The organism is Pseudomonas fluvialis, assembly GCF_002835605.1.
Taxonomy (GTDB): Bacteria; Pseudomonadota; Gammaproteobacteria; order Pseudomonadales; family Pseudomonadaceae; genus Aquipseudomonas; species Aquipseudomonas fluvialis.
In genome coordinates this window covers 53,677-101,027 of sequence record NZ_PIYS01000034.1, presented here as the reverse complement: position 1 = coordinate 101,027, position 47,351 = coordinate 53,677, and the positions used below count along the sequence as shown (strand labels likewise).

The following is a 47,351-nucleotide window of genomic DNA, read 5'->3' as shown; positions in this document are numbered from 1 at the left end:
GTAAGCGCTCCATAAACCCCACCTGCCCATAGGCCGCAGATCATTGGATGCTGAGCTCCCGTTTTCACTGGAGTTCATCCCATGATGCGTCCCGATGCCAAGGTGCAGAAGGTCTACCTCTACCCAAAGCCCGTCGACTTCCGCAAATCCATCAACGGCCTGGCCGCCTTGGTCGAGCTGGACATCAAGGTGGAAGTGTTCAACCCGGTGCTGTTCGTGTTCCTCAATCGCACGCGCAGCCAGGTCAAGATTCTCTACTGGGAGCGCAACGGTTTCTGCCTGTGGCTCAAGCGACTGGAAGCCGAGCGCTTCAAGACCAAGCCCGATGCAGGCGACGAGGCCATCGAGCTGACGGTTGACGAACTGAACTGGCTGCTCGACGGAATTGACCTGTGGCGCAATCGTCCGCACCAGGTACTGACGCCGCGGTTCGTGGCCTGAGCCGGTATAATCCAGCGCCATGAAATTTGGCGCCGACAACCTTCCTAACGATCCCGTCCTGCTCAAGGCCTTGGTGCTGCAATTGCAGGAGCAGGTCGCCCTGCTGCGGCACAAGCTGTTCTCACCCAAGTCCGAGCGCAGCCCTGAAGATGCCGACTCACCGCAGCTGGCCATGTTCAACGAGGCCGAAGAGCTGGTCGAAGAGCCGACTGCCGAGCCAGCCGAAGCTGAAGCCGAAGAAGTCGTTGCGCCGATCAAGCGTCGTGGCAAGCGCAAGCCGCTGCCGGCCAATCTGCCGCGCGTCGAAGTCGTCCATGAACTGCCCGAGCACGAACTGACCTGCGCCTGCGGCGCCTGCAAGCAGGTGATTGGAGAAGAGACCAGCGAGCAACTGGAGATCATCCCGATGCAGGTGCGGGTTATCCGTCATATCCGCAAGACTTACGCCTGCAAGGCCTGCGAAACCGCACCGGTCACCGCCGACAAACCGGCCCAACTGATCGAGAAGAGCCTGGCTAGTCCCAGCGTGTTGGCGATGCTGCTGACCACCAAGTACGCCGACGGCATCCCGCTGTACCGTTTCGAGAAAATGCTCGGTCGCCACGGCATCGACATTCCCCGCCAGACCCTGGCGCGCTGGGTGATCCAAAGTGGCGAGCAGCTGCAGCCGCTGCTCAACCTGATGCGCGACAAACTGCTGGACTACCCGGTGCTGCACTGTGACGAAACCCGCCTGCAGGTGCTGCACGAACCCGGACGCGATCCCACCGCGCAGTCCTGGATGTGGGTGCAAAGCGGCGGGCCGCCAGATAAGCCGGTGATCCTCTTCGACTACACCACCAGCCGCGCGCAGGAGGTACCGCTGCGCCTGCTCGATGGTTATCACGGCTACCTGATGACTGACGACTACGCTGGCTACAACGCCGTGGCCGTGCAAGAGGGCATCGAGCGGTTGGCCTGCTGGGCGCATGCGCGGCGCAAGTTCGTCGAGGCGCAGAAAGTGCAGCCCAAGGGCAAGACCGGCCGTGCCGACATGGCGCTGAACCTGATCAATAAGCTCTACAGCATCGAACGTGAACTGAAGGACGCCAGCGATGCCGAGCGGCAGGCCACCCGAGTGCAACGCAGCCAACCGCTGCTCGATCAACTCAAGGCCTGGCTGGACAAGACCCAGCCGCAGGTTGCTGGGCAGACGGCTCTGGGTAAGGCCGTAAACTACCTGGCCAGCAACTGGGGCCGGCTGGTGCGTTACGTCGAAGGTGGAAACCTGCCCATCGATAACAACCGCGCCGAAAACGCCATCCGCCCGTTCGTCATCGGTCGCAAGAACTGGTTGTTCAGCGACACGCCCAAGGGCGCCACGGCCAGCGCACAGATCTACAGCCTGATCGAAACCGCCAAGGCCAACGGCCAAGAGCCTTACGCCTGGCTGCGCCACATCCTCGAACACCTGCCAACGGCACAGAGCGTCGAGGACTACGAAGCGCTGCTGCCGTGGAACTGCTCGCCGGCTTCTGCCTTTGCTTCCTGAAAACAAACCCCGTCCACTAGGACGGGGTTTATGGAGCGCTTACCTTCATAGTCGTCCGCTTCGTCGTATAGCTGGTCGTCTTCGTCGTACAGCTCGTCTTGCTCCGGCCCGTCTTCGTCGATCCTCAAGTTATCGCCCGAGAAGGACGGTCTCTGATCGTCCGCGCTCGCTCCTGGGAGCCCGCTAAGCGCGATGTAAATGGCAAGTGCTACGTGACTAGCTTTCATGGCTGAAAAGCTCTCCTACGCTCTCGTAGAGCGTTTTACCACCATCTCTCGCCGAGTCGCTGGCGTAGTCCGGAACCGTACGCTTTCCCCGGGCCTTCTTGAGGATGTCGGCGGATATTCCGTGCTCCTTGGTGCAGTATCCGGCCCACCACCGTGGATTGCTGATTGCCTCGATATGGACGGCCAAGTTGTTGAAGCGTTGCCGGTATCCCTCGGCAAGTGCCGACCTGAGCGCCAGCCTAACCTCCTCGATGCGGTCAGCCGGGATGCGCACAATCCCGTGTAGGTGAAGCGGGTGGTTCTCGGTGCTGGCGCAGTGGGTGTACTCCAAGTTGAAGGCAAGGTCAGTGCTGATCCCCAGTTTTGCTAGCGTTCGCTGGATGATCCCCGCAAGGTGGTTAGCTGGGCCTCGCTTCGCATCGAGCGCCTTTGTCGCTGTGCGGTGATCCAGGCGAATGGTCACGGCAACTGCGCCAGGTTGGCGGGCCAGCCAGAGCAGCCGGAAGAACTGTTTGATTTCTGCCGGCACATGCTTCGACCAGTCAGCTCTAGCCGGTGCTGCCAGACTTGATAGAGCGTCCAGTTTGCCATCGTCGGGTCAACTCGATGGATGGCTGGGAGTGCTGATACTGCACTAGTCCCCGTGAGCCTACCCAGCGCCAGTTCGTCTCGAAGCTTCGGCAGGATGGCCCGAAGCTCTGTCGGTTGGTAGGTGTGTGACAGTTCGAGCAGTTGCTGTGCCGTCTGCTCAAGTTCGGTTGGAATAGGACGGCCATAGGCGCCAGTCAGTAAGCGCTCGACCTCTCGGCGGCGCTGGCGAGCCTCGATTTCCTTGTCTGAAAGGATGGGCTCTGCCGGGTTGCTTTCGTCCTGGGGGCTGGAGAAGTCTGGGACAAGCTCCATTAGCTCTTTGTAGTCGGCCTCGGTTAGGCCGAGTTCATCACGCTCAACCATGTTCACTACCTTGTCAAAGACGGCTTCGTAGCGTGCGACGTATTGCCGGGCACGCTTACGCGCCAGCCTTTCGCTGTCTGTTTTCAGGGTGCGTCTGACTTCTCGCTGGCCATGGAGCAAGGCTCGCAATGGTCGTGGAATCACGATGCGGAAGTAGAAGGTTCCGTGTCGGTTGCGTGTGAGGTAGGAGGGGGAGGGTTTCATGGTGGGCACCGAAGCGATGCCCCACATGAGTGTCACACCTCAGTGTCACACCGGCCTGGAACGGCCGGTAGACTGAGCACAAAAGCCTGTGAAATCAAGCTCTTGTGTGGTTGATGGTGGAGCCGGGGGGATTTGAACCCCCGTCCGCCAGCTCTCCGCTATCGGTTCTACATGCTTAGCCATCTCTACTGAGTTAACTCCGCGCCGCCCGAGTGGCAGGGTGCTTGGAGCGAGCTGCATGAGTTTTAGCCGTTACGTCTGCAGCGTACTTGGCGGCGATCCTGTTCTATATGACTGACCAGATCTTCGGGTTTACAGGCATCCCCTAGGGTCAGCTGGCGCCCTTAGGCGGCCAGAGCGTAGTTGTCGTCGTTGGCAACTATTAAGGTGTGGCAGCGGATTTACGAGAACTGTCACCTACTCGGCATGCCCCTCAAGTTTCGTTACCGGCGTCGAATCCTAATCGGCCCCAAAACTGTGGTGCTTGTTACTAGGAGCGCAGTGTACGGCAAAGGTTCCCTGGCGTCGACCGGCAGTGCCGGCGGTTAGCACCCGGAGCTATCCGGCGCCGCCAGGGCAGGCTATCTTCTGCAGGACTTCAGGTCTTTCCCGCGCCGAACAAGAGGCTTTACCCCGCATGCAACAGCGCCCCATTCGCCAGTGGATCTGGCGTGCGTTCGTTCAGAGCGCGCTGATTCCGCTGATTCTGGTCGAATCGGTACTGATTGCCGCCTACCTGTTCAGCAATGCCGCCGTGCGTGACGCACAAATCGAGCATTTGCAGCACAGCGCCTTGTCTGACCTGGCTACGGCAATTGGCCGTGAAGCCGCGGTGATCGACGCGCGCCTAAGTGCCGTGGAAGCCCAGGCGCTGCTCTTGCGCGACGGGGTACGCCACGCGCTGGATAATCCGCACTACCAACCCACGCGCGAGGAACGCGCGCGCCACGCGGTGAGTGATGCCGGGGTCTTCCATACCCGGCACGACAACGGCGGAGCCGCCTCGTTCTATGCCAACAGCACCCCTCTGTCCCGCCAGGATCACGCCAAAGCACTGCGCCTGGCGCAGATCGACCCGTTGCTGGCGTCGATCAAAGCCGCCAATGCTCAGGTAGCGGCGGGTTATTTCAACAGCTGGGACAGCTACAACCGCATTTATCCGTATTTCGACGTGCTGGCACAGTATCCGCACGACATGCGGATTCCCGAATACAACTTTTATTATCTGGCCGACGCGCACCACAACCCGCAACGCCAGGCGGTATGGACCGACGCCTATCTCGACCCGGCAGGCCAGGGCTGGATGATGTCGGTAATTGCCCCGGTGTATCGCGGCGATTTTCTGGAAGGCGTCGCCGGTCTGGATATCACGGTTGGTCAGATGCTCGGCGAAATCGCCCGTTTGCAGGTCCCCTGGCAGGGCTACGCGCTGCTGATCGGCAGCAGCCATGAAATCCTCGCCCTGCCGGACGCCGGTGAACGCGACTTTGCCCTGCGCGAACTGACCGAGTATTCCTATGCCGAAGCCGTGCGCCGGGAGATCCTCAAGCCCGAGCAGTTCCGCCTGACCCGCTACCGCGAACTACAGCCTCTGTTGCAGCAGATGGGTACTGCGCAACAGCCAGGCAATACCCGGGGTGTACAACAGGTCACGCTGAACGGCGAGAGCAAGCTGGTGGCCTGGGCCGAGGTGAGCAAGACCGGCTGGCACCTGTTGATGGTGGTCGACGAGACGAGCATTTTCAGCACCACCCAACAACTAGCCAGCCATTACCAGCAACTGGGCTTCGTGATGATCGCCGGCCTCGTGCTGTTCTACCTGTTGTTCTTTCTCTACATGTGGCTACGCGCGCGCCAGCTCAGCCGAAAACTGGCCGCGCCCCTCGAGCAAGTGGCCAGCCAGTTGCAGGCGCTGGGTGGCGGGGCTCTACAACAACCGCCTGCACCCGGCAGTATCCGCGAGATCAACCACATGCTCAGCAGCCTGAGCGAGGCGGCGCAGCAGTTGCAAGCCAGCGAGTCGCAGCGCCAGGAAGCTCAGCGACACTTGCAGCTGGTGCTGGATAGCACCACGGAGAGCGTCTGGGACCTAGACCTCGCACAACAGCGCATGTGCCTGAGTGACAACTTCCGGCTGCGCTACGGCCTGGCCAGCACGTGCTTGGCTCTGCGCGACTATGATCGCCATATCCACCCGGATGACCTGCCACGAATCGATCACTTGCGCCGCCAGTTCCTCAAGGACGGCAGCAGCCAGTTCGATGCCGAATACCGCTTCCGCAACGCCCAGGGACAGTATGTCTGGCTGCTCAGTCGCGGCCAGGTTCTGCAACGCGATACCCAGGGCCAGCCGCTGCGGGTATCCGGTACGCATGTGAACATCAGTCGTCTCAAGCAGATCGAAGATGACTTGCGCCAGGCCAGCGAGCGCGCCCTGCAGGCCAGCCAGGCGCAGCGTCGCTTTCTCTCCAGCATGAGCCATGAACTGCGCACACCGCTGAATGCCATCCAGGGTTTCGCCCAGCTAATCGCCCTGGAAGCCGAGGAGCACAGCGCCCGCCAGACGGAAGCGGCGTACGCAAGGGAAATCGTTTCAGCCAGTCGTCACCTGACCGCGGTGGTCGATGACATTCTCGACCTGACCAGCCTGGAGAGCCGCCGCCAGCAACTCCAGCTGCGCGCGGTAGACGTGGGCGAGCTACTGAGCAGTTGCGCCGAACTGATACAACTCGATCTGCAACAGTATGGCCAGCAACTCAAGCTGCTGCCTGCGCCGCAACCACCACTCTACGTGCTGGCCGACCCGCGACGCCTGCGCCAGGTGCTGATCAATCTGCTGTCCAATGCCATCAAGTACAACAGCCCGCAGGGGCTGGTCAGCCTCGGTTACGAAGTACGGCAAAATGCCGTGCGCCTGTGGGTCGAAGACCACGGCCCGGGACTCAGTGCCGAGCAGCAGGCACAACTGTTCATTCCCTTCCAGCGCCTGGGGCGGGAGAACTCGAATATCCCGGGCACCGGAATCGGCCTGGTGCTATGCCGCGAGCTGGCCAGCCTGATGCACGGCGAGATTGGCCTGCATAGCGAACCGGGCTGCGGTAGTCGCTTCTGGATCGATCTGCCCGGTTGTGCCGCTGACTCGCTACAGGAACCTGTAGGACAGACCAACAAACCGCTCGCCCTGTGCATCGAGGATCACCCCGCCAGCCTGCGCCTACTCCAGGAGGCGTTGCGCGACATGGCCGAGGTAGAAAGCGCCACCACCCTGGCTAGCGCTCGCCTGTTCCTCGACAGTCGCCAGCCACGCCTGTTGTTGCTTGACCTGGACCTGCCGGATGGCAACGGCATGCAGCTGTTGGAAGCCCTGCAGCAGGACCCACGCCATGCGCGAATGGCCATTCTGGTCGTCACTGCCAGCATCAACCAGGCACTGTTTGACCAGGCGCATCGATTGGGCGCCCTGGCGTGTCTCGGCAAGCCACTGGATCTGCAGCAACTGCGCCGACTGGCGGAGGAAATGCTGACCGAAACGCCACAAAGGGCATAAAAATGGCCCGTCAGGCAAAAAACGTCAGAAAAACATCAGTGAACAGTTGTTTCGTGCTTGTGCATCGGCCCTGCGTAGGGTATCAACACACTCGCCACAACCCTGCTCACCCCGGAATGCATCATGACAGTCGCCGTATCCGCGCCAACCGACAATAAACCCGCCGGACGTATTCGTCAGAAAAACCAGCACGCCATCCTTGCCGCCGCCGCCGAAGAGTTCGCCCGCCACGGTTTCAAGGGCACCAGCATGAGCACCATCGCGCAACGCGTGGGGCTGCCCAAAGCCAACCTGCACTACTACTTCGGTAACAAGCTGGGGCTTTATGTCGCCGTCATGCGCAACATCCTCGATCTCTGGGACAGCGCCTTCAGCCATCTCAGCGCCGACGACGAACCCGGACCGGCCCTGGCCGCCTACATTCGCGCCAAGATGGAGTTCTCCCGCCGCGAGCCGCAAGCCTCGAAGATCTTCGCCATGGAAGTCATCAGTGGCGGCGAATGCCTGTCCGAGCACTTCAATCAGGATTACCAGGCCTGGTTTCGCGGGCGTGCTGCGGTGTTCCAGGCCTGGATCGACCAGGGCAAGATGGACCCCATCGACCCGGTGCATCTGATCTTCCTGCTATGGGGCAGCACCCAGCACTATGCCGACTTCTCCAGCCAGATCTGCCGGCTGACCGGTCGCAAGCGCCAAACCCGCGAAGACTTTGCCCTCGCCACCGACAACCTGATCCATATCATCCTCAAAGGCTGCGGCATCGCCCTGCCCGTCTGATGCGCTACAGCCTGGCGGCGCCCAGCCGCTTCCAGCTGGAGATCCGCAAGAGCCGCTTTCTCGCCCAGGCCGCTCCGGTAGCCGACGAGGCAGCGGCGCGGGCCTTCATCGCCAGCCACCGCGCAGCGGATGCCTCGCACAACAGCTGGGCCTGGAAAATCGCTGCGCAATATCGCAGCAGCGACGATGGCGAACCGGCCGGCAGTGCGGGCCGGCCGATACTCGCCGCCATTGAGCACTTTGCCGGCGACCAACTGGTCGTTCTGGTCAGCCGCTGGTATGGCGGCATCCCCCTGGGCATGGGCGGGCTTATTCGTGCCTACGGGGGCTGCGCCAGCCAATGCCTGCAAGCAGGCCAGCGCCAGCCGCTGCAGCACCTGTTGCAATTGACCTGCCAGTTGGAACATGCCGTGCATGCGCACCTGCTGGGACGTTTGCCGTCCCTGCAGGTACAGGTGCTGCAGCAGGATTACCAGGCCGAGGGCGTCAGACTCCTCCTGCAACTCCCCGCCGAACAGCGCAACGCATTACAGCAGCTGCTAAACAGCCTGAGCCGCGGACAAAGCACGCTGCGTGAGTTATGAAGGGTTTCTGTGCAAAGCCCTGTGGATAACCTCGGGAAAGCCTGCTCCATCACAGGCTGCGCGGGCCCTCTGGAACATTGCTCAACTTTTCACTAACGCCACCAAAGCATGCTTAAAATATGTAAAATTCCCTTTAATTTCATTGCATTACAAAAACAAAACGAACGTTTGCCTGAACATTCACGGCTAACTTGCCAAGCAACCCAGTTATCCACGCCACCTGTGCATAACTCTGTGCAGAAGCCTTGGAAGACTCCCCGCACACAGCGTCCGGCGCGGCCTGCAGGCAACTGCTCAGTTTTTCGGCACAGCCCACGCGCCCGCCTCGCGTTGCCGCGCCAACCAGGCCAGCGCCTGCTCCACATCCGTCCCCACCAGGCGCACCGGAACGCTCAGCATCAGGTTCAGCGGCAAGTGGAAATCTTCCAGCTGCCAGCCTTCGGCATCCACCTGCGGCAAGCCACCCGGTACCGCCAACTGTGGCTGTAAACGCAGCAGGCGCTGACGGTAACTGGCCTGGTCAGCCAGATAGCCAAACAGCGGTTTGCCCAGCGCCGCGGCGTAACCCAGCTCGAAACAGCTGCCACTGTCCGGCTCGCTGCCACGAAACGGCTCCAGGCAAGCCAGCACCAGATCAGCCTGGCGCAACAGAGCGAGGTTGGCCTGGTAAATCCACTGCGCCTGCTGTGGCGGAGACAGCCCATCCGGCAGGGCGTTATCCAGCGGAAACAGGCCGACAAAACCGCTGGCCAGGCAGGCTTCCTTGAGCTGCTGGCCGTAGCGCACGGCATCCGGGCGAAATACCTGCGGTCCGGCTAGATAGATACGTAACATGGGCAGGCTGTCCTATGGCGACTGAACGCCTACAATGCCACGATCCACCTGCCTGACGAGACCCTCATGGACAACTGGCTCAATGCCCTGGCCAAGGCCGAACTGCATCTGCACCTGGAAGGCGCACTGGAACCCGAACTGCTTTTCCAGCTTGCCGAACGCAACCGCATCAGCCTGCCCTGGGCGGACATTGACAGCCTGCGCCAGGCCTATGCCTTCCACAATCTGCAGGAGTTCCTCGACCTCTACTACCAGGGCGCCAACGTCCTGCGCGAGGAACAGGACTTCTACGACCTGACCTGGGCCTACCTGTGTAAGTGCCAGGCCCAGGGCGTGGTGCACTGCGAGCCCTTCTTCGATCCGCAGACGCACACCGAGCGTGGCATTCCCTTGCAACGAGTGATCGCCGGGATTAGCCAGGCATTGGCCGACGGCCGCCGTCAGCTGGGCATCAGCTCGGGGCTGATCCTCAGCTTCCTGCGCCATCTCAGCGAAGAGCAGGCCTTTGCCACCCTTGCCGAAGCCATGCCCTGGCGTGACAGCTTCATCGGCGTGGGCCTGGACAGCTCCGAGCTTGGCCATCCGCCCTGCAAGTTCCAGCGAGTATTTGCCAAGGCGCGTAGCGAAGGTCTGCATGCCGTGGCACATGCCGGCGAGGAAGGACCACCCGCCTATATCTGGGAAGCTCTCGATCTGCTCAAGGTAGAACGCATCGACCATGGCGTGCGCGCCATGGAAGACCCACGCCTGGTCCAGCGCCTGGTCGACGAGCAGATCCCGCTGACCGTCTGCCCGCTCTCCAACGTCAAGCTGCGCGTCTTCGATGACATGCGCCAGCACACTATCCTGAGCATGCTCGAATGCGGCCTGAAGGTCACGGTCAACTCGGATGATCCGGCCTACTTCGGCGGCTATCTCAACGAAAACTTCCAGGCCCTGCACGACAGCCTGGGCATGAGCCAGGCACAGGCCCGGCAATTGGCGCAAAACAGCCTGGACGCACGCTTCGTACGCCACTGACAGGCAAAGCCTGCAGGGAGCATCTAAACTCGGCATTCAGGCCAACGCCCATGGCCTCGCGCATAGGGATCAGGATGAAACCTGCAGCGACCAGCCCCCTGCTGCTGGCCGGAAGCTACCTGGCCTTCAGCACTCTGTGGATTCTTTTCAGCGACCAACTGCTGGCCTCGCTGGGCCTGGATGCAGCCCAGTGGCAGCGCCTGCAAACCTGGAAGGGCCTGCTGTTCATCACCCTCAGTAGCCTGCTGGTATTCGGCCTGGCCCGCTACCAGCAGCGCCACCGCGAACAACTGCTCGACAACCTGCTGCGCGAACGGGCCAGCCGGCGCAACACCCAGCGCGAAGCCGATCTTGGCGACTGGCAGTTCCGTGATAGCCAGTTCTGGCTGGGTGAGCAAGCCATCGAACTGCTGCAACTGCCCAGCCAACGCCAGCGCCTGACCCAGGAGCAGCTCCTGCAGTGCCTGCATCCGGCGGACCGGGTGCTGTTGCAGAACGCCCTGCAAGCGCTACTGGGCGAGGGCAAGGCCCTCAACTGCAGCGTTCGCCTGCAACCCAGGGACAACGGCGAGCTGACCTGGCTGCAGCTGCGCGGCCAGGCACTGGGGCCGTTCTGCGCAGAAGGCAGCGTACGCAATATCACGGCACAAAAGCGCGACGAGCAGGCACTGCGGGAAAGCGAACGACGCTTTCGCCAACTGTTCGAGCAGACTCCACGCATCGCCGTGCAGGGCTATGACCGCGAACGCCGGGTGATCTACTGGAACCAGGCCAGCAGCGAGCTATACGGCTATAGCGCCAGCGAAGCGATGGGCCGCCATCTGGAACAGTTGATCGTGCCCACGCCAATGCGCAGCAAAGTCGTCGCTGATATTCAGCGCTGGATGAGCGGCGGCGAACCGATTGCGGCAGGCGAGATTACCCTGCAGCGACGCGATGGCAGCCCGGTAAACGTGTATTCCAGCCACCAGATGCTGGTCAATCTGCACAACCAGCCGGAGCTGTACTGCATCGATATCGACCTCAGCGATCAACGCAGCGCACAGGCCGCGCTCAAGGACAGCGAGGCACGCTATCGGGAACTGATCGAACAGCTCAGCGAAGCCATTTTCCTGCTCGACGACCAGGGCCGCCTGAGCTTTCTCAGCCAGGCCTGGTGGGCGCTCAGCGGCCACAGCGCGGAACAGAGCCTGCACCAGCCGCTCGAAGACTTCCTGCACGACGAAGACAGTCGCACCCTGTGCGAAATACGCCGCCAGCTCAGCGCCGGCAAACGAGCCAGCTGGACGGGCGAATACCGCCTGCGCTGCAGCGATGGCAGCCTGCGCTGGGTTGAAGTACAGCTCAAGCGCAGCGCTCAGGGCATGCGCGGCAGCCTGACCGACATCCATAGCCGCCGACAGATCCAGGCCCTGCAACAGGCGCGCAATGCCGTGCTGGATGCGCTCAATGGCAACCAGCCACTGGCCGATATCCTTACCGGGATTGCCTACAGCCTGGAACGGGTCAACCCGCAAATGCGCGTCAGCATTCTGCTGCTCGATGGCGAGGGCCAGCAGCTGCACCTGCTGGCCGCCCCCAGCCTGCCTGACGAATGGCAGCGCTTCCTGCGTCAGCTCGCCGTACCGGACAGCCTGATCAGTTGTGCCCAGGCCGTACGCAGCGGCGAGCTGGTGGTTCTCGACGATCTGCAGGGCGCGCACAACGATGCCGCACTCCGCCAGCTCTGCACTCAGGCTGGCATCGCGGCCGCCTGGTCACTGCCGTTCAAGGACGAATTCCAGCAGGTGCTCGGGGTTTTCGGCATCTACTACCAGCAACGTCGCCAGCCCAGCCAGGAAGACCTCGACCTGGTGACCGAATTCAGCCGCCTGGCCGCCCTGGCAGTGCAGCAGCAGATGCTCCAGCAACAGCGCCAGGAAAGCGAACAGCGTTTCCGGGCAACCTTCGAGCACGCCGCCATCGGCATTGCCCATGTTGCCCTGGATGGCCAGTGGTTGCGCGTCAACCGCCACCTCTGCGAGATGTTCGGCTATGCCGAAGAGCAATTGCTGCAGCGCACCTTCCAGGAGCTCAGCCACACCGATGACCTGCCACGCGACCTGCATGAAGTGCAGCGGCTGCTGCAGGGCGAACGGAACAGCTACAGCCTGGAAAAGCGTTACTGGCATGCCAGTGGACGACTGGTCTGGGCGCATCTCAGCGTAGTACTGGTACGCCATGCCAACGGCCAACCGCACTACTTCATCTCGGTGCTTGAAGACATCAGCATGCGCAAGCAGCACGAAGCCGCGCTGCGCCAGGCGGCCACGGTCTTCGACAGCAGCCGCGAGGCCATCCTCATCGTCGACCAGCAGCGCCGCATCATCACCAGCAACCCGGCGTTCAGTGAGCTGACCGGCCTGGCGCCGGAAACCGCGCTCGGCCGTCACCTGCCGCTGGCCCTGCACAATGCCGAACAGCGCCAACGCTACCGCCAGTTGTGGCGCACCCTGCGCGACCACGGCCAGTGGCAGGGCGAACTGTTCAGCCGCCACCCCGACGGGCGCCTGCTGCCGGTGCTGCTCAACGCCAGTCTGATTCGCGGCGGCACAGCTCAGGAACGCCAGTATGTACTGATCTTCAGCGACATCAGCGCACTCAAGGACAGCCAGGAACGGCTGACCCACATGGCACACTTCGATCCGCTGACCGAGCTGCCCAACCGCCTGCTGGCCCATGAACGTCTCAAGCATGCGCTGCTGCATGCTCAACGCAACGACGCACGGGTTGCCGTGCTGTTCTTCGACCTCGATCACTTCAAGAACATCAACGACAGCCTTGGCCACCCGGCCGGTGACGAACTGCTCGGCGCGCTGGCCCAACGTCTGCGTCAACGCCTGCGCCAGGAGGACACCCTGGCCCGACTGGGCGGCGACGAATTCCTGGTCATCCTGGAAAACCTACAGAAACCCGATGAGGCCGCCCAGGTGGCACGCCTGTTGTTGCGCCTGATTGAAGCGCCCTTCCAGCTCAGTGGTGCACGCGAGGTCTACCTGACCAGCAGCATTGGTATCAGCCTGTGCCCGGAGGACAGCTTCGACGCCGACGAACTGATCCGCAATGCCGATGCGGCCATGTACCAGGCCAAGCAGTCCGGACGCAATACGTTCTGCTTCTACACCCAGGCGCTGACCGATGCGGCCCAGCAGCGCCTGATCCTCGAATCACGCCTGCGCCGCGCGCTCAAGCATGGCGAATTCATCCTGCACTACCAGCCACTGCTGGATACGCAAAGCGGCCGGGGCATGGGTGTCGAGGCACTGCTGCGCTGGCAAAGCAGCGAAGGCCTGGTGCCCCCGGGACAATTCATTCCCCTGGCCGAGGACTGCGGCCTGATCGAGCCTCTCGGCGCCTGGGCGCTGCAGGAGGCTTGCCGGCAGGCCCAGCAATGGCGCCAACAGGGGCTGAACCTGCAAACCCTGGCGGTCAATCTGTCACCCCGCCAGTTCCGCCAGCGCAACCTGCTTGAGCAGGTGCAGCGCGCCCTGCGCCAGAGCGGCCTGCCGGCACGCTGCCTGGAGCTGGAGATCACCGAGGGAGCGCTGATGGATAATGTCGAGCAGGCGCAGCGCACCCTGCAGGCGCTGCGCGACCTTGGCCTGCAGCTGGCCGTGGATGACTTCGGCACCGGCTACTCGTCACTGGCCTACCTGCGGCGCTTCCCGATCAACAAACTGAAGATCGACCAGAGTTTCATGCAAGGCATCCCCGAGGATCACGGCAATCTGCAGATCGTTCGCGCCATCATCACCCTGGCGCACAGCCTGGACCTCAACGTACTTGCCGAAGGCGTCGAGCAGCCCCAGCAACTGGAAGTGCTGCGCCAGCTCGACTGCCAGTACAGCCAGGGCTACCTGTTCAGTCGCCCGCTGCCGGCCGACTGCCTGCCCGACTGGTGGCACGAGCACGGCCTGCCGGCCAGCATGCCCTGAGAACAACCCGTTCGATCGGCCAGCGCTCTGTGCAACGACGCCCTGGAAGGGCGCCACGGCCTGCTATGCCGTGCGCGCAGTCAGCCAGGCACACAGGCAGGCCAGCAGGGCGCACAGGCTGATCACCACGGCCAGTGGCAGGGCGCTGCCATCGTTCCAGGCCGCCACCAGACCGGCGGCCAGCGCCGCCACGCTGAACTGCAGCGAACCGAGCAGCGCCGAGGCACTCCCGGCATGCGCGCCCTGCCCCGCCATGGCGCAGGCGGTCGCATTGGGAATTACGCAACCGAGACTGGCAATGGCCGCAAACAGCAGCGGCAGGAACGGCCACAGGTGCGCCGGCCGGGCCAGCGCCAGCAGCACCAGCGACAGGCTGCACAGTAGGTAGAACAGCACTACGCGACGCATCCAGAAGGCCGGCCCGCGGCGATTGATCAGCCGCGCGTTGACTTGGGCCATGCCAATGAAGCCCGCCGCGTTGCAGCCGAACAGCCAGCCATAGTGCTGCGGCGATACGCCATACAGCTCGATGAACAGGAAGGGCGAGCCGGCGATGTAGGCAAACATCCCGGCCATGGCCAGCCCCCCGCACAGCGCATAGGCAAGGAACTGGCGTTCGCCAAACAGCCGCCGATACTGCCCCAGGGCACCGCTGAGCGGCGCCGGCGGCGCATGCGCCGGACGGCTTTCCGGCAGCCACAGGGCAATCGCCAGCGCGCAGAGCACGGCAAACAGCAGCAGGCAATAGAAGATCGCCGGCCAGCCGGACCAGGCCAGCAGCCAACCACCCGCCAGCGGCGCCAGGATGGGGGCTACCCCCATGACCAGGATCAGCTGGGAAAACACCTTGGCCGACGCCAGCGGATCGCACAGGTCACGCACCACGGCCCGAGAGATGACCATGCCGGCACAGCCGCCCAGCGCCTGAACGAAGCGCGCCAGGACCAGCATCTCCAGGCTCTCCGCCCAGGCGCAGGCCAGCGAGGCCAGGGCAAACAGGCTGACCCCCACCAGCAACGGGCGGCGTCGGCCAAAGCGATCGGCCAGCGGCCCATAAAGCAGTTGGCCAATGGCCAGCCCGGCAAAATAGGCCGCCAGGCTCAGTTGCACATGTTCGACATCCGTGGCGAACTGCCGGGCCAGCGTCGGGAAACTGGGCAGGTAGAAATCGATGGCCAATGGCCCGAAGGCGCTCAGCGCGCCAAGGATCAGCAGGATACGCAAGGTCATGCGGGCACTCGTGACACAGGCAACAGCGCATGGCCTGCCTGGCACACTGAACGACTGAGGAAGGACACTGCCGGGGCCAGCAACCGCCAACCTACTGGCCGCCAGCTGACCGGACAGACAACATATTGCCAAGGATTGTCCCTTGACCTTGCCACAGTGGCAAGGCGCAGGCTTGCCAGCAGCCTCACGGAGAACCAGCCATGCACCGAACCATTGCCTACGACCTGCCGCTACGCGGCATGAGCTGCGCCAGTTGCGCGGCGCGCATCGAGAAAGCCCTCGGCGCCCTGCCCGGCGTCAGCGCCGTGCAGGTCAACCTGGCCAGCGAACGCGTGCGTCTGCAGGCCCCGCCCGGCCAGTTGACCAGCCTGCGCCAGTGCATCGAGGAGGCCGGCTACCAGGTGCCCGTGCACAGCCTGAGCCTGCACCTGCAAGGCATGACCTGCGCCAGCTGCGCCGCGCGCATCGAGCGGGCGCTGCTCGCCGTCGACGGGGTCTGCCAGGTCAGCGTCAACCTGGCCAGCGAAACCGCGCAACTTCAGCTGCTTGCCGGCAGCGATGTGCAGACGCTGCTGCACGCTGTCGAACAGGCCGGGTTCGGCGCCCGCCTGGCTACACCGGACAGCCCGCCCACGCTGGTCCGCCGTGACTGGCAACCCCTGCTGGCCCTGCTGCTGGCCATCCCACTGATGCTGCCGATGTTCGCCGAATGGTTCGGTGTGCACTGGATGCTGCCGCCCTGGATACAGTTCGCCCTGGCCGCGCCGGTGCAGTTCATCCTCGGCGCACGCTTCTACCGCGCCGGCTGGCGGGCGCTGCGTGCCGGTAGCGGCAACATGGACCTGCTGGTGGCGATCGGCACCAGTGCCGCCTTCGGCCTGAGCCTGTACCTGTGGTGGCAGGCCGTGCCCGGAGCCATGCCCCACCTGTATTTCGAGTCGGCCGCCGTGGTCATCGCCCTGGTGCTGCTCGGCAAGCATCTGGAAAGCCGTGCCAAACGCCAGACCGGTGCCGCCATCGCCGCGCTGCAGGCGCTGCGTCCGCAGCAAGCACGGCGGGTCACGGGTGACCAGGAAAGCTGGGTGGCACTCAGCGAACTGCGCCGCGCCGACCGCCTGCGCGTGCTGCCCGGCGAGCGCTTTCCCTGCGACGGCCTGGTCCTGGAGGGCCACAGCCAGGCCGACGAATCACTGATCAGCGGGGAGAGCCTGCCGCAGGCCAAGGCGCCCGGCAGCACGGTCACCGGCGGCAGCCTGAATGGCGAAGGCAGCCTGCTGGTCAGCGTCACCGCCCTTGGCGCGGAAAGCGTGCTGGCGCGCATCATCCGCCTGGTCGAGGACGCCCAGGCGGCCAAGGCACCAATCCAGAAACTGGTCGACCGCATCAGCGCCTGGTTTGTCCCCGTCGTCCTGCTGATTGCCCTGCTCACCCTCGGCGGCTGGTTGCTGGCCGGCGCCGGCCTGGAACAGGCCCTGCTCAACGCCGTCAGCGTACTGGTCATCGCCTGCCCCTGCGCACTGGGCCTGGCCACGCCCACGGCGATCATGGCCGGCACCGGGGTCGCAGCCCGGCACGGCATCCTGATCAAGGACGCCAGCGCCCTGGAAGTGGCCCACAAGGTGACTGACCTGGTTTTCGACAAAACCGGCACCCTGACTGAGGGCCAGCCGCAACTGGTGGCCCTGTGCAGTGCCCCCTCGCCGGACGCCGCCGCGCACGACACACACTGGCTGAGCCTGGCCGGCAGCCTGCAGCGCGGCAGCGAGCACCCGCTGGCCCGTGCGGTACTGCGCGCCTGTCGCAGCCAACGCCTGCCCACCCCGGCGGCCAGCGACAGCCAGGTACTGCCAGGACGCGGTGTGCGCGGCAGCCTGGAGGGCCGCGAGTGGCTGCTGGGCAATGCCCGCCTGCTGCAGGAGATGGCCATCGACAGCCAGCCCCTGGCGGCCCAGGCCGCCCAATGGGAGGCCGCCGGGCACAGCCTGGCCTGGTTGGCCGAGTACCGGCCGACACCGCGCGCCGTCGCCCTGCTGGCCTTTGCCGACCCAATCAAGGACGGTGCCGCCGCAGCCATTACCGCACTGCACCAGGCCGGCCTGCGCTGCCACCTGCTGAGTGGCGACAACCCCGGCAGCGCCGGCAGGGTGGCCCAGGCGCTGGGCATTGATCAGCTGCAGGCGCAAGTGTTGCCGGCCGACAAGGCGGCGCGCATTCGCCAGTTGCAGGACGAAGGCCGGGTGGTCGGCATGGTCGGTGACGGTATCAACGATGCCCCGGCGCTGGCCGCGGCGGATGTCGGTATTGCCATGGGCAGCGGCACCGATGTGGCCATGCAGGCCGCCGGGATCACCCTGATGCGTGGCGATCCGCGCCTGGTCAGCGCGGCGCTGGCGATCAGCCGGCGCACCTACGGCAAGATCCGCCAGAACCTGTTCTGGGCCTTTGCCTACAACCTGCTGGCCCTGCCCCTGGCCGCCGCCGGCCTGCTCAACCCGATGCTGGCCGGCGCCGCCATGGCGCTTTCCAGCCTCAGCGTGGTGAGCAACGCCTTGCTGCTGTACCGCTGGCGACCATGAACCGTGCAGGGGTATCTCCTCTGCATCTTGGGCTGCGCGGGGCGCATCAGGTAAACTGCCGCTCTTTTTCCGCCACGCGACCACTTCAATGCCGAAGACGTTCCACGAGATCCCCCGCGAGCGCCCCGTCACGCCGTTGCTCGACCGCGCGGCCACGCCGGGAGAGCTGCGCCGCCTGGGCGAAGCCGAGCTGGTCACGCTGGCCAACGAACTGCGTCAGTTCCTGCTCTACAGCGTGGGGCAGAGTGGCGGGCACTTTGGCGCCGGCCTGGGGGTGATCGAGCTGACCATCGCCCTGCACTACGTCTTCGACACGCCCTGGGACCGCCTGGTCTGGGATGTCGGCCACCAGGCCTACCCGCACAAGATTCTCACCGGCCGCCGCGAGCGCATGACCAGCCTGCGCCAGAAGGACGGCCTGGCTGCCTTCCCACGGCGCAGCGAGAGCGAGTACGACACCTTCGGCGTCGGCCACTCCAGCACCAGCATCAGTGCGGCACTCGGCATGGCCCTGGCGGCCCGCCTGAAGGGCGAAAAACGCAAGAGCGTGGCGGTGATCGGTGACGGTGCCATGACCGCCGGCATGGCCTTCGAGGCCCTCAATCACGCCTCCGATACCAAGGCCGACATGCTGGTGGTGCTCAACGACAACGACATGTCGATTTCCAACAACGTCGGCGGCCTGTCCAACTACCTGGCGAAGATTCTCTCCAGCCGCACCTACGCAAGCATGCGCGAGGGCAGCAAGAAGGTCCTCTCGCGCCTGCCCGGCGCCTGGGAAATCGCCCGCAAGACCGAAGAACACGCCAAGGGCATGCTGGTGCCCGGCACGCTGTTCGAGGAGCTGGGCTGGAACTACATCGGCCCGATCGACGGTCACGACCTGCCCACGCTGCTGGCCACCCTGCGCAACATGCGCGACCTGGAAGGCCCGCAGTTCCTGCATGTGGTCACCAAGAAAGGCAAGGGTTTCGCCCCGGCCGAACTGGACCCGATCGGCTACCACGCGATTACCAAGCTGGAACCGCCCAGCGACAACCCGGCGCCGAAGAAACCCAGCGGGCCCAAGTACTCCAACGTCTTCGGTCGCTGGCTGTGCGACATGGCCGAGCAGGATGCACGCCTGGTCGGCATCACCCCGGCGATGAAGGAAGGCTCCGACCTGGTGGCCTTTGCCGAGCGCTATCCGACTCGCTATTTCGACGTGGCGATCGCCGAGCAGCATGCCGTGACCCTGGCCGCCGGCCTGGCCTGTGAAGGCATGAAGCCGGTGGTGGCGATCTACTCGACCTTCCTGCAGCGCGCCTACGACCAGCTGATCCATGATGTCGCGGTACAGGACCTCGACGTACTGTTCGCCATCGACCGCGCCGGCCTGGTTGGCGAGGACGGCCCGACGCATGCTGGCAGCTTCGACATTTCCTACCTGCGCTGCATTCCCGGCATGCTGGTGATGACCCCCAGCGACGAGAATGAACTGCGCCAGATGCTCACCACCGGCTACCTGCACAAAGGCCCGGCGGCGGTGCGCTATCCGCGCGGCAGTGGTCCCAATGCGCCCATCGACAGCTCGCTGCAGCCCCTGCCCATCGGCAAGGGCGTGCTGCGCCGCCAGGGGCAACGAGTTGCCCTGCTGGTGTTTGGCGTGCAACTGGCCGCCGCCCTGCAGGTGGCCGAGGCGCTGGACGCCAGCGTGGTCGACATGCGCTTCGTCAAACCGCTCGACGAGGCGCTGCTGCTGGAGATGGCCGCCAGCCACAGCCTGCTGGTGAGCATCGAGGAAAACACCATCATGGGCGGCGCCGGCAGTGCGGTCGGCGAGTGCCTGGCGGCCCACGGCCTGGCCGTCCCCCTGCTGCAGCTCGGCCTGCCGGACTACTACGTGGAGCACGCCCGCCCGGAAGAAATGCTCGCTGAATGCGGGCTCGACGCGGCAGGCATCCAGCAGGCCATCGAACGCCGCCTGGCCGATAGCCGCACGGCTTAATCCTTGCTTTCAGCGGCGCCTCTCGCTAAGGTGCCGCGGTTTTATTCCACCCAGGTGTGCGGCTTTGCGGCCGCATGAAACGGGAAGCCGGTGCGCTCTTCGAGCAATTCCGGCGCTGCCCCCGCAACGGTAAGCGATGGTCGCCGCCAGGCGACAACCCGGCTCAACCGCCACTGTGCTTCAGCATGGGAAGGCGAGCCAGGTGTTCTCGCAAGCCCGGAGACCGGCCTGGACGGATTCGACAGGTGTTGCGGAGGGCGGCACCGTCAAGTGCCGTCCGCAGTTTCCCTGGCGGCCCTTGTCTGCCCTCCTCAGAAGTTCATTCACGCTTTTGAGGCTTTTCCATGAAATTGTCCCGTATTGCCCTGGCTGTAGCCCTGGCGCCCAGTCTCTCCTGCGCCCATGCCGCATCCACAACAGAGACCCTGAAGCTTACTGAAACACTGATCAGCGCCAACCGCGAGGCGCAACCACGCAATGCAAGCAGCGCAGCGAACACCGTGTTCAACCGCCAGGATATAGAGCGCCTGCAGCCCTCCAGCGTTGCTGACTTACTGCAGCGCGTTCCCGGCGTACAGATCGCCCGCAGCGGCGGCCCAGGCAGCACCGTAAGCCTCTTCATGCGCGGTACAAAATCAGCACAAAGCCTGGTATTGGTTGATGGCCAGCGGATCAGTTCAGCATCAGCCGGTGGTTCGCCACTTGAATACCTGAGCATTGAACAAATCGAACGCGTTGAGGTGCTACGCGGCTCGCGCTCGGCAGTTTACGGCTCCGACGCGATTGGCGGCGTGGTACATATCATCACTCGTCGCGGCACAGACCAGCCGCTCACACCGCGCCTGCGCATCGGCTACGGAACCCACAACACCTGGGAGCGCAGCCTGGGCCTGTCCGGCGGCGACCAGCACACACGCTTCAGCCTACAGGCCAGCGCCGATGACACCCGTGGCATCAACCGTTCCTACGCCAACAGCGCACCGGATAACGATCGGGATGCCTATCGCAACAATGCCTTCAGCGCCAACCTGAACCACCGTTTCAGCGAGCAACTGGAAGCCGGCTTCAGCGTGCTCGACCAGCGCGGCGAAAGCGAGTACGACATGGACTGGGGCGGGCAGTACCCTTATTTTGACTATCAGGTCAGTAGCTACTCTGGCTTTCTCTCCGCACAGATCAACGCCCTCTGGAAAAGCCGTCTTGAACTGGGCCACAGCGAAAATCGTTCGACCGTACGCTACGATGATGTCAAAGGCAGCAGCCCCTTCAATACCTACCGAGACAGCGCCGCATGGTTGAACACCCTGGAGTTGGGCAATGGTCATAGCTTGATCGTGGGTGCCGACGGCTACGAGGAGACACTGCACAGCAACATCAACTACACGGAAGACAGCCGCTGGAATCATGGACTGATTCTGCAGCACAACTACCGCGGCGAGCGTTTCTCCAGCGAGCTGGGCCTGCGCCATGACAAGAACGCGCAATTCGGCAGCAGCAACACCTTCAGCGGTGCAGTAACTTACGCGCTGAATGCCGATAACGACCTGATCCTGTCCTACGCGGAAGGTTTCCGCGCACCAACCTTCAACGACCTGTACTGGCCCGGCGGTGGTAACCCCACCCTGCAACCGGAAAGCTCCAAGTCCTATGAGCTGCAATGGCGCAGCCAGCTGGCCGCGACAACCCGCCTGGAAACCTCGCTCTACCGCACAGACTTGCGCAATGCCATTGCTGGCTGGCCCGCGCAGAACATCGATAAAGCACGCATCAATGGCTTCGAAGCATCCCTGCAACAGGAGCTACTGGGCTGGCAGGCCGCACTGGGGCTCAGCCTGATCGACCCGCGCGACCGGGAAACTGGCAAGACCCTGGACCGTCGTGCCCGACGCACGCTGAGTCTTGATCTGGATCGCTCCTTTGGCGCGCTAAGTATTGGCGCCGGCTGGCAGGCCGTAAGCAGCAGCTATGACGATCTTGCCAATAACCGCGAACTATCAGGCTATGGCCTGCTGAACCTGCGTAGTGCCTGGCAGGCCAGCGACGAGGTACAACTGGGCTTCAAGCTCGACAACGTGCTGAACAAACAGTACAGCCGCGCGCAATACGGAGTAGGCTGGCCAGCCACCTACTACACCTATCGCGAAACAGGGCGCACCGCGCTGATGTCGGTCACCTGGACCCCCAGCCTGTAATCCTCTGCCAATCTGCAAACGCCCCACCCGCTGGGGCGTTTGTATTCGCGACCTCAACGCGCCCGGTCAATCAGCTCACACAACTGTTCGGTAGCTGCCAGCATCTGGAAGCTGGGCCGCTCCAGGCGCTTGCTGGGCACCGGCCAGAGCTGCTGGTGGCGCACCGCGCTGAGTTGCGGCCAGGCCTGCCAGATGCCCAGCTCGGCATTGCTGCCGGCGATGATCAGTTGCGGATCACGCGCGATGATCGCCTCCAGCCCCACCTGCGGCGCGGGCAACTCAAGGTCGGCAAATACGTTCTGCCCGCCACACAGGGCGATGGCATCGCTGATGATTTGCCGGCCTCCGATGGTATACAGCGGCTGGTGCCAGATCTGGTAGAACACCCGCACCGGCGGACGTCCGGCATAGTGCTGGCGCAGCCGTGCAACGCCCTCGCGAAAGCGCTGCGACAGCGCTGCGCCCTGCTGCGCATAGCCCACCGCCTGGCCGATCAGCACGAACTCCTCGGCCAGCTCATGCAAGCGGCGCGGTTCACCGACATGCACGGGAATCCCCAGCCGCTGCAGCTGCTGGCGTTGCGCCGGGCCAATACTGTCCGGCCACAACAACACCAGGTCGGGGCGCAGGCTGACCAGGGTTTCCAGTTCAAGCTGGCCAAGACGTCCCAGGGAAGGCAGGTGTGCCAGTTGCGCCGGGCGCTCGCCACCGTCCAGTACACCGACCAGACGCTCCGCCGCGCCCAGTTCGAGCATGATGTCAGTCAACGAGGGAGCCAGGCTGACCACCCGCTCGGCAGCCTGCAGCGGCCAGACCAGCAACAGCGCAGCGAGCAGCAGGCAGGCGCGCATCAGGCCAGCTGCGCGGGAATGCGGTACAGGTAGAACAGCACCAGACTGGCCAGCGCCAGCAGGGTCAGCGGCACCGCATGCAGGCCACTGAATACTGCCAGCGCGCCGACCCAGGCCGGCAAGCCGGCTGCCTGCAGGGCACGGCGCCGGCAGTGGATCAACTGTTGCCAGGCGGCGGGCTCGGCCTCACTGTCCAGCGCCTGCCCGGTGGCGATCAACGCATGCTTGTAGGCACGAAACAGCGGCAGGCTGACGAACAGGCTGGCCAGCGCGGCGATGAACAGGGGCATTTGCAGCACCAACAGCCAGGCCGGCGCCGCACCGAACAGCAGGTTGGCGAGAAACAGCGGCGCCAGGGCCAGGCCCAGCAGGCGCCACCACTGCAGGGCCAGACGACGCCTGACCTCGCCGCGTGTCACTCGATTTCCCCCTGATGCTGCAGGCCCAGCATATGGCCAAGCTTGCCGGCCTTGGTGGCCAGGTACAGCTTGTTGTGCAGGTTCTCGCCCACCTGCAGCGGTACCCGCTCGGCGACCCGCACACCAAAACCCTGCAGGGCGTTGACCTTGCGCGGGTTATTGGTCATCAGGCGAATGGCGCTGATCCCCAGGTGGTCGAGCATCGGCTGGCAAATCGCATAGTCGCGCTGATCGGCGGCGAACCCCAGGCGCTCGTTGGCCTCGACGGTATCCGCGCCGCCATCCTGCAACTCGTAGGCGCGGATCTTGTTCAGCAGACCGATACCACGGCCTTCCTGGCGCAGATACAGCAGCACGCCACGCCCCTCGGCAGCGATCGCGCGCAAGGCGGCCTCCAGCTGCGCACCGCAATCGCAGCGCAGGCTGAACAGGGCGTCGCCAGTCAGGCATTCCGAATGCAGGCGGCCCAGCACGGGCTGGCCGTCGGCTACATCGCCGAGGGTCAGGGCAACGTGCTCCTTGCCGCTGGTCTCATCGCGGAAACCGTGCATGGTAAAGATGGCAAAGGGTGTAGGCAGCTGCGCGGCGGCAACAAAGACGACAGACACCAGAGAGCTCCAGGCAAGGCAACAGGGCGCGAATTGTAACACCACCCTTGCCACGGTTGAGCAAGAAACGCCCAGCGCGACACTCAGGTAAACCGGCGGTAGCCGTCAGAACTTCGACTCAAGCACCAGCATGCCCTGCTCCTCGCGCCAACTGACCCGGCTAAGGAAGCTCATACCCAGCAATACTTCAGTCGGCGCACTGCCCTGCACCACCACACCGTCCACACCGAGCACTTCCAGGCTACCGATCTTCACCCGGTCGAATTTCACCCGCCAGGCATTCGCCGTGCCACTGGCCGTGCTGACCACCATGGGCTGGCCAACCACCCGGTAGTCGATGCCCAGGCGCTGCGCCTGCCCCTCGTTCATGGCTACCGCCGTAGCCCCGGTATCGACCATGAACTGTACGGTCTGGCCATTGATCGAACCGGCAATCCAGTAATGCCCGCCCAGCCCGCGCGCGATGCTCAGGCGCTGTTTCTCCGGGGCCGCAGAAAAGCCGCCCGGCGCATATTCACGACTCAGGCTGTAGTGACGCTCGACCCCCGCGACGCGTAGCACCGCGCCTTTGCTGTCCGCACTGACCACCTGTACGCCACCCGGTCCACTCTGCCCAACCCGCACCAGCTTGCGCTGGCCATCGACATTGAGCACCGCAGCGCCGGGAAACAAGCCGACTACCAGCACCTGGCTGGCCGCCAGCGCCGGCCAGGCCAGCATGCAGGCCAGCACGGTGATCAGTGAACGACAGAACATGGATGCGCCTCCCTATGGCATCGCCAACCGGTAGGGTTGTCCCCACTTGGCAAACAATGCGCGCAGACTACCATCGGCACGCAGTTCCAGCAGCCGCCGGTCATACAGTTCTGCCAACTCGCGCCCACGCGGACTGTCTTGGAAACCGGGATAGAGCGGCAACATAAGCAACGGAACCACTTGGTAGCGTTGGGCTCGGGAGCTTTCGGCCAGTACCGCCTCCACCTCGCTGAGCGCGTCCACATAAAAATCCGCATAGCCGCGCTCAAGCATCTGCAAAATGCCGGTACGCATGCGGATCTCCTGGAAGTGCTGCACATTGGGCAGGCGATGCTGGTAGTCATAGCCGCGCACCCAAATCAGTCGGCGCTGGCCAATAGTGTCCCGGCTCGGTGCCGACAGGCTGGCCAAACCCAGGGCAACGATCGGGTCGGCATCGTAGGCTTGCTGAGGATAGTGAGCCTCGGCGATCTCGCCGGCATAGGAACCGATCCAGGCATCGGCACGACCGCGCAACACCAGGCCGATGGAACGCATGTAAGGCTCAGAGTGCACGACCACGCGCAGGCCTGCCGGCTCGAAGACCGCGCGCATGATGTCCCAGGCCAGGCCACTGCCGTCGGCCTCGGTATGTCCAGGCCATACCTCGCTGACCAGGCGCACCTCGCCCGGCGGGGCAGGCTGCGCCGAGACCAGCGCACTGCACACCAGCAGTATCCAACCCAGCAAGCCGCGCATGCACGCTACCCCCATGACTGCGCCGTCTTCTCGCGCACCCCTGAGATGCCCGATTTAGACGACGAGATACACCAGCAACTGCAGACAGGCGAAGGCCAGCAGCCCCGCCAGCAAATCATCCAGCATGATGCCCAGGCCGCCCTCGACATGCCGGTCAGCCCAGCCGATCGGCCAAGGTTTGAGGATGTCGAAGAAGCGAAACAGCACAAAGCCCACACACAACCATAGCCAACCGGGGGGGGCAAGGAACAGGGTCAGCCAGATGCCGACGAACTCATCCCAGACAATCCCTTCGTGATCATGCACGCCCAGATCATCAGCCACCCGGCCACACAGCCAGATACCCAGCAGACTGGCGGCCAGTAGCACGCCGGCGTAGCCCCACAGCGGCAGCCACTGCAACAGCGGCACGGCGGCCAGACCGAGCAGGCTGCCCCAGGTGCCTGGTGCCTTCGGCAAGGTGCCCGAGCCCAGGCCAAACGCCAGGAAATGCCAGGGGTTACGCCATACCGAAGACGGCACGCGCGGATGCGGCTGATCAGCCATGTACTGCTCCAAAATGTTGATAACCGCTACCCGGCAGCGGCAGCGGGCAACCCTGCTCGTCAAGCAATTGCACACCCGCACCCGCCACCACCCGACCGATCCGGCGTACTGCCGGGAACGCCACGGACAAGGCGGGCCAGTGCTCGGCAGGCAAGGTAAAGGCCAGACGGTAATCGTCGCCACCGCTCAGCGCACAGCGCTGGGCCGCGGTGTGACCGAGCAAGGCTTCAGCCGCCGCGCTTAGCGGCACGGCGGCCTGCTCGATCTGCAAAGCCACGCCCGAGGCCTGGGCAATGTGCCCGCAATCGGCCAGCAAACCATCAGAAATATCCAGGGCAGCGCTCGCCCGGCCACGCAGGTACTCACCCAGCGACAACTGCGGCATGGGTGACCAGAAGGCCTGCAGCAGGGCGTCACGCTGCGTCGCAGGGGCCTCGCGACCGTGCAACAACAGTTCCAGGGCCGCACAGGCCGCACCCAGCTCACCGCCCACGCACAGCAGGTCACCCTCTTGGGCGGCACCACGGGTCAGCGCCTGCCCGGCGGGCAGGCGGCCGAATACCGTCACCGTCAGGCTCAGCGGGCCACGCGTGGTGTCCCCGCCAATCAGACTGAGGCCACACGCCGCAGCCATCTGCTGCAAGCCGTCCGCAAAACCCTGCAGCCACGGCGCATCGGCCTGCGGCAAGGTCAGCGCCAGGGTGAAGCCCAACGGCGAGGCGCCCATGCCAGCCAGATCGCTGGCCGCTACGGCTAGCGCGCGCTGGCCGAGCAGCTCGGCAGAACAGGGTTGTGGGAAATGCACCCCGGCGACCAGGGTGTCGGTGGAAATCGCCAGCTGCTCGTCTGCCGCCAGCTGCAGCAGTGCGCAGTCATCGCCAATGCCCAGCACCACGCCGGGCTGGCCCGCTGCGCAGGCGGCGCTGGCGAAATAGCGGCGGATCAGCTCGAACTCACCCACCCTGACTACCTCGCCAGCCGACGTGGCACCTGCGCCTCAGCGCTGCGCGCCACGCACTTCGGCGGCACGCAGGCGCGGCGCCAGCTTGTCCAGCACACCATTGACGAACTTGTGTCCGTCGGTGGCGCCGTACACCTTGGCCAGCTCGATGCCTTCGTTGATCACCACGCGATACGGCACATCCACGCGGCGCAGCAGCTCGTAGGCCGACAGGCGCAGGATGGCCAGCTCCACCGGATCGAGATCAGCCAGCGGGCGATCCAGCAACGGCTCGATGTGGCCGTCCAGTTCGCTCTTGTGGCTGGGCACGCCGTGCAGCAGTTCGTGGAAGTACGCACCGTCGACCGCCGAAAAATCGTTGTCGACGCGGAACTGCGCTTCGATCTCGTTCAGCGATTGCCCGGCCATGTGCCACTGGTACAGCGCCTGCATGGCCAGGCCACGCGCCACGCGGCGCTGGGCGATCTTGCCCTTGGCCTTGGGTTGCGGCGCGTCCTGGCTGTCGTCGTGATTCAGGCTCACTTGGCCTCCAGGGCCGCCAGCAGGCTGACCATTTCCAGAGCGGACAGGGCGGCTTCGGCGCCTTTGTTACCGGCCTTGGTGCCGGAGCGCTCGATGGCCTGCTCGATGGAGTCGACGGTCAGCACACCGAAGGCTACCGGCACGCCGTATTCCATGGACACCTGGGCCAGGCCCTTGGTGCACTCGCCGGCGACGTATTCAAAGTGCGGCGTACCGCCACGAATCACCGCGCCAAGGGCAATGATCGCCGCATACTCGCCGCGCTGGGCGACTTTCTGGGTGACCAGCGGGATCTCGAAGGCACCCGGCGCGCGGATGATAGTGATGTCGCTTTCCTGCACGCCGTGGCGGACCAGGGCGTCGACGGCACCACTGACCAGGCTCTCGACGACGAAGCTGTTGAAGCGGCCAACCACCAGGGCGTATTTGCCTTGCGGGGCGATGAAGGTACCTTCGATGGTCTTCAGGGTCATGGGCGAGTCTCGATCGGTATAAAGAGCCGGGATGCCCTGCGGCATCCCGTGGATATCAATGTAGAACGAAGTGACAGGCCGTGCGCAACGCTCGCACGGCCCGATCGTTCATTCAGCGGGCAGGTATTCTACTACTTCCAGGTCGAAACCGGATATCGCATTGAACTTCATCGGCGAACTCATCAGGCGCATCTTGCGCACCCCGAGGTCACGGAGAATCTGCGAACCCGCCCCTACCGTACTGTAGGTAGCCGGGCTGGCGGCCGGTTTGCCTTCCTGACCCAGCTGGCGATCCAGGTGCGCCAGCAGTTCCTGGCCACCCAGCGGGTTGCCCAGCAGCAGCACCACGCCGCTCCCTGCCCGGGCCACTTCGGCCATGGCCGCGCGCAGGCTCCAGCGACCCTCCTGCTTGACCAGCAGCAGGTCGCGCAGCGGGTCCATGTTGTGCACACGCACCAGCGTCGGCTGCTCGGGGCTGATTTGCCCCAGGGTCAGCGCCAGGTGCACGTCACCTTCCACCGCATCGCGATAGGTGACCAGGTTGAAACGGCCCAGTTCGCTGTCCAGCCATTGCTCACTGACCCGCTGCATGGTGCGTTCGTGGATCAGCCGATGGTGGATCAGGTCGGCAATGGTGCCGATCTTCAGGCCATGCTCGGCGGCGAACACCTCCAGTTCGGGGCGGCGCGCCATGCTGCCGTCATCGTTCATGATCTCGCAGATCACCCCGGACGGCTCGAAACCGGCCAGGCGCGCCAGGTCGCAGGCCGCCTCGGTATGCCCGGCCCGTGCCAGCACGCCGCCGGCCTGGGCCATCAGCGGGAAGATATGCCCGGGGCTGACGATGTCATCGGCCTTGGCGGTGCGCGCCACGGCCGCCTGTACGGTGCGCGCGCGGTCAGCCGCGGAAATCCCGGTGGTCACGCCCTCGGCGGCTTCGATGGATACGGTGAACTTGGTGCCGAATCCGGAGCCATTGCGCGGCGCCATCAGCGGCAGCTTGAGCAGCTCGCAGCGCTCGCGGGTCATCGGCATGCAAATCAGGCCACGCGCGTGCTTGGCCATGAAATTGATGTGCTCGGCGGTTACGCATTCCGAGGCGATGATGATGTCGCCTTCGTTCTCGCGGTCCTCGTCATCCATGAGGATGACCATCTTGCCGGCGCGGATGTCTTCGATCAGTTCGGCAGCGCTATTCAGAGCCATGAGGCAATCCTTTATCGATTCAGATAGCCGTGTTCGGCCAGAAAACTTTCGCTGATCCCGGCGCCTGCCGGTTCAGCCGCCTGATCGCCCTGCAACAGGCGTTCGAGGTAGCGCGCCAGCAGATCGACCTCCAGGTTGACCCGCCGCCCGGCCTGGTAGTCGACCATGATGGTCTGCTCCAGGGTATGCGGAACGATGGTCAGCTCGAACTCGGCACCGTGCACCGCGTTGACGGTCAGGCTGGTGCCATCCACGGTGATCGAGCCCTTGAGGGCAATGTACTTGGCCAGTTCGCGCGGTGCGCGCAGGCGAAACTGCACGGCGCGGGCATTGTCGGAACGCGCGATGACTTCACCCACGCCATCCACATGGCCGCTGACCAGATGGCCACCGAGGCGGCTGGTCGGCGTCAGGGCCTTTTCCAGATTGACCCGGGTGCCTGCCTTGAGGTCGACAAAGGCCGTGCGCTGCAGGGTTTCCCGGCTGACATCGGCACAGAAGCCGTCACCGGGCAACTCCACGGCAGTCAGGCAGATGCCGTTGACGGCAATGCTGTCGCCGAGCTTGACGTCGCCCAGATCGAGTTTGCCGGTGGCCACCTGGACGCGCACATCACCGCCCTTGGGGGTCAGGCTGCGAATGGTGCCTATCGCTTCGATTATGCCGGTAAACATGAAACCTCCCGGCGCAGTTTGTCATGCATGGTCGCTCTCCTGTTTTGGTTAAAACAGGGCACTGCCGATTGAAGGGAATGCACAACAGGCCCCGCAGGACATGCAGCGATCCCGTTCTCTCTTTATCCGGACTATCACCGTCGGCACCGGAATCTCACCGGTTCTGCTGACCCTGACAGCCTTCGCTGCCAGGCGCTCGCGGGCTAGGCATCGCGCCATTACCGCCGGTGGGGACTTGCACCCCGCCCTGAGAACTTGCCTGCCAGGCACCCATGCGCCCGGCAGGCGTGCGTTTTATCACATTGTCGAGGCGCCTGCATGCGCCGGCCGCGGCCGGGCGACGATTCGCCAGTCATTGCCACAGGCGCGTATCTGCCGGATATCCAGCTCCGCGGCCTGCTGCATGCTGTCCAGCGGCCAGTCGAGCAGCGGCCGGGCCGAGCTGCCGAGCAGCTTGGCGGCCATGAAGATCTGGTATTCATCGATCAGCCCCTGACGTGCCAGGGCACCGACCAGACGCGCCCCGCTCTCCACCAGCAGCTCATTGACGCCCTGTTCGGCCAGCCGTCGCAACAACTGCAGCAGATCGACCTGCCCCGCTTCGCCGGGTAATAGCCACAACTCATGGCCGGCCTCGGCATAGCGCGCCACATCCCCCTGCGCCGCCACCACCAGCGCGCTGCCTGCCTGGAAGAATGGCGCCTGCAACGGCACCCGGCAGCGGCCGTCGAGGAGAATCCGCCGCGGCGGGCGCGCCAGGGCCAGCGCCGCCTGTGCCGGCTCCAGCCCCAGCTCGGCAGCCCGCACGGTGAGCCGGGTGCCGTCCTGCAACACGCTGTCGGCACCGGTCAGCACCGCGCTGCTGCGTGCGCGCAGGCGCTGCACCGCGCTGCGCGCCGCCGGCCCGGTGATCCACTGGCTTTCCCCGCTGGCCATCGCGGTGCGCCCATCCAGGCTCATCGCCAGCTTGGCGCAGACCCATGGCAGCCCCGTTTCCATGCGCTTGCAGAACCCCCGGTTAAGCTCACGCGCCTCCTCTGCCAGCACGCCGCAATGCACCTCGATAGCGGCGTCACGCAGGCGCTGCAGGCCACGCCCGGCCACCTGCGGGTTAGGGTCCTGCATGGCCACCACCACTCTGCGCAGGCCCGCCTGCACCAGCGCATCGGCACAGGGCGGAGTACGTCCGAAGTGGCTGCACGGTTCCAGCGTCACATAGGCGGTAGCCCCACGCGCCGCCTCCGCCGCCTGGCGCAGGGCATGCACCTCGGCATGCGGCTCGCCGGCGCGCACGTGCCAGCCTTCGCCGACCACCCGACCGTCCGCCGCAACGATCAGGCAGCCGACGCGCGGATTGGGATGGGTCGAGTACAGCCCCTGACGCGCCAGCTGCAGGGCCCGCGCCATGTACTGCGTGTCACCGGGCAGCTCGCTCATGCGCGCCCCGGCTCGCGGGACAGGCGCTCGATTTCCTCGCGAAACTCGTTGAGATCCTGGAAACGCCGGTACACCGAGGCGAAACGAATGTAGGCAATCTCGTCGAGCTGATGCAGCTCGCTCATGACCAGCTCACCGACCACCAGCGACTTCACCTCGCGCTCGCCGGTGGCACGCAGCTTCTGCTTGATGCGGGCAATCGCTTCTTCCAGACGCTCAACACTCACCGGGCGCTTCTCCAGGGCCCGCTGCATGCCGGCACGCAGCTTGTCCTCGTCGAACGGCTGGCGACTGCCGTCCTGCTTGATCAGCCGTGGCATAACCAGTTCGGCGGTTTCGAAAGTGGTAAAACGCTCGCCGCAGGCCAGGCACTCGCGGCGCCGGCGCACCTGGCCACCCTCGGCGACCAGCCGCGAATCGATCACTTTGGTGTCGTTGGCGTTGCAAAAAGGGCAATGCATGATGGAGAGGCCCGTCAGAAAAAGTCAGCCTGCATGGTAGCGAAAGCCTACCCGTGACGACAGCCGGCAGATTGCCGGCACCTGACAAGCCGGCGCCTTTGCGCTATATAGGCGCCCCCGTTTCACCGTGAAGACGTTGCCATGTCCGCCCCGCCCGCCCTGCTCCAACCGCTGCGCCAGTTACTCGGCGATGCCAGCCTGGTGGCCGAGCGCCTGCCCGGCACCGACCTGACGCTGTGGTTGATCGATGCGCAGAACATGGACCGTGCCTTCAGCCCCGAGGAAACCCGGCGCATTCTCGAGGAACCGCCCTACTGGTGCTTCTGCTGGGCCAGCGGCCTGGCCATGGCACGCTGGCTGGTCGAACAACCGCACTGGGTACAGGGCAAGCGCGTACTGGATTTTGGCGCCGGCTCCGGGGTCGCGGCGATTGCCGCCGCCAGGGCCGGGGCGGCCGAAGTGGTGGCCTGCGACCTGGATCCCCTGGCGCTGCAGGCCTGCCGGGAAAATGCCGCACTGAACGGGGTGAGCCTGGGCTACTCGGCGGACTTCTTCGCCGAAGCCGATCGTTTCGACCTGATCCTGGTCGCCGACGTGCTCTACGACCGCGCCAACCTGCCGCTGCTCGACCACTTCCTCAGTCGCGGCAAGCAGGCGCTGGTCGCCGACTCCCGGGTCAAGGACTTCCAGCATCCGCGCTATCAGCGCCTGCACATGCTGGAGGCCTGCACCTGGCCGGACCTCGCCGAGCCTCAGGAATTCCGTCAGGTCAGCCTGTACCACGCGCAACGCCACTGATTCTGATCTATCCCCTCAGGTAGCACTCCACCGAGCGCTGCCTGGTCGTTCCATTGTGGAGTACCCATGAAACCCACCGATCGCGTTATGCAGAGCTATGGCCGCTGCTGCGCCAACCCAGCCTTCTTCGACAGCTTCTATCGCCACTTCCTCGACAGCTCGCCGGAGATTCGCGCCAAGTTCGCCAACACCGACATGCCGGCGCAGAAGCAGTTGCTCCGCCAGGGTATTCTCAACCTGGTCATGCACGCCCGCGGCATGCCCGATACCAAGCTGCGCGCACTGGGCGCCAGCCACTCACGGCACGGCTTCGACATCCGCCCGGAGCTCTATGAACTGTGGCGCGAAGCCCTGCTGCGCACCATCGGCGAACATGACCCACAATGCTGCGTAAACACCCGGGAGGCCTGGCGCGAGGTGCTCAACAAAGGCATCGCGGTGATCAGCGCAGGCTACTGACCGGCACCTCGCGCCACTCGCCCGGCTGCAGGCCATCGACCCGCCAGGGACCGATGGCCACGCGCACCAGACGCAGGGTGGGCAGTCCTACCGCCGCGGTCATGCGCCGTACCTGACGATTGCGTCCCTCGCGAATCACCAGTTCCAGCCAGGCCGTCGGCACGCTCTTGCGAAAGCGCACCGGCGGGTGGCGCGCCCACAGCGCCGGCTCATCCAGACAGCGTACTTCGGCCGGCAGGGTCGGCCCGTCGTTGAGCGTCACCCCGCTACGCAGCTGCTGCAGCTGCGCCTCGCTCGGCATGCCCTCCACCTGCACCCAGTAGGTCTTGGCCAGCTTATGGCGCGGGTCGGCAATGCGCGCCTGCAGGCGCCCATCGTTGGTCAGCAGCAGCAAACCTTCGCTGTCACGATCCAGACGCCCGGCCGGATAGACTCCGGGAATATCGACGAAGTCCTTGAGCGTGGCGCGCCCCTGCGCATCCTGGAACTGGGTCAGCACGTCGAAAGGCTTGTTCAGCAGGATCAGCCGCGGTTCGGCCGGTGGCGGTTTGGCCACCCGGCGGGCCGGCAGGGCAGCGGCGCGACGCGGCGATGCAGGACGAGGAGGACGGGGCATGGGCGCTCCACAAGTCGGTAAAAACCGCCAGTTTACCCGACTCACCGCCCCATGCCGCCGCCCGCAGGCCAACCATCAGCAACACTTATTCGCTTGCTGCGCCCTGCGGGCTGGCCGCTATGCTAAGTGCCTACCGTCAACAGGAGAGCCTGCTCATGAGTTCCGCCGACACCATTACCGGCTGGGCCGCCACCGCACCCGGCGCACCCCTGCAACCCTTCAGCTACGCGCCCGGCCCGCTGGACCAGGAAGAGGTGGAAGTCGCCGTCGAGTACTGCGGCATCTGCCACTCCGATCAGTCGATGATCGACAACGAATGGGGACTCAGTCGCTATCCCTTCATCCCCGGGCATGAAGTAGTCGGGCGCATCATCCGCGTGGGCGAGCAGGTGCGCGGCCTGCACGCCGGGCAGCGCGTGGGCATCGGCTGGTACAAGGGCAGCTGCATGCACTGCGGATCGTGCATGGAGGGCGCACACCAGCTGTGCAACACGGCCAAACCGACCATCGTCGGCAGCCACGGCGGCTTTGCCGATCGGCTGCGCAGTCACTGGGCCTGGGCCATTCCGCTGCCGGACACGCTCGACCCGGCACTGGTCGGCCCGCTGTTCTGCGCTGGCTCCACGGTATTCAGCCCGCTGCTGGAATGCGCGGTGAAACCGACCGACCGGGTGGGCGTGGTGGGCATTGGCGGGCTGGGCCACCTGGCCCTGCGCTTCCTCAACGCCTGGGGCTGCGAGGTCACCGCCTTCACCTCGTCACTCAGCAAGCGTGAAGAAGCCCAGCGTCTGGGCGCGCACCGGGTGGTGGCCTCCACCGACAGCGCAGCCCTACAGGCAATTGCCGGCAGCCTGGACTTCCTGCTGGTCACCGCCAGCGCCGACCTGGACTGGAACGCCCTGCTGGCCACCCTGGCCGCCAAAGGGCGCCTGCATTTCGTCGGTATCGCGCCCAGTGCCATCCCGGTTCACGTGTTCAGTCTGATTCCCCAGCAGAAGACCCTGTCCGGATCGCCGGTCGGTTCTCCGGCGAACATGGCACGCATGCTGGAGTTCTGTGCCCGGCACCAGATCCTCCCGCAGGTCGAGCATTTCCCGATGAGCCGGGTCAACGAGGCCATCGCGCACCTGCGCAGCGGCAAGGCTCGCTACCGCGTGGTGCTCGACGCCAGCGCCTGAGGGGTCGCTGGGCCGGCATACAGCCAGGGATAGCTGAGCCGGCCCAGCACTTCATTGAGCAGCAGCCCGCTGTGCCACAAGGCCCGGCTCTCCGGCAACAGGCCGGCGAAAGGCCGGCCATGCGCCTGACCGAGAAAGCCCATGGGCGCCGCGACCACCTGCAAGCCCTGCTGTTCAAAACACCAGCGCGCACGTGGCATATGCCAGGCCTGAGTGACCAGCACCACACGCTGGATCCCCTCGGCACGCAACAACTGCGCCGTCGCGACGGCGTTCTCCCAAGTGGTGAGGCTCTGCCCCTCCTGCCAGCGCGCCGGCTGGGCAAAGTCCCGCGCCAGCACTTCAGCCATCAGCGCTGCCTCGCTGGGCGGCTGGCCATAGTGCAGGCCGCCCGAGGTGAGCAGCGGCAAGCCACTCTGCGCGGCCAGACGCGCCGCATAACGCAGCCGCTCGACGGCCAACAGGCTCGGCTGATCGGTTCCCCAGCCCGGATCCGCCCGCTCGCGCCCGGCACCGAGCACCACGATCACCTCGCCCTGGCTGGCCAGGTCGGCCTGTTGCGCCGTACTGAGTGGCGGCTGATTTTCCAGCCAGCGTGCGGTCTGTTGCACCACCAACGGCAGGCTCATCAGCCACAGACCGAGCAGCCCGCCCAGCAACGCAGCACGCGCCAAACGCGGATAACGCCGGCGCAGGCACCAGCCCAGGAGGATCATCCACAACAGCAGGCCTGGTGGCAGCAGGCCCTGCTTCAGCAGGTAACGCAGTTCCATCGGTTATCCGGCACGGCAACGAGACAAGCGGGCAGCCTAGTATCCGGCCGGCACTCGCTGCAAACGAAACAACGTCGAGCCACATTGCGCGCAGGCCTGCATCGCCGTGCGGGCCTCAGGCAGCACGGCGCCACACAGCGCACAGCACAGCTGCCCTCGCCCGTCCAGAGGCGCGGCAGGCCGACGCCCCGGCAAAGGCGGCAACTGCTGACGCTCCAGTTGCGCCAGCTCCTCGGCGGCAGCATGCCAGCCGCGCAACCAATGCAGGTCGCGGCGCAGGTAGGCACGGATCAGTTCGGTTTCCGAGGGGCTCAGGCCGGTCAACTCCAGTTCAGCCTCGTCCCCAGGGGAAAGCTGCAGGTTCTGCTCGGCACGCTCCAGCGCCAGCGCCAGACGCTGCAACAAGCGCTCGTACACCCCGTCTCTCGCCTGCGTCAGCCGCCACTCAGCCATGCTACTGCCCTCAGCTACGCCGCCAGCCGGCACGCCCGGCCTACTGTGCAGCTTAGTCCGCAGCAGTGCCTCGCCAGGCCTGCGGCGACCAGCGGCGCGCTGCCCCGGCACGCCTGGGCAATCTGGGTTTCCCTCCCGTTGCGGCGCTCATGTATGCTACGGCGTTTCCCGAATGCCCTCATTCTTCAGCGCCAGAGCCATGCACGAACAGTACTCGCCCCGTGAAATCGAAGCCGCCGCGCAAGCCCATTGGGATGCGCAAAACTCCTTTGTTGTGAGCGAACAGCCCGGCAAGGACACCTTCTATTGCCTGTCGATGTTCCCCTACCCGAGCGGCAAGCTACACATGGGCCACGTGCGCAACTACACCATCGGTGACGTGATCGCCCGCTACCAGCGCATGCAGGGCAAGAACGTACTGCAGCCGATGGGCTGGGACGCCTTCGGCATGCCGGCGGAAAACGCCGCCATGAAGAATCAGGTGGCACCGGCCAAGTGGACCTACGAGAACATCGCCTATATGAAGTCCCAGCTCAAATCGCTGGGCCTGGCGATCGACTGGACCCGCGAGGTCACCACCTGCAAGCCGGACTACTACCGCTGGGAGCAGTGGCTGTTCACCCGCCTGTTCGAGAAGGGGATCATCTACCGCAAGAACGGCACGGTGAACTGGGACCCGGTGGACCAGACCGTACTGGCCAACGAGCAGGTCATCGACGGCCGTGGCTGGCGTTCGGGCGCGCTGATCGAGAAGCGCGAAATCCCCATGTACTACTTCAAGATCACCGCTTACGCCGAAGAGCTGCTGAGCAGCCTGGATGAACTGGATGGCTGGCCCGAGCAGGTCAAGACCATGCAGCGCAACTGGATCGGCAAGAGCTTCGGTGCCGACATTGTGTTCGACTACGATGTTGCCAGCATCGGTATCGAAGGCCAGCTGAAGGTCTACTCGACCCGCCCCGACACCCTGATGGGCGCCACCTACGTCGCCGTGGCCGCCGAGCACCCGCTGGCGCAGCGCGCCGCCGAGAACAACGCCGCCTTGCAGGCCTTTATCGCCGAGTGCAAGTCCGGCTCCGTGGCCGAGGCCGACATGGCCACCATGGAGAAGAAGGGCCTGGCCACCGGCCAGTTCGTCATCCATCCGCTGACCGGCGACAAGCTGCCGGTATTCGTCGCCAACTACGTGCTGTGGGGCTACGGCGAAGGCGCGGTGATGGCCGTACCGGCACATGACGAACGCGACTTCGAGTTCGCCAACAAGTACGCCCTGCCGATCAAGCAGGTCTATGCCGCTGCGGATCAAGACTACGACGCCAGCACCTGGCAGGACTGGTACGGCGACAAGGCCGGTCTGACCACCATCAATTCCGGCAAGTACGACGGCCTGGACTTCAGCGCCGCCTTCGACGCCATCGTTGCCGACCTCGAGGCCAGCGCTCACGGCGCGCGCAAAACCCAGTTCCGCCTGCGCGACTGGGGTATCAGCCGCCAGCGCTACTGGGGCTGCCCGATTCCGATCATCCATTGCGACAGCTGCGGCGACGTGCCGGTGCCGGAAGACCAGCTGCCGGTGGTCCTGCCCGAAGACGTGGTGCCGGACGGCGCCGGCAGCCCGCTGGCCAAGATGCCCGAGTTCTACCAGTGCAGCTGCCCGAAGTGCGGTGCCGACGCCAAGCGCGAAACCGACACCATGGACACCTTCGTGGAAAGTTCCTGGTACTACGCCCGCTATGCCTCGCCGCAGTACACCGGCGGCATGGTCGACCCGCAGGCGGCCAACCACTGGCTGCCGGTGGACCAGTACATCGGTGGCATCGAGCACGCCATCCTGCACCTGCTGTATGCGCGTTTCTTCCACAAGCTGATGCGCGACGAAGGCCTGGTCACCTCCAACGAGCCGTTCAAGAACCTGCTGACCCAGGGCATGGTGGTCGCCGACACCTACTACCGTACCCTGGAAAACGGCGGCAAGGACTGGTTCAACCCGGCCGACGTGGAAATCGAGCGTGACGCCAAGGGCAAGGTGACCTCCGCCCGCCTGAAGAGCGACGGCCTGCCGGTGGAAATCGGCGGCACCGAGAAGATGTCCAAGTCGAAGAACAACGGCGTCGACCCGCAGGACATGATCGATGCCTACGGCGCCGACACCTGCCGCCTGTTCATGATGTTCGCCTCGCCGCCCGACATGAGCTGCGAATGGTCGGATGCCGGCGTCGAAGGTGCCAATCGCTTCCTGCGCCGCGTCTGGCGCCTGGCGCACAGCCACGTCAGCGCCGGTCTGCCGGGGACGCTGGACATCGCCAGCCTGAGCGACGAACAGAAGGCCGTGCGCCGCGCCATCCACCTGGCGATCAAACAGGCCAGCAATGATGTAGGCCAGCACCACAAGTTCAACACCGCCATCGCCCAGGTGATGACCCTGATGAACGTGCTGGAGAAAGCCGCCACCGCCACCGAGCAGGACCGCGCGCTGCTCCAGGAAGGCCTGCAGACCGTAGCCCTGTTGCTCGCACCGATCACCCCGCACATCAGCCACGAGCTGTGGCAGCAACTCGGCCAAAGCGGCGCAATCATCGACGCACAATGGCCGCAGGTGGACGAGTCGGCTCTGGTGCAGGACAGCCTGACCCTGGTCATCCAGGTCAACGGCAAGCTGCGTGGGCAGATCGAAGTGCCGGCCTCGGCCTCCCGCGAGGACGTCGAAGCCGCCGCCCGCGCCAACGAAAACGTACAACGCTTCACCGAAGGCACCACCATCCGCAAGGTCATCGTGGTGCCGGGCAAACTGGTCAATATCGTCGCCAACTGATCACACTCGGCGCCTCGGCGCCGGGGTACCCAAGGGGAAAACACCATGATGAAACGGAATCTGTTGGTCATCGGCCTGGCCACCCTGCTCGGCGCGTGCGGCTTCCAGCTGCGCGGCGTGGGCTCGGGCGAGTTTGCACTCAAGGAACTGGCCCTGGATGCCCGCAACAGCTACGGCGAAACCACCCGCCTGACCGAAGCGCAACTACAAGGCTACGGCGTGCGCCTGCACGCCGGCGCCCCCTACAAGCTGGTGCTGGTTCGCGAAGAAGAGAAACAGCGTACCGCCAGCTACACCGGTTCGGTGCGTAGCGCCGAATACGAACTCAACCGCACCCTCGACTACCAGATCCGCGGCAGCAAGAACCTGCTGTTGCTGGAAGACCAAGCCAGCGTACAAAAAATCTACCTGCACGATGGCAGCAACCTGATCGGCTCCGACCAGGAAGCCAGCCAGCTGCGCGACGAAATGCGCGCCGAACTGGTCCAGCAACTGGTCATGCGCCTGCAGCGCCTGACCCCGGCGCAGCTTGACCAGCTGCAAGCCGATGCCGAAGCGCGCCTGCGCGCCGAGCAGGAAGCCCTGGAAGCGGCCCGCAAGGCCGAAGCCGAGGCCACCGCGCCGCAACAGTCGCCGCTGCAACTGCCGCTGCCGCTGCAACTGCGCTGACGGGACGGGCCGCGCCAAGCGGCCCGCTACGCGATGAAACTCAACCCCGCGCAACTGGGCAAACACCTGCAAGGCACGCTCGCCCCGGTCTACGTGGTCAGTGGCGATGAACCCCTGCTCTGCCAGGAAGCCTGCGACGCCATTCGCCAGGCGGCCCGCCAGCAGGGCTTCAGCGAGCGCCAGGTGCTGCATGCCGAAGCCGGCTTCGACTGGGGCCAGCTCTACGAAGCGGGCGCCAGCCTGTCGCTGTTTGCCGAAAAGCGCCTGATCGAACTGCGCATCGCCAACGGCAAACCCGGCGACAAGGGTGCCAGCGCCCTGCTCGACTACCTGCAACGCCCCGCCGAAGACACCCTGCTGCTGATCAGCTTGCCCAAGCTCGACGGCAGCACACAGAAAAGCAAATGGGCCAAGGCACTGATCGACGGCGCGCACAGCCAGTTCCTGCAAATCTGGCCGGTGGACAGCAGCCAGCTGCCCGGCTGGATTCGCCAGCGCCTGGCCCAGGCCGGCCTGGCCGCCAGCCCCGAAGCCCTGGAGCTGATCAGCGCCCGCGTGGAAGGCAACCTGCTGGCCGCCGCCCAGGAAATCGAAAAGCTCAAACTGCTCGCCGACGGCCAGCAGGTGGACGTCGACACCGTGCAGGCCAGCGTTGCCGACAGCGCACGCTTTGACGTCTTCGGCCTCACCGATGCCGTGCTCAACGGCCAGGCCGGGCACGCCCTGCGCATGCTGCAGGGGTTGCGCGGCGAAGGCGTGGAAGCCCTGTTCATCCTTGCCATGCTGGTCCGTGAACTGCGCCAACTGGCCAGCCTGGCCGAGCAGCACGCGCAGGGCGTCAGCTTGGAAAAAGCCTTTGCCAGCGCCCGCCCGCCGATCTGGGACAAACGCAAGCCGCTGTACAGCAAGGCGCTGCAACGCAGCCCCGGCAATTACTGGCGCCCCCTGCTAAGCCTGGCCCAGCAGATCGATGCCCAGGCCAAGGGCCAAGCGCCCGGTGATGCCTGGCAGAGCCTGGCCAGCCTGTGTCTGCAGATGGCCGGACAAAAACTGCGCCTGTAAGGTCTAGCCACATCGCACAACAGGCGTATGCTTGTCCCGCTCACCCTGGGCATTGGCAAGAGGATCCCGCCATGGCGAAAAAAACCCGCAAGACCAACCAGGCCAAATCCCTGGTCGCCCAGCCACTGTTCCGTTGTCGACAGGAACGCCCGGCCAAGGGCAAAGGCAGCTACCGCCGCGAAACCTCCCAGCGAACCTGGGAGGTTTCTTGTTTTAGGGCTGCCTGAACAGCCTCTGCGCTGCCGTCTGGCGCGCCGGCATGCTAAGGTTGGCGCCTCCAGCCCATGCCATGAGTTACCCGCACCAATGCCCTACCCCGCCGCTCCCGCACGCCTGGCTTGCCTGCTGCTCGGCTCCCTGCTCAGCCTGTGCGCCTGCGCCGAAGCCGGCAAAACCGTCCTGCAGTCCAACGCAGCGGGTACCGCGCTCGTCTCCCCCAGCACCGCCACCCCAGACGATGCCAGCCAGAGCACACTGAGCTTCGCGCAATGGCGCGAAGCCTTCCGTAGTCGCGCCTTGGCCAGCGGCCTGCCGGCCAGTCTGCTGCACAGCGCGCTGGACGATCTGCAACCCGACCCTGCGGTCCTCAAGGCCGACAGCAGCCAGCCGGAATTCAGCCGCCCCGTGTGGGCTTACCTGGACAGCGCGCTGGCCAACAGCCGGGTACGCCAAGGGCAACGCCTGATGGCGCTGCACGTCAATGCCCTGCAGGCCATCGAACAACGTTATGGGGTCGAGCGTCAGATCCTGGTTGCGGTATGGGGCATGGAGAGTGACTTTGCCCGCTTCATGGGTAACCAGTCGGTGATCCGCTCGCTAGCAACCCTCGCCCACCATGGCCGCCGCCCGCAATTCGCCGAGGAACAGCTGCTGGCCGCCCTGCAGATCCTCCACAGCGGCGATATCAGCCTGGCCGAGATGCGCGGCTCGTGGGCCGGTGCCATGGGCCAGACACAGTTCATGCCGACCACCTACCTGAGCCACGCGGTGGATTTCGATGGCGACGGCAAGCGCGACCTGTGGCACTCCAGCAGCGACGCGCTGGCTTCTGCGGCGCACTACCTGCAGGCTTCCGGCTGGCAGCGGGGGCAGCGCTGGGGCTTTGAAGTCAGCCTGCCGAACCACTTCGACTACGCCCTGGCCGACGACAGTCTGCGCTTGAGTCTTGCCGAATGGGCGCAACGTGGCGTGCAGCTGCCGCCCGGTGGCGACCTTCAGCTGCGCGCCAGCCTGATCCTGCCCGCCGGCCATCGCGGCCCAGCCTTCCTGGTGATGGACAACTTCCGCGCCATCCTGCGCTACAACAACTCGACCAGCTACGGCCTGGCCATCGGCCTGCTCAGCGACGCCCTGCTCGGTCGTCCCGGCGTACGCGCCAGCTGGCCACGCAGCGACCAGCCACTCAGCCGCAGCCAGCGCATCGGCCTACAGGAAGCCCTACAGGCGCGCGGCTACAACCCCGGCCCGGCAGACGGCATCATCGGCGCCAATACCCGCCGGGCAATCCGCGCCTATCAACAAAGCCTCGGCTGGCCCGCCGACGGCTACCCCGACCTGCGCCTGCTCGAAGAGCTGCAGAAACAGCCCTGAAGGTATCGCTGCCCCGCAAACAGGGCAGCGTTCAGCGACTGATTACCCCCATTGCGGCGCGCTGCGCGCCAGCAGGGCGGGTACGTCCACGCCGCGCGGCAGGGTGCCGTAGGCATGCCCATGACGCTCCAGGCGGCTGAGGATGAAGGCGTCGCTGACCGTGTTGTTGCCGGCTTCCAGGAGCAGCTTGGCCTGCAGCGCCACGGCGACGTCCTCGGTGATCTGCCGGGCGCGGTACTGGATATCCTCGCGGTCATGGAAGTCGCGCTTGATGCCCTCGATCTGCCGCTTCAGGCGGGCATCGCCATGGCCATCGCCCAGTTCGGCAAACAGCGCATCGAGCACACCCGGCTCCTTGTGCAGCGCGCGCAGCACATCCAGGCACTGCACGTTGCCCGAGCCTTCCCAGATCGAGTTGACAGGCGCTTCGCGGTACAGCCGCGGCAGGATGGTTTCCTCGACATAGCCGGCGCCCCCCAGGCACTCGCTGGCTTCGGCGATCATTTCCGGGGCGCGCTTGCAGATCCAGTACTTGCCGATGGCGGTAACCAGCCGGCTGAAATGTGCCTGCTGCGGGTCCTGCTGGTTATCCAGCGCATGTCCCATACGCAGACTGAGCGCCAGCGCGGCCTCGCTTTCCAGGGCCAGGTCGGCCAGCACGTTCTGCATCAGCGGTTGCTCGGCCAGGCGCTTGCCGCCTACCTGGCGATGCTGGCAATGGTGGATGGCCTGGGTCAGCGCCTGGCGCATCAGGCTGCTTGAGCCGACCATGCAGTCGAAGCGGGTCATCGCCACCATTTCGATAATGGTCGCTACCCCACGGCCTTCCTCGCCGACCATCCAGGCCAGCGCACCGCGATACTCCACTTCGCTGGAGGCATTCGCCCAGTTGCCCAGCTTGTTCTTCAGGCGCTGCACATAGAACTGGTTGCGCGTTCCATCCGGGCGGTGACGCGGCAGCAGGAAGCAGGACAACCCCTGGTCGGTCTGCGCCAGGGTGAGGAAGGCGTCGCACATCGGTGCCGAGCAGAACCACTTGTGGCCGACCAGCTCGTAGGCCTGGCCTGGGCCGGCGGCCCCTACCGGGTAGGCGCGCGTGGTGTTGGCGCGCACATCGGTGCCGCCCTGTTTCTCGGTCATGGCCATACCAATGGTGACCCCGGCTTTCTCGCTGGCCGGTACATTACGCGGGTCGTACTGGGTCGCCAGTACCTTGGGCAGCCAGAATTCGGCCAGCTCGGGCTGCTGGCGGATCACCGGCACGGCAGCGAAGGTCATGGTCAGCGGGCAGCCACTGGCCGCTTCGACCTGGCTGTGCAGGTAGGTCAGGCCGGCCCGCGCGACATGCGCGCCGGGCTGCGGCTGAGTCCACGGCAGCGAGGTCAGGCCATGCTCGATGGCGGTGCGCATCAGCTCGTGGTAGGCCGGATGAAAGTCCACCACGTCGATGCGCCGGCCATAGCGGTCATGGGTACGAAATTGCGGCTTGTGCTCATTGGCCAGGAAGCCGGCCTGTAGTAGCGGACCACCGGCCAGGGCGCCGTAGGCATGCAGGCGGGCCTCAGCCCAGCCAGCCGGGTAACGGCGCAGCCATTCCTGCAAAGGCAGGTCGATGGCATACAGGTTGGCGCCATCCAGCGGCGGCACCTGGTTGAACACCTCGTGGGTCTCGGCATAGGACTGCGGATTCATGATTGGCTCTCCAGGATCGACAGATCGGCGCCCAGGGCGCTTAGACAGAAATGACTGACGCTGTGGCTCAACAGCGCCAGTTGCGCGTCGGCGCGGGGGTGTTCCTGATGCGGCGCCAGCGGCCCGACCAGCGCTTCGGCAATCGCGCCGACCAGGCAGGCAGCGGTGATGCGCAGTGCCGGGTAATGAAACTGGCCGGCGGCACGCCCCTGCTCCAGCAACTGCTCGAACAGCCCGGCATAGGCTTGGCGATAACGCAGGCGCTGGTGATCGACCGCCTCTTCCACCGGCTCGGCAATCAGCGCAAAGGCCAGACGCCGGCTGTGCCAGGCACGCGCGGCGAACAGCCGCAGGCCATCGCGCAGGCGCTCTGCGGGGCTGCCCGGGCCTTGCAATACCGCACCCAGGGCATCGATCTCGCGCTGACTGGCCAAGGCAAACACCTCGGCGGACAACTCGCCCTTGTTGGCGAAATGCCGGTACAGGCTGCCCGTGGCAATCCCCGCATCCTCGGCCAGCGCCTGCATGGTCAGGGCGGCAAAACCGCCCTGCACCACCCGCTGCAGGGCACAGCCGAGGATGTGCTGGCGCAGCTGCTGGTCACGGTCAAGGCGCTGCGGCGTGGTGCGATAAGCCATGATCTGAATCCTGGTTCATTTGATAACCAGTGAATCAGCATTCACTCCTTGGATAAAGCGACGATCCGGTCGGCACATGTGACGCTTTGGCCATTTTCTGCCCAGCCTGCGACAGCGGCGCGCGCCCTGCGCCAAGCCCGCCGGCGCAGATTGGTGGTAAGCTTCGCCGCCATGAACATGCAGCCTTCCCGTCCCGTTGTCCTCTGTCTGTCCGGCCACGATCCCTCCGGGGGCGCAGGCCTGCAGGCGGATATCGAAGCCCTGCTCGCCCAGGGCTGCCATGCCGCGCCGACCGTCACCGCGCTGACCGTGCAGGACACAGTCAACGTCAGCGACTTCCGCGTGCTCGACCGCGACTGGGTACTCGCCCAAGCCCGTGCGGTGATCGCCGACCTGCCGGTCGCCGCGGTCAAGCTGGGCATGCTCGGCTCCGTCGAGATGGTCGATACCGTACTCGAACTGATGCAGGCGCTGCCCGGCGTACCGCTGGTCTGCGACCCGGTGCTACGTGCCGGCGGCGGCGGCGCTCTGGGCAAGGACGACGTCGGCTATGCCATGCGCGAGCGCCTGCTGCCGATCGCCGCCGTCGCCACACCGAACCTGCCCGAGGCGCGCATCCTCGCCGAGCTGCCCGAGGGCAGTGCCGATGAATGCGCCGAGAAACTCCTGCCGTTCTGCCAGAGCCTGCTGATCACCGGCGGGCATGGCGACGAGGAGCAGATCCACAACCGCCTGTACCTGCGCGACGGCAGCCGTCACGAATTCACCTGCATGCGCCTGCCCGGCAGCTACCACGGCTCCGGCTGCACCCTGGCCAGCACCCTGGCCGGGCGCCTGGCCCACGGCGAAGGCCTGGTCAGCGCGGTACGCACGGCGCTCGACTACACCTGGCGTACCCTGCGTGATGCCGAAGCGCCTGGACGCGGCCAGTTCGTACCGCGTCGCCTGCCACTGGACTTCTGTGGATGAACGTGCCGCTGCGCGGCTTGTACGCCATCACCGACAGCCAGTTGCTGGCCGATGGCCGCCTGCTGCCCTATGTCCGGGCGGCGCTGCGTGGCGGTGCACGCCTGCTGCAATACCGTGACAAGTCCGCCGATGCACAACGCCGCCTGGCCGAAGCCACGGCACTGGCCGAACTGTGCGCCGAGTATGGCGCACAGCTGATCATCAACGATGACCTGGAACTGGCCGCACAGCTCGGTGTGGGCCTGCACCTCGGTCAGGGCGATGGCTCGCTGGCCGCCGCGCGCACCCGCCTTGGCCCGCAGGCCCTGCTCGGCGCCACCTGCCATGCCAGCCTGGCGCTGGCCGAGCAGGCCCGCGATGCCGGTGCCAGCTACCTGGCCTTCGGGCGTTTCTTCACCTCGCAGACCAAACCCGGCGCGCCCAGCGCCAGCCTGGCACTGCTGGAGCAGGCGCGCCGCCGCTTCAGCCTGCCGCTCACCGCCATCGGCGGGGTCAGCCTGGACAACGCAGGTAGCCTGCTGGCCAGCGGTGCCGACCTGCTGGCGGTGGTTCACGCACTGTTTGCCGCTCCCGACGTCACAGAAGTCGAGCGCCGCGCGCACGCCTTCACATCCCTGTTTACCTGTTCCTGATCAGAGAGCATGCCCATGTCCCGTTCCGAAAGCCTGTTCGCCAACGCCCAGCAACACATCCCCGGCGGCGTCAATTCGCCGGTGCGCGCCTTCCGTGGCGTGGGCGGCACACCGCTGTTCTTCAAGCATGCCCAGGGCGCTTACGTGATCGACGAAGACGACAAGCGCTACGTCGACTATGTCGGCTCCTGGGGGCCGATGATCCTCGGCCATGCGCATGCCGAGGTGCTCGACGCGGTACGCCGCCAGCTGGAGCACGGTTTGTCCTACGGCGCGCCGACCGCCCTGGAAGTGGAAATGGCCGACCTGGTCTGCGCCATCGTGCCGTCCATGGAGATGGTGCGCATGGTCAGCTCCGGCACCGAAGCCACCATGAGCGCCATCCGCCTGGCGCGCGGCTATACCGGGCGTGACAACATCATCAAGTTCGAAGGCTGCTACCACGGCCACTCCGACAGCCTGCTGGTCAAGGCCGGCTCGGGCCTGCTGACCCAGGGTGTACCGGACTCCGCCGGGGTGCCGGCCGACTTCGCCAAACACACCCTGACCCTGCCCTACAACGACCTGGCCGCCGTCGAGCAGACCCTTGCCGAGGCCGGCGACAGCGTGGCCTGCATCATCGTCGAGCCAGTCGCCGGCAACATGAACTGCGTACCGCCGGCCGCCGGCTTCCTCGAAGGACTCCGCGCGGCCTGCGACAAGCACGGCGTGGTACTGATCTTTGACGAAGTGATGACCGGTTTCCGCGTGGCCCTCGGTGGTGCCCAGGCGCACTACGGCGTCACCCCGGACCTGTCGACCTTCGGCAAGATCATCGGCGGCGGCATGCCGGTTGGCTGCTTTGGCGGCAAGCGCGCGATCATGCAGTGCGTCGCCCCGCTCGGCCCGGTCTACCAGGCCGGCACCCTGTCGGGCAACCCGCTGGCCATGGCCGCCGGCCTGACCACCCTGCGTCTGATCAGCCGCCCCGGTTTCCACGCCGAGCTGAGCGACTACACCCGGCGCATGCTCGCCGGCCTGCAGGAGCGCGCCAACGCGGCGGGCATCCCTTTCACCACCACCCAGGCGGGCGGCATGTTCGGCCTGTACTTCAATGAGCGGCCGAGTATCAGCAGCTTTGCCGACGTCATGGCCAGCGACGTGGAACGCTTCCGGCGCTTCTTCCACCTCATGCTGGACGGCGGCGTGTACCTGGCACCCAGCGCCTTCGAGGCCGGCTTCACCTCCATTGCCCACGGCGACCACGAGCTGCAGCTGACTCTGGATGCTGCCGAGCGCGC

43 protein-coding genes, 1 other RNA gene and 2 riboswitches (1 of these 46 running past the window's edge) are annotated in these 47,351 nt (G+C 65.2%); of the genes, 21 read left to right on the top strand and 23 right to left on the bottom strand.

Annotation, left to right across the window (positions count from 1 at the left end):
• The first annotated feature begins 81 nt into the window (after window positions 1-81).
• The gene (gene tnpB / locus CW360_RS16700) at window positions 82-441 is read left to right on the top strand and encodes an IS66 family insertion sequence element accessory protein TnpB (RefSeq protein ID WP_058151328.1); all 360 of its coding nucleotides are present in this window, start codon (window positions 82-84) and stop codon (window positions 439-441) included.
• A 19-nt stretch (window positions 442-460) separates the two neighbouring features.
• Window positions 461-1,972: an IS66 family transposase gene (gene tnpC, locus CW360_RS16695; protein WP_101192531.1), complete on the top strand. Its 1,512-nt coding sequence runs from the start codon at window positions 461-463 to the stop codon at window positions 1,970-1,972.
• Window positions 1,973-2,188: 216 nt separating this feature from the next.
• On the opposite strand, the gene CW360_RS16685 is transcribed toward tnpC, so the two are convergent.
• From CW360_RS16685 to ssrA, 3 genes are all read right to left on the bottom strand, one after another.
• Window positions 2,189-2,662 (bottom strand): hypothetical protein, encoded by a 474-nt coding sequence (locus tag CW360_RS16685; protein ID WP_101194459.1) that lies wholly within the window; start codon window positions 2,660-2,662, stop codon window positions 2,189-2,191.
• Window positions 2,659-3,357, bottom strand: a complete 699-nt coding sequence (locus CW360_RS17155; RefSeq protein WP_245874741.1) for a DUF6538 domain-containing protein — start codon at window positions 3,355-3,357, stop codon at window positions 2,659-2,661. Before CW360_RS17155 ends, CW360_RS16685 begins: the two co-directional genes overlap by 4 nt.
• A 114-nt stretch (window positions 3,358-3,471) precedes the next feature.
• Window positions 3,472-3,828, bottom strand: a transfer-messenger RNA (tmRNA) gene (gene ssrA, locus CW360_RS16675).
• Window positions 3,829-3,994: 166 nt separating this feature from the next.
• Between ssrA and CW360_RS16670 the strand changes: the two genes are divergently transcribed.
• The 3 genes from CW360_RS16670 to CW360_RS16660 all read left to right on the top strand — a co-directional run bounded on the left by CW360_RS16670 (window position 3,995) and on the right by CW360_RS16660 (window position 8,265).
• Complete coding sequence (locus CW360_RS16670; protein ID WP_101194458.1) at window positions 3,995-6,904, top strand: ATP-binding protein; 2,910 nt, start codon at window positions 3,995-3,997, stop codon at window positions 6,902-6,904.
• A gap of 123 nt (window positions 6,905-7,027) precedes the next feature.
• Window positions 7,028-7,681 (top strand): TetR/AcrR family transcriptional regulator, encoded by a 654-nt coding sequence (locus tag CW360_RS16665; RefSeq protein ID WP_101194457.1) that lies wholly within the window; start codon window positions 7,028-7,030, stop codon window positions 7,679-7,681.
• Window positions 7,681-8,265 carry an IMPACT family protein gene (locus CW360_RS16660; protein ID WP_101194456.1) on the top strand — a complete coding sequence of 195 codons (585 nt, stop codon included), beginning with the start codon at window positions 7,681-7,683 and terminating at the stop codon, window positions 8,263-8,265. The genes CW360_RS16665 and CW360_RS16660 overlap by 1 nt, the downstream gene beginning before the upstream one ends.
• Before the next feature lie 294 nt (window positions 8,266-8,559).
• Here the strand turns inward: CW360_RS16660 and CW360_RS16655 are convergent, their stop codons facing one another.
• Window positions 8,560-9,099, bottom strand: coding sequence for a nucleoside 2-deoxyribosyltransferase (locus CW360_RS16655; protein WP_093985670.1), 540 nt, complete (start codon window positions 9,097-9,099; stop codon window positions 8,560-8,562).
• 66 nt (window positions 9,100-9,165) lie between these two features.
• On the opposite strand from CW360_RS16655, the gene CW360_RS16650 reads away from it, so the two are divergent.
• Window positions 9,166-10,119 carry an adenosine deaminase gene (locus CW360_RS16650; RefSeq protein WP_101194455.1) on the top strand — a complete coding sequence of 318 codons (954 nt, stop codon included), beginning with the start codon at window positions 9,166-9,168 and terminating at the stop codon, window positions 10,117-10,119.
• Between the two features lie 74 nt (window positions 10,120-10,193).
• Window positions 10,194-14,093 (top strand): bifunctional diguanylate cyclase/phosphodiesterase, encoded by a 3,900-nt coding sequence (locus tag CW360_RS16645; protein WP_170307410.1) that lies wholly within the window; start codon window positions 10,194-10,196, stop codon window positions 14,091-14,093.
• 63 nt (window positions 14,094-14,156) lie between these two features.
• Here CW360_RS16645 and CW360_RS16640 read toward each other — a convergent pair whose 3' ends face one another.
• Window positions 14,157-15,323, bottom strand: a complete 1,167-nt coding sequence (locus tag CW360_RS16640) for a Bcr/CflA family multidrug efflux MFS transporter (RefSeq protein ID WP_101194453.1) — start codon at window positions 15,321-15,323, stop codon at window positions 14,157-14,159.
• 200 nt (window positions 15,324-15,523) lie between these two features.
• Here CW360_RS16640 and CW360_RS16635 point away from each other — a divergent pair, with 200 nt between their 5' ends.
• From CW360_RS16635 to CW360_RS16625, 3 genes are all read left to right on the top strand, one after another.
• Window positions 15,524-17,899, top strand: a complete 2,376-nt coding sequence (locus CW360_RS16635; RefSeq protein ID WP_101194452.1) for a heavy metal translocating P-type ATPase — start codon at window positions 15,524-15,526, stop codon at window positions 17,897-17,899.
• Window positions 17,900-17,987: 88 nt separating this feature from the next.
• On the top strand, window positions 17,988-19,886 hold the full coding sequence (gene dxs / locus CW360_RS16630) for a 1-deoxy-D-xylulose-5-phosphate synthase (RefSeq protein WP_101194451.1): 1,899 nt from the start codon (window positions 17,988-17,990) through the stop codon (window positions 19,884-19,886).
• Window positions 19,887-19,921: 35 nt separating this feature from the next.
• Window positions 19,922-20,132, top strand: a riboswitch (cobalamin riboswitch).
• A gap of 98 nt (window positions 20,133-20,230) precedes the next feature.
• A complete protein-coding gene (locus tag CW360_RS16625) occupies window positions 20,231-22,078 on the top strand; it encodes a TonB-dependent receptor domain-containing protein (RefSeq protein WP_101194450.1) in 1,848 nt (615 codons plus the stop codon).
• 53 nt (window positions 22,079-22,131) lie between these two features.
• Here the strand turns inward: CW360_RS16625 and CW360_RS16620 are convergent, their stop codons facing one another.
• The 13 genes from CW360_RS16620 to nrdR all read right to left on the bottom strand — a co-directional run bounded on the left by CW360_RS16620 (window position 22,132) and on the right by nrdR (window position 31,730).
• Window positions 22,132-22,929 carry a cobalamin-binding protein gene (locus CW360_RS16620; protein ID WP_101194449.1) on the bottom strand — a complete coding sequence of 266 codons (798 nt, stop codon included), beginning with the start codon at window positions 22,927-22,929 and terminating at the stop codon, window positions 22,132-22,134.
• Complete coding sequence (locus CW360_RS16615) at window positions 22,929-23,348, bottom strand: MFS transporter (RefSeq protein WP_101194448.1); 420 nt, start codon at window positions 23,346-23,348, stop codon at window positions 22,929-22,931. The genes CW360_RS16620 and CW360_RS16615 overlap by 1 nt, the downstream gene beginning before the upstream one ends.
• Entirely contained in the window at window positions 23,345-23,956 is a 612-nt protein-coding gene (gene ribA, locus CW360_RS16610) for a GTP cyclohydrolase II (protein WP_093985584.1), read from the bottom strand. Before ribA ends, CW360_RS16615 begins: the two co-directional genes overlap by 4 nt.
• A 105-nt stretch (window positions 23,957-24,061) precedes the next feature.
• On the bottom strand, window positions 24,062-24,712 hold the full coding sequence (locus CW360_RS16605; protein WP_101194447.1) for a TIGR02281 family clan AA aspartic protease: 651 nt from the start codon (window positions 24,710-24,712) through the stop codon (window positions 24,062-24,064).
• Window positions 24,713-24,724: 12 nt separating this feature from the next.
• Complete coding sequence (locus CW360_RS16600) at window positions 24,725-25,450, bottom strand: substrate-binding periplasmic protein (RefSeq protein ID WP_101194446.1); 726 nt, start codon at window positions 25,448-25,450, stop codon at window positions 24,725-24,727.
• A 54-nt stretch (window positions 25,451-25,504) separates the two neighbouring features.
• On the bottom strand, window positions 25,505-25,996 hold the full coding sequence (locus CW360_RS16595; protein ID WP_101194445.1) for a phosphatidylglycerophosphatase A family protein: 492 nt from the start codon (window positions 25,994-25,996) through the stop codon (window positions 25,505-25,507).
• Entirely contained in the window at window positions 25,989-26,957 is a 969-nt protein-coding gene (gene thiL / locus CW360_RS16590; RefSeq protein WP_101194444.1) for a thiamine-phosphate kinase, read from the bottom strand. The genes CW360_RS16595 and thiL overlap by 8 nt, the downstream gene beginning before the upstream one ends.
• A gap of 36 nt (window positions 26,958-26,993) precedes the next feature.
• Window positions 26,994-27,473, bottom strand: a complete 480-nt coding sequence (gene nusB / locus CW360_RS16585; protein ID WP_229727225.1) for a transcription antitermination factor NusB — start codon at window positions 27,471-27,473, stop codon at window positions 26,994-26,996.
• 2 nt (window positions 27,474-27,475) lie between these two features.
• The gene (gene ribH / locus CW360_RS16580) at window positions 27,476-27,952 is read right to left on the bottom strand and encodes a 6,7-dimethyl-8-ribityllumazine synthase (RefSeq protein WP_093985590.1); all 477 of its coding nucleotides are present in this window, start codon (window positions 27,950-27,952) and stop codon (window positions 27,476-27,478) included.
• A 108-nt stretch (window positions 27,953-28,060) separates the two neighbouring features.
• Window positions 28,061-29,158: a bifunctional 3,4-dihydroxy-2-butanone-4-phosphate synthase/GTP cyclohydrolase II gene (gene ribBA / locus CW360_RS16575; RefSeq protein ID WP_101194443.1), complete on the bottom strand. Its 1,098-nt coding sequence runs from the start codon at window positions 29,156-29,158 to the stop codon at window positions 28,061-28,063.
• Between the two features lie 11 nt (window positions 29,159-29,169).
• Window positions 29,170-29,832, bottom strand: a complete 663-nt coding sequence (locus CW360_RS16570) for a riboflavin synthase (protein WP_101194442.1) — start codon at window positions 29,830-29,832, stop codon at window positions 29,170-29,172.
• 109 nt (window positions 29,833-29,941) lie between these two features.
• Window positions 29,942-30,091, bottom strand: a riboswitch (FMN riboswitch).
• A 38-nt stretch (window positions 30,092-30,129) separates the two neighbouring features.
• A complete protein-coding gene (gene ribD / locus CW360_RS16565) occupies window positions 30,130-31,269 on the bottom strand; it encodes a bifunctional diaminohydroxyphosphoribosylaminopyrimidine deaminase/5-amino-6-(5-phosphoribosylamino)uracil reductase RibD (protein ID WP_093985593.1) in 1,140 nt (379 codons plus the stop codon).
• Window positions 31,266-31,730: a transcriptional regulator NrdR gene (gene nrdR, locus CW360_RS16560; RefSeq protein ID WP_093985594.1), complete on the bottom strand. Its 465-nt coding sequence runs from the start codon at window positions 31,728-31,730 to the stop codon at window positions 31,266-31,268. Before nrdR ends, ribD begins: the two co-directional genes overlap by 4 nt.
• Window positions 31,731-31,871: 141 nt before the next feature.
• Here nrdR and CW360_RS16555 point away from each other — a divergent pair, with 141 nt between their 5' ends.
• Both CW360_RS16555 and CW360_RS16550 read left to right on the top strand, forming a co-directional pair.
• Entirely contained in the window at window positions 31,872-32,528 is a 657-nt protein-coding gene (locus CW360_RS16555) for a class I SAM-dependent methyltransferase (RefSeq protein WP_101194441.1), read from the top strand.
• A gap of 66 nt (window positions 32,529-32,594) precedes the next feature.
• A complete protein-coding gene (locus CW360_RS16550; RefSeq protein ID WP_093985596.1) occupies window positions 32,595-32,987 on the top strand; it encodes a globin in 393 nt (130 codons plus the stop codon).
• Here CW360_RS16550 and CW360_RS16545 read toward each other — a convergent pair.
• The gene (locus CW360_RS16545) at window positions 32,971-33,543 is read right to left on the bottom strand and encodes a pseudouridine synthase (protein ID WP_170307412.1); all 573 of its coding nucleotides are present in this window, start codon (window positions 33,541-33,543) and stop codon (window positions 32,971-32,973) included. The genes CW360_RS16550 and CW360_RS16545 overlap by 17 nt on opposite strands.
• A gap of 215 nt (window positions 33,544-33,758) precedes the next feature.
• On the opposite strand from CW360_RS16545, the gene ahr reads away from it, so the two are divergent.
• Complete coding sequence (gene ahr / locus CW360_RS16540) at window positions 33,759-34,781, top strand: NADPH-dependent aldehyde reductase Ahr (RefSeq protein ID WP_101194439.1); 1,023 nt, start codon at window positions 33,759-33,761, stop codon at window positions 34,779-34,781.
• Here ahr and CW360_RS16535 read toward each other — a convergent pair.
• Window positions 34,751-35,554, bottom strand: coding sequence for a YdcF family protein (locus CW360_RS16535; RefSeq protein ID WP_101194438.1), 804 nt, complete (start codon window positions 35,552-35,554; stop codon window positions 34,751-34,753). The genes ahr and CW360_RS16535 overlap by 31 nt on opposite strands.
• A 36-nt stretch (window positions 35,555-35,590) precedes the next feature.
• Window positions 35,591-36,007, bottom strand: coding sequence for a hypothetical protein (locus tag CW360_RS16530; RefSeq protein ID WP_093985599.1), 417 nt, complete (start codon window positions 36,005-36,007; stop codon window positions 35,591-35,593).
• Between the two features lie 199 nt (window positions 36,008-36,206).
• Here CW360_RS16530 and leuS point away from each other — a divergent pair, with 199 nt between their 5' ends.
• The 5 genes from leuS to CW360_RS16505 all read left to right on the top strand — a co-directional run bounded on the left by leuS (window position 36,207) and on the right by CW360_RS16505 (window position 42,140).
• Window positions 36,207-38,819, top strand: a complete 2,613-nt coding sequence (gene leuS, locus CW360_RS16525) for a leucine--tRNA ligase (RefSeq protein WP_101194437.1) — start codon at window positions 36,207-36,209, stop codon at window positions 38,817-38,819.
• A gap of 45 nt (window positions 38,820-38,864) precedes the next feature.
• Window positions 38,865-39,488, top strand: a complete 624-nt coding sequence (locus CW360_RS16520; protein WP_101194436.1) for an LPS-assembly lipoprotein LptE — start codon at window positions 38,865-38,867, stop codon at window positions 39,486-39,488.
• Between the two features lie 33 nt (window positions 39,489-39,521).
• A complete protein-coding gene (holA, locus tag CW360_RS16515; protein WP_101194435.1) occupies window positions 39,522-40,550 on the top strand; it encodes a DNA polymerase III subunit delta in 1,029 nt (342 codons plus the stop codon).
• A 71-nt stretch (window positions 40,551-40,621) separates the two neighbouring features.
• Entirely contained in the window at window positions 40,622-40,777 is a 156-nt protein-coding gene (gene arfA, locus CW360_RS16510) for an alternative ribosome rescue factor ArfA (protein ID WP_093985603.1), read from the top strand.
• Between the two features lie 79 nt (window positions 40,778-40,856).
• On the top strand, window positions 40,857-42,140 hold the full coding sequence (locus tag CW360_RS16505) for a lytic murein transglycosylase (protein ID WP_101194434.1): 1,284 nt from the start codon (window positions 40,857-40,859) through the stop codon (window positions 42,138-42,140).
• A gap of 42 nt (window positions 42,141-42,182) precedes the next feature.
• On the opposite strand, the gene CW360_RS16500 is transcribed toward CW360_RS16505, so the two are convergent.
• On the bottom strand, window positions 42,183-43,832 hold the full coding sequence (locus tag CW360_RS16500) for an acyl-CoA dehydrogenase family protein (protein WP_101194433.1): 1,650 nt from the start codon (window positions 43,830-43,832) through the stop codon (window positions 42,183-42,185).
• Window positions 43,829-44,470 carry a TetR/AcrR family transcriptional regulator gene (locus CW360_RS16495; RefSeq protein WP_093985606.1) on the bottom strand — a complete coding sequence of 214 codons (642 nt, stop codon included), beginning with the start codon at window positions 44,468-44,470 and terminating at the stop codon, window positions 43,829-43,831. The genes CW360_RS16500 and CW360_RS16495 overlap by 4 nt, the downstream gene beginning before the upstream one ends.
• A 171-nt stretch (window positions 44,471-44,641) precedes the next feature.
• On the opposite strand from CW360_RS16495, the gene CW360_RS16490 reads away from it, so the two are divergent.
• The 3 genes in view from CW360_RS16490 to hemL are tightly spaced (at most 15 nt apart) and all read left to right on the top strand, a layout consistent with a single transcriptional unit that may run on beyond the window.
• A complete protein-coding gene (locus CW360_RS16490; protein WP_101194432.1) occupies window positions 44,642-45,439 on the top strand; it encodes a hydroxymethylpyrimidine/phosphomethylpyrimidine kinase in 798 nt (265 codons plus the stop codon).
• Window positions 45,440-45,441: 2 nt separating this feature from the next.
• Entirely contained in the window at window positions 45,442-46,071 is a 630-nt protein-coding gene (gene thiE, locus CW360_RS16485; protein WP_101194464.1) for a thiamine phosphate synthase, read from the top strand.
• Window positions 46,072-46,086: 15 nt separating this feature from the next.
• A protein-coding gene (hemL, locus tag CW360_RS16480) for a glutamate-1-semialdehyde 2,1-aminomutase (protein WP_101194431.1) crosses the window boundary here: on the top strand, window positions 46,087-47,351 show its 5' portion. 16 nt of this gene lie beyond the right edge of the window; only the first 1,265 of its 1,281 coding nucleotides appear in the window; it begins with the start codon at window positions 46,087-46,089; its stop codon lies beyond the right edge, outside the window.

Excerpts from the sequence above, each read along its gene's own strand:
- CW360_RS16490 (WP_101194432.1), top strand. The coding sequence starts at position 44,642 with ATGAACATGCAGCCTTCCCGTCCCGTTGTCCTCTGTCTGTCCGGCCAC.
- tnpC (WP_101192531.1), top strand. The coding sequence starts at position 461 with ATGAAATTTGGCGCCGACAACCTTCCTAACGATCCCGTCCTGCTCAAG.
- ahr (WP_101194439.1), top strand. The coding sequence starts at position 33,759 with ATGAGTTCCGCCGACACCATTACCGGCTGGGCCGCCACCGCACCCGGC.
- tnpB (WP_058151328.1), top strand. The coding sequence starts at position 82 with ATGATGCGTCCCGATGCCAAGGTGCAGAAGGTCTACCTCTACCCAAAG.
- CW360_RS16640 (WP_101194453.1), bottom strand. The coding sequence starts at position 15,323 with ATGACCTTGCGTATCCTGCTGATCCTTGGCGCGCTGAGCGCCTTCGGG.
- CW360_RS16570 (WP_101194442.1), bottom strand. The coding sequence starts at position 29,832 with ATGTTTACCGGCATAATCGAAGCGATAGGCACCATTCGCAGCCTGACC.
- CW360_RS16505 (WP_101194434.1), top strand. The coding sequence starts at position 40,857 with ATGCCCTACCCCGCCGCTCCCGCACGCCTGGCTTGCCTGCTGCTCGGC.
- CW360_RS16520 (WP_101194436.1), top strand. The coding sequence starts at position 38,865 with ATGATGAAACGGAATCTGTTGGTCATCGGCCTGGCCACCCTGCTCGGC.
- CW360_RS16645 (WP_170307410.1), top strand. The coding sequence starts at position 10,194 with ATGAAACCTGCAGCGACCAGCCCCCTGCTGCTGGCCGGAAGCTACCTG.
- CW360_RS16595 (WP_101194445.1), bottom strand. The coding sequence starts at position 25,996 with ATGGCTGATCAGCCGCATCCGCGCGTGCCGTCTTCGGTATGGCGTAAC.
- CW360_RS16555 (WP_101194441.1), top strand. The coding sequence starts at position 31,872 with ATGTCCGCCCCGCCCGCCCTGCTCCAACCGCTGCGCCAGTTACTCGGC.
- ribD (WP_093985593.1), bottom strand. The coding sequence starts at position 31,269 with ATGAGCGAGCTGCCCGGTGACACGCAGTACATGGCGCGGGCCCTGCAG.
- ribBA (WP_101194443.1), bottom strand. The coding sequence starts at position 29,158 with ATGGCTCTGAATAGCGCTGCCGAACTGATCGAAGACATCCGCGCCGGC.
- CW360_RS16600 (WP_101194446.1), bottom strand. The coding sequence starts at position 25,450 with ATGCGCGGCTTGCTGGGTTGGATACTGCTGGTGTGCAGTGCGCTGGTC.
- CW360_RS16535 (WP_101194438.1), bottom strand. The coding sequence starts at position 35,554 with ATGGAACTGCGTTACCTGCTGAAGCAGGGCCTGCTGCCACCAGGCCTG.
- CW360_RS16625 (WP_101194450.1), top strand. The coding sequence starts at position 20,231 with ATGAAATTGTCCCGTATTGCCCTGGCTGTAGCCCTGGCGCCCAGTCTC.
- CW360_RS16605 (WP_101194447.1), bottom strand. The coding sequence starts at position 24,712 with ATGTTCTGTCGTTCACTGATCACCGTGCTGGCCTGCATGCTGGCCTGG.
- dxs (WP_101194451.1), top strand. The coding sequence starts at position 17,988 with ATGCCGAAGACGTTCCACGAGATCCCCCGCGAGCGCCCCGTCACGCCG.
- CW360_RS17155 (WP_245874741.1), bottom strand. The coding sequence starts at position 3,357 with ATGAAACCCTCCCCCTCCTACCTCACACGCAACCGACACGGAACCTTC.
- CW360_RS16655 (WP_093985670.1), bottom strand. The coding sequence starts at position 9,099 with ATGTTACGTATCTATCTAGCCGGACCGCAGGTATTTCGCCCGGATGCC.
- ribH (WP_093985590.1), bottom strand. The coding sequence starts at position 27,952 with ATGACCCTGAAGACCATCGAAGGTACCTTCATCGCCCCGCAAGGCAAA.
- CW360_RS16620 (WP_101194449.1), bottom strand. The coding sequence starts at position 22,929 with ATGCGCGCCTGCCTGCTGCTCGCTGCGCTGTTGCTGGTCTGGCCGCTG.
- CW360_RS16530 (WP_093985599.1), bottom strand. The coding sequence starts at position 36,007 with ATGGCTGAGTGGCGGCTGACGCAGGCGAGAGACGGGGTGTACGAGCGC.
- CW360_RS16495 (WP_093985606.1), bottom strand. The coding sequence starts at position 44,470 with ATGGCTTATCGCACCACGCCGCAGCGCCTTGACCGTGACCAGCAGCTG.
- nrdR (WP_093985594.1), bottom strand. The coding sequence starts at position 31,730 with ATGCATTGCCCTTTTTGCAACGCCAACGACACCAAAGTGATCGATTCG.
- CW360_RS16660 (WP_101194456.1), top strand. The coding sequence starts at position 7,681 with ATGCGCTACAGCCTGGCGGCGCCCAGCCGCTTCCAGCTGGAGATCCGC.
- CW360_RS16550 (WP_093985596.1), top strand. The coding sequence starts at position 32,595 with ATGAAACCCACCGATCGCGTTATGCAGAGCTATGGCCGCTGCTGCGCC.
- CW360_RS16500 (WP_101194433.1), bottom strand. The coding sequence starts at position 43,832 with ATGAATCCGCAGTCCTATGCCGAGACCCACGAGGTGTTCAACCAGGTG.
- CW360_RS16670 (WP_101194458.1), top strand. The coding sequence starts at position 3,995 with ATGCAACAGCGCCCCATTCGCCAGTGGATCTGGCGTGCGTTCGTTCAG.
- arfA (WP_093985603.1), top strand. The coding sequence starts at position 40,622 with ATGGCGAAAAAAACCCGCAAGACCAACCAGGCCAAATCCCTGGTCGCC.
- CW360_RS16650 (WP_101194455.1), top strand. The coding sequence starts at position 9,166 with ATGGACAACTGGCTCAATGCCCTGGCCAAGGCCGAACTGCATCTGCAC.
- CW360_RS16635 (WP_101194452.1), top strand. The coding sequence starts at position 15,524 with ATGCACCGAACCATTGCCTACGACCTGCCGCTACGCGGCATGAGCTGC.
- CW360_RS16665 (WP_101194457.1), top strand. The coding sequence starts at position 7,028 with ATGACAGTCGCCGTATCCGCGCCAACCGACAATAAACCCGCCGGACGT.
- holA (WP_101194435.1), top strand. The coding sequence starts at position 39,522 with ATGAAACTCAACCCCGCGCAACTGGGCAAACACCTGCAAGGCACGCTC.
- leuS (WP_101194437.1), top strand. The coding sequence starts at position 36,207 with ATGCACGAACAGTACTCGCCCCGTGAAATCGAAGCCGCCGCGCAAGCC.